At 47.0% G+C, this 57,131-nt stretch carries 57 protein-coding genes and 2 tRNA genes (1 of these 59 only partly in view); 33 read left to right on the top strand and 26 right to left on the bottom strand.

Features of this window, described 5'->3' with window-relative positions:
- The coding region (locus BQ7394_RS14515; protein WP_317043290.1) for a GLUG motif-containing protein at positions 1–682 on the bottom strand (682 nt) is incomplete at its 3' end.
- Between the two features lie 770 nt (positions 683–1,452).
- Here BQ7394_RS14515 and BQ7394_RS14520 point away from each other — a divergent pair.
- Positions 1,453–1,647: a hypothetical protein gene (locus BQ7394_RS14520; RefSeq protein ID WP_075558090.1), complete on the top strand. Its 195-nt coding sequence runs from the start codon at positions 1,453–1,455 to the stop codon at positions 1,645–1,647.
- A 413-nt stretch (positions 1,648–2,060) separates the two neighbouring features.
- On the opposite strand, the gene BQ7394_RS14525 is transcribed toward BQ7394_RS14520, so the two are convergent.
- The gene (locus BQ7394_RS14525) at positions 2,061–4,052 is read right to left on the bottom strand and encodes a glycoside hydrolase family 97 protein (RefSeq protein WP_075558091.1); all 1,992 of its coding nucleotides are present in this window, start codon (positions 4,050–4,052) and stop codon (positions 2,061–2,063) included.
- Positions 4,053–4,176: 124 nt separating this feature from the next.
- Between BQ7394_RS14525 and BQ7394_RS14530 the strand changes: the two genes are divergently transcribed.
- The gene (locus tag BQ7394_RS14530) at positions 4,177–5,910 is read left to right on the top strand and encodes an SGNH/GDSL hydrolase family protein (protein ID WP_075558092.1); all 1,734 of its coding nucleotides are present in this window, start codon (positions 4,177–4,179) and stop codon (positions 5,908–5,910) included.
- A gap of 7 nt (positions 5,911–5,917) precedes the next feature.
- Here the strand turns inward: BQ7394_RS14530 and BQ7394_RS14535 are convergent, their stop codons facing one another.
- The 4 genes from BQ7394_RS14535 to tsaD all read right to left on the bottom strand — a co-directional run bounded on the left by BQ7394_RS14535 (position 5,918) and on the right by tsaD (position 9,859).
- Positions 5,918–7,270, bottom strand: coding sequence for an MATE family efflux transporter (locus BQ7394_RS14535; RefSeq protein ID WP_075558093.1), 1,353 nt, complete (start codon positions 7,268–7,270; stop codon positions 5,918–5,920).
- An 87-nt stretch (positions 7,271–7,357) separates the two neighbouring features.
- Complete coding sequence (locus tag BQ7394_RS14540; RefSeq protein WP_075558094.1) at positions 7,358–7,912, bottom strand: Crp/Fnr family transcriptional regulator; 555 nt, start codon at positions 7,910–7,912, stop codon at positions 7,358–7,360.
- Positions 7,905–8,387 (bottom strand): CinA family protein, encoded by a 483-nt coding sequence (locus BQ7394_RS14545; RefSeq protein ID WP_075558095.1) that lies wholly within the window; start codon positions 8,385–8,387, stop codon positions 7,905–7,907. The genes BQ7394_RS14540 and BQ7394_RS14545 overlap by 8 nt, the downstream gene beginning before the upstream one ends.
- A gap of 452 nt (positions 8,388–8,839) precedes the next feature.
- Positions 8,840–9,859, bottom strand: a complete 1,020-nt coding sequence (tsaD, locus tag BQ7394_RS14550) for a tRNA (adenosine(37)-N6)-threonylcarbamoyltransferase complex transferase subunit TsaD (protein ID WP_075558096.1) — start codon at positions 9,857–9,859, stop codon at positions 8,840–8,842.
- Between the two features lie 143 nt (positions 9,860–10,002).
- Here tsaD and BQ7394_RS14555 point away from each other — a divergent pair, with 143 nt between their 5' ends.
- Positions 10,003–14,466: a translocation/assembly module TamB domain-containing protein gene (locus BQ7394_RS14555; RefSeq protein ID WP_075558097.1), complete on the top strand. Its 4,464-nt coding sequence runs from the start codon at positions 10,003–10,005 to the stop codon at positions 14,464–14,466.
- Here BQ7394_RS14555 and BQ7394_RS14560 read toward each other — a convergent pair.
- The 7 genes from BQ7394_RS14560 to BQ7394_RS14590 all read right to left on the bottom strand — a co-directional run bounded on the left by BQ7394_RS14560 (position 14,447) and on the right by BQ7394_RS14590 (position 22,142).
- Positions 14,447–15,379 (bottom strand): tRNA-dihydrouridine synthase family protein, encoded by a 933-nt coding sequence (locus tag BQ7394_RS14560; protein WP_075558098.1) that lies wholly within the window; start codon positions 15,377–15,379, stop codon positions 14,447–14,449. The two genes, BQ7394_RS14555 and BQ7394_RS14560, sit on opposite strands and share 20 nt — an antisense overlap.
- Positions 15,379–16,044, bottom strand: coding sequence for a lipoyl(octanoyl) transferase LipB (gene lipB, locus BQ7394_RS14565; RefSeq protein ID WP_075558099.1), 666 nt, complete (start codon positions 16,042–16,044; stop codon positions 15,379–15,381). The genes BQ7394_RS14560 and lipB overlap by 1 nt, the downstream gene beginning before the upstream one ends.
- The gene (gene mtgA, locus BQ7394_RS14570; protein WP_075558100.1) at positions 15,990–16,784 is read right to left on the bottom strand and encodes a monofunctional biosynthetic peptidoglycan transglycosylase; all 795 of its coding nucleotides are present in this window, start codon (positions 16,782–16,784) and stop codon (positions 15,990–15,992) included. The genes lipB and mtgA overlap by 55 nt, the downstream gene beginning before the upstream one ends.
- Positions 16,785–16,840: 56 nt before the next feature.
- Complete coding sequence (gene xylE, locus BQ7394_RS14575; protein ID WP_075558101.1) at positions 16,841–18,388, bottom strand: D-xylose transporter XylE; 1,548 nt, start codon at positions 18,386–18,388, stop codon at positions 16,841–16,843.
- Positions 18,389–18,529: 141 nt separating this feature from the next.
- Positions 18,530–19,858 carry a xylose isomerase gene (xylA, locus tag BQ7394_RS14580; protein ID WP_075558102.1) on the bottom strand — a complete coding sequence of 443 codons (1,329 nt, stop codon included), beginning with the start codon at positions 19,856–19,858 and terminating at the stop codon, positions 18,530–18,532.
- 26 nt (positions 19,859–19,884) lie between these two features.
- Positions 19,885–21,390, bottom strand: coding sequence for a xylulokinase (locus BQ7394_RS14585; RefSeq protein ID WP_075558103.1), 1,506 nt, complete (start codon positions 21,388–21,390; stop codon positions 19,885–19,887).
- An 11-nt stretch (positions 21,391–21,401) separates the two neighbouring features.
- On the bottom strand, positions 21,402–22,142 hold the full coding sequence (locus BQ7394_RS14590) for an NUDIX hydrolase (protein WP_075558104.1): 741 nt from the start codon (positions 22,140–22,142) through the stop codon (positions 21,402–21,404).
- A 267-nt stretch (positions 22,143–22,409) separates the two neighbouring features.
- Here BQ7394_RS14590 and BQ7394_RS14595 point away from each other — a divergent pair, with 267 nt between their 5' ends.
- The gene (locus BQ7394_RS14595; RefSeq protein ID WP_075558105.1) at positions 22,410–24,233 is read left to right on the top strand and encodes a TrkH family potassium uptake protein; all 1,824 of its coding nucleotides are present in this window, start codon (positions 22,410–22,412) and stop codon (positions 24,231–24,233) included.
- Between the two features lie 14 nt (positions 24,234–24,247).
- On the top strand, positions 24,248–24,934 hold the full coding sequence (locus BQ7394_RS14600; RefSeq protein ID WP_075558106.1) for a potassium channel family protein: 687 nt from the start codon (positions 24,248–24,250) through the stop codon (positions 24,932–24,934).
- A gap of 46 nt (positions 24,935–24,980) precedes the next feature.
- Here BQ7394_RS14600 and BQ7394_RS14605 read toward each other — a convergent pair whose 3' ends face one another.
- Positions 24,981–26,249: a hemolysin family protein gene (locus BQ7394_RS14605; protein WP_075558107.1), complete on the bottom strand. Its 1,269-nt coding sequence runs from the start codon at positions 26,247–26,249 to the stop codon at positions 24,981–24,983.
- Positions 26,250–26,345: 96 nt separating this feature from the next.
- On the opposite strand from BQ7394_RS14605, the gene BQ7394_RS14610 reads away from it, so the two are divergent.
- Positions 26,346–27,467, top strand: a complete 1,122-nt coding sequence (locus BQ7394_RS14610) for a Card1-like endonuclease domain-containing protein (protein ID WP_075560044.1) — start codon at positions 26,346–26,348, stop codon at positions 27,465–27,467.
- A gap of 394 nt (positions 27,468–27,861) precedes the next feature.
- Here the strand turns inward: BQ7394_RS14610 and BQ7394_RS14615 are convergent, their stop codons facing one another.
- Positions 27,862–28,797 (bottom strand): sugar phosphate isomerase/epimerase family protein, encoded by a 936-nt coding sequence (locus tag BQ7394_RS14615; protein WP_075558108.1) that lies wholly within the window; start codon positions 28,795–28,797, stop codon positions 27,862–27,864.
- Positions 28,798–28,894: 97 nt separating this feature from the next.
- On the opposite strand from BQ7394_RS14615, the gene BQ7394_RS14620 reads away from it, so the two are divergent.
- From BQ7394_RS14620 to BQ7394_RS14630, 3 genes are all read left to right on the top strand, one after another.
- Positions 28,895–29,170 carry a zinc ribbon domain-containing protein gene (locus tag BQ7394_RS14620; RefSeq protein ID WP_075558109.1) on the top strand — a complete coding sequence of 92 codons (276 nt, stop codon included), beginning with the start codon at positions 28,895–28,897 and terminating at the stop codon, positions 29,168–29,170.
- 38 nt (positions 29,171–29,208) lie between these two features.
- On the top strand, positions 29,209–30,018 hold the full coding sequence (locus tag BQ7394_RS14625) for an AraC family transcriptional regulator (RefSeq protein ID WP_075558110.1): 810 nt from the start codon (positions 29,209–29,211) through the stop codon (positions 30,016–30,018).
- A 74-nt stretch (positions 30,019–30,092) separates the two neighbouring features.
- Positions 30,093–30,500: a pyridoxamine 5'-phosphate oxidase family protein gene (locus BQ7394_RS14630; protein WP_075558111.1), complete on the top strand. Its 408-nt coding sequence runs from the start codon at positions 30,093–30,095 to the stop codon at positions 30,498–30,500.
- Positions 30,501–30,563: 63 nt separating this feature from the next.
- Here BQ7394_RS14630 and BQ7394_RS14635 read toward each other — a convergent pair whose 3' ends face one another.
- From BQ7394_RS14635 to BQ7394_RS14645, 3 genes are all read right to left on the bottom strand, one after another.
- Positions 30,564–31,253: a CDGSH iron-sulfur domain-containing protein gene (locus BQ7394_RS14635; protein ID WP_075558112.1), complete on the bottom strand. Its 690-nt coding sequence runs from the start codon at positions 31,251–31,253 to the stop codon at positions 30,564–30,566.
- Between the two features lie 91 nt (positions 31,254–31,344).
- Complete coding sequence (locus tag BQ7394_RS14640) at positions 31,345–33,918, bottom strand: hypothetical protein (protein WP_235848751.1); 2,574 nt, start codon at positions 33,916–33,918, stop codon at positions 31,345–31,347.
- An 89-nt stretch (positions 33,919–34,007) separates the two neighbouring features.
- Positions 34,008–35,021: a helix-turn-helix transcriptional regulator gene (locus BQ7394_RS14645; RefSeq protein ID WP_075558113.1), complete on the bottom strand. Its 1,014-nt coding sequence runs from the start codon at positions 35,019–35,021 to the stop codon at positions 34,008–34,010.
- Positions 35,022–35,189: 168 nt separating this feature from the next.
- Here BQ7394_RS14645 and BQ7394_RS14650 point away from each other — a divergent pair, with 168 nt between their 5' ends.
- The 8 genes from BQ7394_RS14650 to BQ7394_RS14680 all read left to right on the top strand — a co-directional run bounded on the left by BQ7394_RS14650 (position 35,190) and on the right by BQ7394_RS14680 (position 41,682).
- Positions 35,190–36,719: a TROVE domain-containing protein gene (locus BQ7394_RS14650; protein ID WP_075558114.1), complete on the top strand. Its 1,530-nt coding sequence runs from the start codon at positions 35,190–35,192 to the stop codon at positions 36,717–36,719.
- Between the two features lie 100 nt (positions 36,720–36,819).
- A tRNA-OTHER gene (locus BQ7394_RS25815) sits at positions 36,820–36,962 on the top strand.
- A 441-nt stretch (positions 36,963–37,403) separates the two neighbouring features.
- The gene (locus BQ7394_RS14655) at positions 37,404–37,682 is read left to right on the top strand and encodes a hypothetical protein (protein WP_075558115.1); all 279 of its coding nucleotides are present in this window, start codon (positions 37,404–37,406) and stop codon (positions 37,680–37,682) included.
- A gap of 355 nt (positions 37,683–38,037) precedes the next feature.
- Entirely contained in the window at positions 38,038–38,223 is a 186-nt protein-coding gene (locus BQ7394_RS14660; RefSeq protein ID WP_075558116.1) for a hypothetical protein, read from the top strand.
- Positions 38,199–39,596 (top strand): RtcB family protein, encoded by a 1,398-nt coding sequence (locus BQ7394_RS14665; protein WP_075558117.1) that lies wholly within the window; start codon positions 38,199–38,201, stop codon positions 39,594–39,596. Before BQ7394_RS14660 ends, BQ7394_RS14665 begins: the two co-directional genes overlap by 25 nt.
- Before the next feature lie 7 nt (positions 39,597–39,603).
- A complete protein-coding gene (locus tag BQ7394_RS14670; protein ID WP_075558118.1) occupies positions 39,604–40,299 on the top strand; it encodes an RNA ligase family protein in 696 nt (231 codons plus the stop codon).
- 11 nt (positions 40,300–40,310) lie between these two features.
- Positions 40,311–41,426, top strand: a complete 1,116-nt coding sequence (locus tag BQ7394_RS14675) for an AAA family ATPase (protein ID WP_075558119.1) — start codon at positions 40,311–40,313, stop codon at positions 41,424–41,426.
- Positions 41,427–41,430: 4 nt separating this feature from the next.
- Positions 41,431–41,682, top strand: a complete 252-nt coding sequence (locus tag BQ7394_RS14680) for a homocysteine S-methyltransferase family protein (RefSeq protein WP_235848752.1) — start codon at positions 41,431–41,433, stop codon at positions 41,680–41,682.
- Positions 41,683–41,684: 2 nt separating this feature from the next.
- Here the strand turns inward: BQ7394_RS14680 and BQ7394_RS14685 are convergent, their stop codons facing one another.
- On the bottom strand, positions 41,685–42,158 hold the full coding sequence (locus tag BQ7394_RS14685; protein WP_075558120.1) for an Lrp/AsnC family transcriptional regulator: 474 nt from the start codon (positions 42,156–42,158) through the stop codon (positions 41,685–41,687).
- Positions 42,159–42,331: 173 nt separating this feature from the next.
- On the opposite strand from BQ7394_RS14685, the gene BQ7394_RS14690 reads away from it, so the two are divergent.
- On the top strand, positions 42,332–43,237 hold the full coding sequence (locus BQ7394_RS14690; RefSeq protein WP_075558121.1) for a DMT family transporter: 906 nt from the start codon (positions 42,332–42,334) through the stop codon (positions 43,235–43,237).
- A 127-nt stretch (positions 43,238–43,364) separates the two neighbouring features.
- Complete coding sequence (locus BQ7394_RS14695) at positions 43,365–43,934, top strand: ORF6N domain-containing protein (RefSeq protein ID WP_075558122.1); 570 nt, start codon at positions 43,365–43,367, stop codon at positions 43,932–43,934.
- Positions 43,935–44,052: 118 nt separating this feature from the next.
- Here the strand turns inward: BQ7394_RS14695 and BQ7394_RS14700 are convergent, their stop codons facing one another.
- Positions 44,053–44,580, bottom strand: coding sequence for a DJ-1/PfpI family protein (locus BQ7394_RS14700; protein ID WP_075558123.1), 528 nt, complete (start codon positions 44,578–44,580; stop codon positions 44,053–44,055).
- A gap of 165 nt (positions 44,581–44,745) precedes the next feature.
- Between BQ7394_RS14700 and BQ7394_RS14705 the strand changes: the two genes are divergently transcribed.
- Positions 44,746–45,102: a winged helix-turn-helix transcriptional regulator gene (locus BQ7394_RS14705; protein WP_075558124.1), complete on the top strand. Its 357-nt coding sequence runs from the start codon at positions 44,746–44,748 to the stop codon at positions 45,100–45,102.
- Between the two features lie 592 nt (positions 45,103–45,694).
- Positions 45,695–45,934, top strand: coding sequence for a helix-turn-helix transcriptional regulator (locus BQ7394_RS14715; RefSeq protein WP_075558126.1), 240 nt, complete (start codon positions 45,695–45,697; stop codon positions 45,932–45,934).
- On the opposite strand, the gene BQ7394_RS14720 is transcribed toward BQ7394_RS14715, so the two are convergent.
- Both BQ7394_RS14720 and BQ7394_RS14725 read right to left on the bottom strand, forming a co-directional pair.
- Complete coding sequence (locus BQ7394_RS14720; RefSeq protein WP_075558127.1) at positions 45,912–46,277, bottom strand: helix-turn-helix domain-containing protein; 366 nt, start codon at positions 46,275–46,277, stop codon at positions 45,912–45,914. The two genes, BQ7394_RS14715 and BQ7394_RS14720, sit on opposite strands and share 23 nt — an antisense overlap.
- Before the next feature lie 41 nt (positions 46,278–46,318).
- The gene (locus BQ7394_RS14725) at positions 46,319–46,612 is read right to left on the bottom strand and encodes a type II toxin-antitoxin system HigB family toxin (protein WP_075558128.1); all 294 of its coding nucleotides are present in this window, start codon (positions 46,610–46,612) and stop codon (positions 46,319–46,321) included.
- Positions 46,613–46,783: 171 nt separating this feature from the next.
- Between BQ7394_RS14725 and BQ7394_RS14730 the strand changes: the two genes are divergently transcribed.
- From BQ7394_RS14730 to BQ7394_RS14745, 4 genes are all read left to right on the top strand, one after another.
- Complete coding sequence (locus BQ7394_RS14730; RefSeq protein WP_075560046.1) at positions 46,784–47,122, top strand: DsrE family protein; 339 nt, start codon at positions 46,784–46,786, stop codon at positions 47,120–47,122.
- 57 nt (positions 47,123–47,179) lie between these two features.
- Entirely contained in the window at positions 47,180–47,596 is a 417-nt protein-coding gene (locus BQ7394_RS14735; protein WP_075558129.1) for a DUF3788 family protein, read from the top strand.
- Positions 47,597–47,616: 20 nt separating this feature from the next.
- Positions 47,617–48,042 carry a GNAT family N-acetyltransferase gene (locus BQ7394_RS14740; RefSeq protein WP_075558130.1) on the top strand — a complete coding sequence of 142 codons (426 nt, stop codon included), beginning with the start codon at positions 47,617–47,619 and terminating at the stop codon, positions 48,040–48,042.
- Between the two features lie 64 nt (positions 48,043–48,106).
- Positions 48,107–48,895, top strand: coding sequence for an aspartate dehydrogenase domain-containing protein (locus BQ7394_RS14745; protein ID WP_075558131.1), 789 nt, complete (start codon positions 48,107–48,109; stop codon positions 48,893–48,895).
- Here the strand turns inward: BQ7394_RS14745 and BQ7394_RS14750 are convergent.
- The gene (locus BQ7394_RS14750) at positions 48,878–49,762 is read right to left on the bottom strand and encodes a D-isomer specific 2-hydroxyacid dehydrogenase family protein (protein WP_075558132.1); all 885 of its coding nucleotides are present in this window, start codon (positions 49,760–49,762) and stop codon (positions 48,878–48,880) included. The two genes, BQ7394_RS14745 and BQ7394_RS14750, sit on opposite strands and share 18 nt — an antisense overlap.
- 196 nt (positions 49,763–49,958) lie before the next feature.
- Between BQ7394_RS14750 and BQ7394_RS14755 the strand changes: the two genes are divergently transcribed.
- The 5 genes from BQ7394_RS14755 to BQ7394_RS14775 all read left to right on the top strand — a co-directional run bounded on the left by BQ7394_RS14755 (position 49,959) and on the right by BQ7394_RS14775 (position 53,214).
- Entirely contained in the window at positions 49,959–50,348 is a 390-nt protein-coding gene (locus BQ7394_RS14755; RefSeq protein ID WP_075558133.1) for a VOC family protein, read from the top strand.
- Between the two features lie 19 nt (positions 50,349–50,367).
- Positions 50,368–50,955 carry a GrpB family protein gene (locus BQ7394_RS14760; RefSeq protein WP_075558134.1) on the top strand — a complete coding sequence of 196 codons (588 nt, stop codon included), beginning with the start codon at positions 50,368–50,370 and terminating at the stop codon, positions 50,953–50,955.
- Positions 50,956–50,958: 3 nt separating this feature from the next.
- Complete coding sequence (locus BQ7394_RS14765) at positions 50,959–51,486, top strand: signal peptidase II (RefSeq protein ID WP_075558135.1); 528 nt, start codon at positions 50,959–50,961, stop codon at positions 51,484–51,486.
- A gap of 107 nt (positions 51,487–51,593) precedes the next feature.
- Entirely contained in the window at positions 51,594–52,439 is an 846-nt protein-coding gene (locus BQ7394_RS14770; protein WP_075558136.1) for an AraC family transcriptional regulator, read from the top strand.
- Between the two features lie 7 nt (positions 52,440–52,446).
- Entirely contained in the window at positions 52,447–53,214 is a 768-nt protein-coding gene (locus tag BQ7394_RS14775) for a GNAT family N-acetyltransferase (RefSeq protein ID WP_075558137.1), read from the top strand.
- 15 nt (positions 53,215–53,229) lie between these two features.
- Here BQ7394_RS14775 and BQ7394_RS14780 read toward each other — a convergent pair whose 3' ends face one another.
- On the bottom strand, positions 53,230–53,751 hold the full coding sequence (locus BQ7394_RS14780; protein ID WP_075558138.1) for a methylated-DNA--[protein]-cysteine S-methyltransferase: 522 nt from the start codon (positions 53,749–53,751) through the stop codon (positions 53,230–53,232).
- Between the two features lie 511 nt (positions 53,752–54,262).
- On the opposite strand from BQ7394_RS14780, the gene BQ7394_RS14785 reads away from it, so the two are divergent.
- Positions 54,263–54,856: a sugar O-acetyltransferase gene (locus BQ7394_RS14785; protein WP_075558139.1), complete on the top strand. Its 594-nt coding sequence runs from the start codon at positions 54,263–54,265 to the stop codon at positions 54,854–54,856.
- A 200-nt stretch (positions 54,857–55,056) separates the two neighbouring features.
- Here BQ7394_RS14785 and BQ7394_RS14790 read toward each other — a convergent pair.
- Positions 55,057–55,141, bottom strand: a tRNA-Ser gene (locus BQ7394_RS14790).
- A gap of 190 nt (positions 55,142–55,331) precedes the next feature.
- Between BQ7394_RS14790 and trxA the strand changes: the two genes are divergently transcribed.
- Entirely contained in the window at positions 55,332–55,805 is a 474-nt protein-coding gene (gene trxA / locus BQ7394_RS14795; protein ID WP_075558140.1) for a thioredoxin, read from the top strand.
- A 123-nt stretch (positions 55,806–55,928) separates the two neighbouring features.
- On the opposite strand, the gene BQ7394_RS14800 is transcribed toward trxA, so the two are convergent.
- The gene (locus BQ7394_RS14800; protein WP_075558141.1) at positions 55,929–56,477 is read right to left on the bottom strand and encodes a 30S ribosomal protein S16; all 549 of its coding nucleotides are present in this window, start codon (positions 56,475–56,477) and stop codon (positions 55,929–55,931) included.
- A gap of 192 nt (positions 56,478–56,669) precedes the next feature.
- On the opposite strand from BQ7394_RS14800, the gene BQ7394_RS14805 reads away from it, so the two are divergent.
- Positions 56,670–57,131: the beginning of an ABC-F family ATP-binding cassette domain-containing protein gene (locus BQ7394_RS14805; protein WP_075560047.1), read on the top strand. Its footprint extends 1,182 nt past the window's final position; only the first 462 of its 1,644 coding nucleotides appear in the window; its start codon is at positions 56,670–56,672; its stop codon lies off the right edge, out of view.

The following is a 57,131-nucleotide window of genomic DNA, read 5'->3' on the forward strand; positions in this document are numbered from 1 at the left end:
TCCCCTCCCCCGTCACCGAACCGATATTATAACAATTGGAGATCCTGCCATAATAGCTAGAGCCACACACGCCGCCGACATAGGACTCCTCCCCCGTCTCCTTCGTCTCCCCCGTCACCGAACCGGCATTATAGCTATTGGAGATCGAGCCACCAGAGCTATAGCCACACACGCCGCCGACATAGTAGACATACTGTCCTGTCGTCCCCTTCACATAACTATCCTCCACCCCAACATTCTCTATCTTACCGTCTTCGCCAAGATAACCGAACAGGCCTAGATAAGTACTTTCGTTATTATCATCAAGAATATAAACCCCCGACACCTTTTTACCATTCCCATCAAAGGTTCCTTTAAAAGGTTTCTCATCGTCTTTCCCTATCGGCGTCCAAGGATGAAACTCGGTTCTACCGCCTTTCAACTCCCCAACTCCATCCAACACGCCCACATTAAGAACAATATCATTTTGCAATATAACCGTCTTGTCTGCAAAATTGTCCCCAGCATTCACCAAATCCGCCAATTTAGCCAGTTCCGCTGCGGTAGAAATATGATAGACATTTCCATCCTCATCAACCGGCTCCAAGTTCCCAGCCACCTCTCCATTCCACACTCCGTCTTGCCCCCAAACGGCGCAAACCATCATCACCAATATATTCAATACAAGTATCAGTTTTCTCATTTTATGCTATTCGTTTTATCGTTTCATTTTATAGTTTCAATGCTCTAAAGGGCAGGAACTAGTCTTTAAAGGACTATGATAATTACTGTTTCTTTATGGAGATGATATCGGATTTAATAAACTAATATATTGATATATTAATATTAATTCACCTTTCAGGAAGATGGCAGATTATTTTTTCAGTTGATGTAACGTCTCATAATTCAATGCATACACCAGTTATTTTCTGCTTTAAAAATTTTTCAATTAAATATTTTTCGTTTATCTTTATATGGAATTGGAAGGCTGTTTTTCGGTAACATACAGACGGATTCTCACTCGTATTTCGGTCGGAAATACCGGCGAAGCAAATACCTGTTATCTACCTGTTTGTTATTGTTTATTTTGTATTAGAAAACAGGCTTACTTTTCAAGGCATAGCTTAAAGGAAAAAGAAAATGACGTAGTCCTTTAAAGACTAGTTCCCCCCTTCCCCCTCCCCAGCTCCTACCCCTTGATTTTCCTCTCCGGAAAATCGATATACATTTGTCGTCACGTTTTTATTGATCAAACACGTAGATTTATTACTTAACAAAACAAACAACCACCCGATACCGGCATGGTTATCCCGTCCGAACGGCATGCTTAACCCACCGTAACGACACAGGCAAGCTACCCTGGTGATACTACCATGTCAGCCCCGCCCACGCAAGGGAAACCACCCATCGGGATAATTCATAAAAAACACAATAACCATAGGTAGTCCTCTCTTCCCACAATATAAAAAAATCATGAGAAAAAAAAGTATTTGCAACCGAAGACTCATCCAGTCCTTCACAACCTATCGACGCTTTTTAAGTACATACACCGACCGCGGCGCACTGCTGCACGAAACCGCCCTCTTCCTGCTCAAAACCAAACCGTTGAGCGAGCAGGAAGAAGCCATCAAAAGAAACCTTTCGACCGGTTTTTACGGATCGCTTTGAAAACAAGGCGTTTAACCTCCTGAAAACAGGGAAGACGACCTTTCGGATACCGGCGTTATATTTGTTAAAAATTTTAGAAAAACATCTTGCTCTCTTATATATATTCTTATATAATAATGAAAAGCGTCTCAAAGATCGTCTCACGATTGTCTCCGAAGCCCGTTTTTCGACTTTGTAAAAGACTGATATATAAACCGATAGAAAGAGAAAAGACCGTCCGGAGATTGTCTTAAAGATCGTCTACTAATATTTGTTAACAGCAACTTTAAAACCATATCGTTATGCAAAACATGAACAACAAAAAAACCGACCTGTTTCTGAGAGGGATGATTGACCTGGAGATACTAATATCGCCTTCTGCCCTGCTCCGCCATCGTATCCAGAGTGACAGAGCAAGACAGAAAGAAATAGTATTATTTATAGATTTTGGCAGCATACCCTCCGCCCGGAGCCATCTTGATCTTCAACTTACGATCAGCCGGGACAGGTATGATCTCTTTTTTGTAATCGCTGGCAGCACGGTCGGCATTGATACCATCCTTGAAAAGTTCCAGCTTATAATCGCCGTCACCCAGGAAAGAAAGATCCAGCTCCAGTTCACGCGGTTCCCAGTTGGTGAGAGCACCTACGTACCAGTTGTCGCCATGTTTGCGAGCCATTGCTATATATTCGGACACTTTTGCATCGAGCACCTGGGTTTCTTCCCATACGGTGGGGATAGCTGCTATAAATTCCGTACATTCCTTTTCACGCATATAATTCGTCGGATTGTCGCACAGCATATTCAGGGGCGATTCGAAGATCACATAAGTAGCCAACTGGCGGCAACGTGTCCCCTGGCTCATCGGTTCGGAATAAACCGGACGGTAGTTCTGACGGATCGCATTGCGCATAGCTCCTTGTGTATAATCTACCGGACCGGCCACCATACGGATGAACGGGAAAGTCACATCATAAGTAACCATATCATACGATTCGGGCGACCACTTCAATTGTTCCAGGCCGTTCACACCCTCATAATTGATCACGTTCGGATAGGTGCGCTGCAATCCGGTCGGTTTACAGATTCCATGGTAGTCGACCAGCATATTATAGCGGGCACAAGTCTCTGCTCCACGATACAGGAAGTCTATTATTTCCTGATCGTCGCGATCCATAAAGTCTACCTTGAAACCTTTCACTCCCATATCGGCATAATGTTTCACCACATTTTCCATATCCCGGTCGAAGGCATAATAACCGGCCCACAGGATAATATCCACATTCTTCGATTTTGCATACGATACGATCTCCTTCAAGTCGATTTCCGGGATCACCTGCAATAAATCAGCTTTCAGGTTTACAGCCCATCCTTCATCGAGGATCACATATTCGATGCCATGGTCGGCTGCGAAATCGATATAATATTTATACGTTTCGTTATTGATACCGGCACGGAAATCGACTCCGGAAATATTCCAGTCGTTCCACCAATCCCAGGCAACCTTACCCGGTTTGATCCAGGAGATATCCTTTATACGGGAGGGAGCTGCCAGGCGATATACCATATCGCAATCGGCCAACTGCTTGTCGTTTTCCGAAACAACGAACACACGCCAGGGGAAAGAACGGTTTCCTTTTGTCTTGGCTATATAATTCTCGCGTTCCTTGACCAGCATCTGCAATTGGTTATGTCCGCCTTGCTGTTTCACCTTCGGATACGGGGCATGGACTGATTTCAGGGAAGGCTTATCTGTCGTGTTATTCAGGAACATACCCGGATAGCTTTCGAGGTCGGCCTCTGTGATACAAACCTTCTTTCCGTTTCCGAGATCGACCAGGAACGGCAGGATCATCAGGCGCTTGTCGTTCAGCTTGGTGATCGGTTCGTTATAATAAGGTTGCTCAAATGAATTGGAGAACTGTTCTTCGAAAGTCGGCTTGGTGGTGTTCACATAAGCGGCGAAGGTCTTGTGGTCGGTAGAGAAGTTATAGGATGCTTCTTCATCTTTCACGATCATATCTCCTTTTTTCTTCGTCACGAAACGATAGGCCATACCGTCATTATACAGGCGGAACACGATACTGTAATCGCCACGGAAAGCGATCGTCATCTCATTATATATATCGCTTACTTCCGATTTCTTATATAACGGCGACGGGATCGACTTATCGACGGAACCTTTCGTCACTTTCGAAACTTTAGGGCTGTTACCTCCCAACACTTCGCCGGTCTGTAAGGTCATGGATATGGCAGAAGGAGCCAGCACCTCCGTCCCGTCATGGTTCAACGAGAACTCTACATTATCTCCAACTGTCACAACAGTGTGCAGTTTCCTGTCGGGCGACTGCAACTGATAACTTTTCTGAGCCAATAAAGGCATGCTTCCCAACAACAGGAAAGTAAGCAATACTTGTGCTTTCATGGTATCTGAATTTTTGTTTTTAACTGAGGCAAATATACGTGAATAAACGAAAACAAAAATTCTAATATTGTACTATCTTTGTCAATATTGTATCAAAAAGCATTGCAAACAAATAGATCGACCTATGAAAAGACTGTTGAGTATCTTTATTCTATGTATGGTATGCCTCTCTGCCGGGGCAGAATGGAAATGGCAGAATCCGATGGACGCAGGTTTCCCTGTGATCCAGAACCAGGGCTGGCCCGGTGAGATCGGACAGACCTATGTACGCCTACCCGACCGGGCAAAGGGCGAAGTCAGGGAACCGGTTTGGAACCTCTCCCGCAACTCAGCCGGACTGGCTATTCATTTTTATTGCAACTCCCCCCAGATAACCGTACGTTACCAGGTAAGCGGTGGGTATGCTATGCCGCACATGCAATCGACCGGCGTATCGGGTCTCGACCTGTATAGCATCGACAGCGAGGGCAAGTGGAGTTTCTGTTTCGGTAACTACTCATTCGGAGATACGATCCGATACAGCTATACGAACCTGGGACAAGACAAGTTCCATAACCGCGGGTTTGAATACAGACTCTACTTACCTTTATATAATAGTATCAAGTGGATGGAGATCGGCACACCGGAAGGAACCGAACTGACTTTCATTCCCCAATCGCCGGAGAAGCCGATCGTTCTTTACGGTACTTCCATCGCACAGGGCGCTTGCTCCTCACGTCCGGCTATGGCGTGGGCGAACATCCTGCAACGTTCGCTGGATTATCCGTTGGTCAATCTGGGATTTTCAGGTAACGGGCAACTCGAAAAAGCAGTCCTGAACTACATCGTTGAGCAGGATGCCCGCCTCTACATCCTGGATTGCCTGCCCAACTTCACACAAAAAACCAATGAAGAAGTAACCGCCCTGGTAATTGCCGCCGTCAAACAAATCCGGGAAAAACGAAACGCTCCCATCCTCCTGGTAGAACATGCCGGATACAGCAACGCTCCCAGCAACCGAGGACAATACGAATTATATACCCGCCTGAACGCCGCTTCACGCAAAGGATACGAAGCCTTGTTGCAAGCCGGTGTCAAAGACCTGTATTACCTGACACATGAAGAATTGAACTATCCGCCCGATGCCTGGGTTGACTACGTACACCCTTCTGACCTCGGAGCCACCTACCAGGCGACAGCCGTTGAAAAGAAAGTACGCGACATCCTCCGGCTGCCGGTAGGTGACAGCCCGACGACCCAGCCTGTCACTCAACGTCGCGAACCGAACAATTACGAATGGCAGACCCGCCATCGCGACATATTGAAGCATATCGAGCAAAACCCGCCCAAAGCCGTCATCCTCGGCAACTCGATCACTCATTTCTGGGGAGGAGAACCGGCTGGACCGAGAAGCAGCGGCGCGAAAAGCTGGAAGAAGATCATGGAACCGGCCGGATTCCAGAATCTGGGATACGGTTACGACCGTATAGAAAACGTACTTTGGCGCATCTACCACGGTGAGTTGGATGGATATGAAGCGGATAAAGTTGTCCTGATGATCGGAACGAACAATATGGGAATCAGCCCGGACAATGATATTGTAGAAGGTCTGCGTTTCCTCATCACAGCTATCCGTAACCGCCAACCGAAAGCGACGGTCAAAGTGATCGGTATCCTTCCCCGCCGGGAACACGAGGATTGGGTGAAAAACATCAACCAGCAAATCCGCACAATGGCGAACGAGGAAAACTGCCTGTTCAGCGATGCCGGAACCACCTTGCTCCTGCCCACCGGCAAGATCGACGAATCGCTTTTCAACGACGGCCTGCATCCGAACGAGAAAGGGTATCAGTTAATAGCTAAAACAATAGCCGAGTAATACTCAGCTATTGTTTTAACGACTTACGCACCAGCCAGTAAGAGACTGACAACGTGCAAATCTCAGCGATCGGTATATCATACCAGATGGCGTCGATACCGAATACAGCGGGGAGGACAAGTATGCCGATTCCTACGAATATGAGTCCTCTCAAAGCTGATATAATGATCGAAATCTTCGCATTCCCGATAGCCGTAAAATAGCTGGATGCCAGGATATTCAGACCGCACAACAAAAAGGCAAAGCAATAGATCGAGACACCCCGCGACGCAATAGCAAAGGCCTCGCTGCTGTGATCGTTGAAAAACAATCCGATAATCTGTTCGCCGAACAATAACAATACCAGGAACAAACCGATCCCGATCGCGGAATTAACCCGCACGGCAAGTCCCAGGATCGACTTGATACGTTCCTGCTTCTTCGCCCCGTAGTTATATCCTATAATAGGTATGATACCATCCGATATCCCCAGGAATATGGTGGTTCCGATAAACAGGATATAATTGATTGCCGTAAACGCCGCCACCCCACTTTCACCCAGATACTTCATCATCGTGATATTGAAGAGGAAAACGGTAATTGCTACCGACAGTTCAGACATACCCTCCGACGACCCGTTATAGAAAGCATTCCATACCAGCCGCCAATTGTAGCGTCCACGTTGGACGGCAACGACTTCGTGACGCGAAAACAACCGGGGCACATTCAGGCAAGCACCGATCGTAAAGGCAATACCGGTCGCCAGTCCGGCTCCCATCACGCCCCAACCCAATACGGCAACGAACACGAGGTCGAGAATAATATTCAGGATCACGGTCGTCCCCATGACCGAAGTCGCATACAAGGGATGCCCCATCGCCTTAATGATATAGTCGCCGAAGAACATCGTACACAAAAACGGGAAGAAAGGGACCAATGCCCGGATATATCCTACGGCATCCCCCTGCAACACTGCATTCGCCCCCAGGAAAGAAGCGATCTCTCCCGCAAATAAATAAATCAACAGGCTCACCGCCAAAGACATGGTAATCAGGAACAGGAATACCGAACGCAACGCGTTGTTCGCTTCCTGCTTATCACCTTTTCCCAGACTGATACTGACAATCGTCTGTCCCCCGATGCCCATCACGATGGCAAACGCCGAGATCAAACTATAACACGGTAAGATCAGATTCACACTAGCCAGCGCATTAGCGCCCACAAACCGTCCGAGCACAATCCCGTCAATTACGGACTGGATACCCAGAAATAATAGTCCCGCCACGCCGGGAAGTGCATACTTTGTAAATAACCGGGGAATCTCACCTGTCAACAATAACCTCTCTCTTTCCTGGCGGAAGAGAGCTTTTTCCTTACTCATAAAACAACTTGCTTTTGGTTCCGGCTGCAAAGGTAAGGAGGTCTTTTCAGAGAAAAATTACCATAAGATAATTTCGGTCTGCTCTTTTTATTTAGAAGAGGAACGGATACGGCTCAACGATTGCGGCGTGATCTGCAGGTAGGAAGCGATATGTTTCAACGGCACTCGCTGGAACAGATCCGGGCGCGAGTGCATCAGACTCTCGTATTGTTCGCGGGCATCACTCCAACTGTCGTTGATAAAATAGTTCTCATATTCCCGCAGGTAATAGTCGAGCAGCTTCAATCCCCAGATAGCGATATCGTGCGACTGTTCGAAAAGTTTGTCCAGTTTCGTGGCAGGGATGCGGAACAGGACGGTATCCTCCACCATCTCCACGTTATAGACCGAGATGTCGCGGTAAACGAAATTGATCATTTCGCCGTCGCTGGCAAACCATAAGGTGATATCTTTCGTATCCAGTTCGACATATGCCCGGACCAATCCCTCTTTGACGAACCAGACAAACGGGTCGCGGTCGCCTTCCCTCGTCGAAAGTTCTCCTTTCGAGAAAGCCACCTCCTCCATCTCGTCGACCAGCAACCGGATCGCTTCGTCGGACATGGGATAAACCGCCCGCTGTTGTTCTATGAATTTATCCATGCTGTTTTTGTAACAAGTCCAATAACAGGGTCAACGCAGCATCCGCCGCCGCCTGTATATTTTCCGCCCTGACCGTTCCGAAATGAAAACAATGTGAGACGATTTCACCTTTCAGGGCTGCGGCGATCCAAACCGTGCCGACCGGTTTTTCCGGGGTTCCTCCGCCGGGTCCTGCAATACCGGAAGTCGCTACAGCACAGTCGCATCCGAGGGTACGGATCGCTCCCTGCGCCATCTGTTCCACCACTTCGCGGCTGACGGCCCCATGCTGGCGAAGACTTTCTTCCGAAACACCCAATACATGCTGTTTCACTTCGTTGCTGTAAGAGACAACTCCCCCGACAAAATAATCGGAGCTACCTGCCACCAGCGTAATCATATTGGCTATCCGGCCCCCCGTGCAGCTTTCCGCCGTCCCCATCGACAACTTCTTCGTTCGAAGAAGTTTGCCTAATTGTTCGCTTATTGAATTCATATTGTTTTTATCTAATTGAATGTTACTTTTCTCTTGAAAGAAAAGTAACCAAAAGTTCAAGGCTACACCTGCCTCGCTACTCCGCATCCTACGTTCGCTGTCGTCTGTGAACTCGCTTCGCTCAAACAGCACAGCCTCCGGGCGCTCTCTCCGGCTGCTGCGCTTTACGCTCACCAGCTGAGGCCTGACATAGGAAGCAAAGCTTCCTCTTAGGATTGCCGATACCGCCTGTTTTAAAGGTGTCGGTATCGGCAATCCCCAAAGAGCGCAAAGCGCTCTCTGAAAGGCCTCAGCGGATGAGCGTCCGCGAAGGGGGAAGACGAAGCGGCCCGGAAAAATCCGCTGTCTGAGCGTAGCGAGTTTCGGATTTTTCAAGCGTAGTCTTTCACCATAGCAGCGAAGCCGGTGCAGCCTTGATCTTTTGATTACTTTTGGATCAAGCCAAAAGTAATTTAAATAACCACCCGTGAGAACGGAACAGCGTCCATCGGACAAAAATCCTTATCGAGGAATTTATAATAACCAGTGATGGCAACCATCGCCGCGTTGTCTGTTGTAAACGCGAACTTCGGGATATGCACTTTCCAGCCATACCGCTTCGCATGGTCGAGGAAGGCATCGCGCAAACCGGAGTTTGCCGAAACACCGCCGGCCACCGCCACCTCTTTTATATTCAGGTCTTTCGCTGCCTTGCGCAACTTATCCATCAGGATATCGATCACTGTCGACTGAAGGGAGGCACAAAGGTCACGTTTATTATTTTCGATGAAGTCCGGATCTTCCTGTAGTTTATCCCTCAAGGTGTAGAGGAAAGAAGTCTTCAGTCCGCTGAAGCTATAATCGTACCCCGGAATATGCGGTTTGCTGAAAGTAAAGGCTTTCGGATTTCCTTCGTTGGCCAAGCGGTTCACCACCGGACCACCCGGATAACCCAGTCCCATCACCTTCGCACATTTGTCGAAGGCTTCGCCCGCTGCGTCGTCTATCGTCTGCCCTATCACCTCCATGTCGTTATAAGCATTTACTTTGATGATCTGCGAGTTACCGCCCGATACCAGCAAACACAGGAACGGGAACGAGGGAGCATGATCGTCTTCCGGCGTTTCCTTGATAAAGTGAGCCAGTACATGCGCCTGCAAATGGTTGATCTCGATCATCGGGATGTCCAAAGATGCGGCAAACCCTTTGGCAAAGGAGGTACCGACCAGCAGGGATCCCATCAACCCCGGCCCGCGTGTGAACGCAACGGCGCTCAGTTCCGACTTATCGATACCTGCACGCTTGATAGCCTCTGCGACCACCGGGATGATATTCTGCTGGTGTGCGCGTGAAGCCAGCTCGGGAACCACGCCACCATATGCTTCGTGAACCGCCTGACTGGCTATCACATTCGACAGCATCACGCCGTCGCGTATTACGGAAGAGGAAGTATCATCACAGGATGATTCTATCCCCAATATTGTTACACTCATACTCTTCTCTCGTTTTTTTGTGCAAATTTAATGAATTCTATCGCGATATTGTTGTAGATTTGTGCTTAAAATATAGTAAAGATATCAGAGGACTCAAATACATAATCATTACCCTACTTACTCTGCTCTGGATATTCTATGCAATGCCCTTCATATTGTTGAAGATACCGTACGTTCAACGCCAGGTTTCCGACATTGCATCGACCGAATTATCCAGTCACCTTGGTGTGCCTGTTAAGATAGGAAATGTCAGTATCGAGTGGTTCAACCGGGTGGTTCTCGACAACTTATACCTCGAAGACCAGGATGGAAAAACATTATTCGAAGCGAACCATGTGGCGGCAGGCTTCGAAGCCCTTCCCTTGCTGAAAGGCAAATTCGTATTCTCGACCGTGCGTCTGTTCGGTTTCTCGGTCAATCTGAAAAAGAAGACGCCCGAGAGTCCGCTGAACCTTCAGTTCGTCCTGGATGCTTTCGCCAGCAGGGATACTTTGAAGAAGAACCCGAATATCGACTTGCGTTTCAACTCGATCCTGATTCGGCGTGGGAATTTCCGTTTTGACGTGGAAAGTGCCGACTCTACCCCCGGCAAGTTTAATGCCAAACATGTAGACATCAAGAACCTGAGTGCGAAAATATCCCTGAAAGCCTTCAACAAGGACAGCCTGAACGCCAACATCAAAAAGATGAGTTTCAACGAGGCTTCCGGTTTTGAGCTAGACAAACTTTCGATGAATATCATCAGCAACCGCGACAGTGCTTTCATCAACAACTTCGAAATAAAATTACCGCAAACGGATTTGAAAATCAGCCGGGCACAAATCGGTATGCACGAAATTGAGAATGTCACCCAGTTGTTGAACCAGGCTCCGCTGGAACTAAACATTTCTCCTTCACAGATATGCCTGAAGGATTTGTCGCCTTTCGTCCCTGCCTTCCAGAATTTTACGGAAACGATCGAACTTTCGGCCGAAGCATCCGGATACATCAACAATATCGACCTGAAACGGTTGACATTACGGTACAGCGACAAAATGCTTTTCGTCGGAAAAATGGAACTGAAAGGTATCTCCCACCCCGAAGAGGCTTACATCTTCGGACAGGTTAACAAGATGTATATCACGACCGACGGTATAGCCGGGCTGGTGAATAACTTCAATAAAAAGCCGGTCATACTGCCTGATCCGATCGTCAAACTCGGAACGGTAAACTTTACCGGTGAGATCTCCGGCTTCTTCGATAACCTGGTTGCTTTCGGAAAGTTCTCGTCGGCCATCGGTTCGGTGCAAACGGATATGATATTCGGTAGCGACAAGGAAAACGGTATCACGGCTTACCTGAAAGGACATGTTTCGACCCCCGGACTGCAACTGAATGAATTATTTGGCGAAGGCAACCCGTACGGAAAAACAAAGCTCAGTATCTCGCTCGATGCCAAACGGCATGAACACAGCGGTTTCTTCGGGAATATCAAGGCAAATATCGACGAAGTTGAATATAGGAAGTATACTTATACGGACATCCAGCTTTCCGGTAACTTCAAAAAGAACAGCTTCGACGGAATGGTTCAGGTGAACGACCCGAACGGCAAACTCTATGCCGAAGGAATGTTCAGGCACGAAGGACAAAACTCGATGTTCAATTTCACGGCCAACCTCCAGCATTTCCGCCCGGACAGCCTGAACCTGATCGACAAATACGAATCGCCTGACATCTCTTTATCGCTGAACGCCGACTTTACCGGTAACAACATCGACAACCTGGAAGGTAACATTTCGATAGACAGCCTCTCGTTTAAAACCGCTCCGAGCAGCTTCTTCCTGAAAAAGCTGCTGGTGACTGCCTCCGGACATTCGCTGGACCGCCACCTGACCATCTCTTCGGATATCCTGAACGGGGAAATAACCGGCGCCTATTCGTTCAAAACAATCGTGCCGAGCTTTATGAATACTTTCAAAGGGTATATACCGGCACTGATCAACGTTACCCAGAAAAAGCAGAAAGTGGAAGAAAACAATTTCTCCCTGTTGCTTACTGTCGAGAACACCGACAGTATCTCGCAGACGCTTAAGTTGCCTTTCACAATGGTCAGCCAGGGACGAATCACCGGACATTATAACAACTTGTACAACAAATTCCGTTTCGAAGCTTTCCTGCCCAAGTTCAAACTGGGCAATTCGATGTTCGAATCCGGCTACCTGACCTGCGACAATCCCACAGAAAATATAAGCCTGCAACTCAAAGCGATCAATTATAACCAGAAGGGGACCCGCAACTATCTCGACCTGAAAGCCGACGCAAAAGATAACCGGATCAATACCCTGATCGGCTGGGCCAACAACAAAGAAAAAGAATTCAGGGCCGAACTATCCGCTTCCACCCTCTTCACGGAAGAAGAGCATGAAAAGGGACCTGCCACCTTAAGGACGAATATATCCCTGAACGAGAGCCCGTTGGTCCTCAACGATTCGATCTGGAAGATCAACCCTTCGGAAATAACCATCGCCGATGGCAGGATAGATATCGACAACTTCAAGGTATCGAACGAGCAACAATACCTGCGACTGGACGGAAGCATTTCCAAAAACCCGACAGACACCTTGCTGATGGACTTGAAAGAGGTTGAACTCAGCTATATTTTCGACATACTGAATATCCCCGTCCTGCAATTCGCCGGAAAAGCCACAGGTACGTTTAATATATGCGACCTGTACGGTAGCCGTATGTTGAACACCGACCTGGAAATAAAAGACTTCTCCTTCAACCAGGTAGGACTCGGCCGCCTGAACCTGTTCAGCGAATGGGATGACGAACAACAGGGTATCCTGATGCTCGGCAGCATCTATAAGAACGATACAACGTGGACCGACGTGAGCGGGTATATATTCCCGGTCGGAAAAAATGCCGGCCTATCCTTGTTCTTCGACGCGAACGACCTCAACATCGCTTTCCTCCATCCTTTTGTCGACAAAGTAGCCAAGAACATTCAGGGACGCGGGTTCGGAAGTGTCCACCTGCATGGCCCCTTCAAAGCGCTTACAGTCGAGGGAGACGCTTATGTGGAAGACGGTGGCCTGGGAATAGAATACACCAATACGTACTATACATTCTCCGACTCTATCCATATGGATGCAGGCTCCATCAATATGCGGGATCTGAAAGTGAACGATAAGTTCGGTAATCCGGGTATCGTCAATATGCATGTCTACCATGACCATTTCAAGGATGTCAGCTTCGACGTGAATGTCAAGACAAACAACATGCTGGTGTTCAACGCTACCCGTAAACTCAATCCGCTGATCTATGGAACAGTGTTCGGTAGCGGAACCGCTTCTATCAAAGGAAACGACAAATTGATCAACTTCGATATCAATATGCGTAACGATCCTAAAACGGCTGTTACGCTCGACTTCATGAACAATACATCGGCAGCCGATTACGACTTCATCACCTTTGTCGACAAAAAGAAATTACAGGAGTCGGTAGCAAACAGCACACTCCCGCACGACTCGCTGAGGATCGCCTCAAACATCGAAGATGAAGGTGCCGAACTACGTATGAACTTCCTGCTCGACATAAACCCTGAGGCTGATATCGAACTGATCATGGACCCGATAGCCGGCGATAAGATCACCGGTAATTGCAGCGGAAGTATGCAGATAGAATACGGAACAAAGACCGACCTGCGTATGTATGGCAATATGGGTATCGTCAGCGGTAACTATAACTTTAGCCTGCAACAGATCATACACAAAGACTTTAAGATACGCGAAGGCAGTTCGATCGACTTCCGCGGTGATCCTTTCGATGCCACGATGCACGTTAATGCCATCTATAACCTGACTGCCAACCTGCGTGACCTGGATGAAGGTCTTGCCCAGCAAAGTGCGCGAACCAATGTCCCGGTAAACTGCGTGCTTAACCTCGATGGTATGTTACGTAACCCGGGTATCTCGTTTGACCTGGAACTGCCCGGCTCCAACGAAGAGATAGAACGGCAAATGAAATCGCTGATCGACACCGAAGATATGATGACACGCCAGATCATCTACCTACTTGTTCTGAATAAGTTTAATACTCCCGAATATAGCCAGAACGCCTATCGTTCAAATGATTTCAGTGCCGTGGCTTCTTCTGCGATATCTTCCCAGATATCCAGTATACTGAATAGCCTGACCGACAAAGTACAAATCGGTACTAATATCCGTACGAGTGAAGATGGCATACAAGATACTGAAGTTGAAATGTTGCTGTCCAGCCAGCTATTGGATAATCGTCTACTGCTTAACGGTAGCTTCGGTTATAAAAACAGAACTACCGAAAGCACGCAAAAGAACGACTTCATCGGAGAATTCGACCTGGAATATAAACTGACTAAGAATGGGGAAATCCGCTTGAAGGCTTATAATCATTCGAATGATATGTACCGGTATCTGAAACAGTCGCTGACTACTCAGGGCGTAGGTATCATGTTTAAGAAAGATTTCACACACCTGTCTGAATTCTTCCGTAGAAGGAAAATACTTCCACTAACCCCGCTCGCTCCCGCCAATACGGATACAATCCCTCCGATGCGGATGGATACTACTACGACAGCAACTCCTTAACTGCTGAATAATAAACAGTAAGGTTGCTGCTTTTGATCACCTTTTTCCGCAAACGCTTTTCGGCATCCGGCAATAGGTAATCCCAAAGTGTCTTTAGTTTTGCCAGTATCTGATGATCTCCCCCTTCCAGGCGCAAGCTATATTGCTCAGCCAACAGGCGGTGGAAGTCGGCCAACCGGGTCTGTTTTTCTGTGGCCGATAAAGTTTTGCCGTTTGCATATTCCGCGGCCAGCCAGGGGTGAGATAACAATCCCCGTCCCAGCATGACTCCTTTCAGCGCTGGAAAACGATCGGTTATCGAGTGAATATCTTCCAGACTACCCAGGTCGCCGTTATAAAAGAGTGGCAATGTACATGCTTCATAGAAACGGGAAAATCCATCCATATCCACCGTTCCTTTATACTGTTGCAATCCGATTCGGGGATGCAAAGTGACATGTGCCAGGGGAAGAGAGTTAATAAAAGGCAAGAGGGCCAGAGACTCATCCGGTTGTTCCCATCCCAAACGGAGTTTCAGGGAAAAGCTTATCTCCGGAAATTCGCGGATCGTATCCAACAAAGCTACAGCCTCTTCCTTGTATGGTAATATCCCGGCTCCACGATGTAACCGGGCTTGCATAGGAAACGGACAACCCATATTTATATCTACCTGCCTGTAACCTTTCTCCCGGAAGAATGCAGCAATGCGACGGAACTCATCGGGTGTGGCAGCTATCAGTTGGGGAATGACCGGAACATCCTGGTTATGCTCGGGGGCTATGTCACGCAATTCTTTGTTACGGAACCCCTCTTTTTCCAGACGGACAAAAGGGGTGTAATAGTTCTCCACACCGCCGAAGATACGGCTATGAGCTTCCCGGTACACGGCATCGGTATAGCCTTGCAACGGGGCAAAATGTATTTTATAATCCATCAGGGGAATAGTTCTGAAAATAATGTATGCAGTTGTGCTTTCGCCTTTTCAAAGTCTTGCTTGCCACCCAGCTCCTTCTCCAGAGAGGTAACGCCCTTATCCGTAAAGCCGCAAGGGTTGATCAGGGAAAAATAGCTCAGGTCAGTATTGATATTCAGGGCAAAACCGTGCATCGTGACATACCGGCTACTTTTTACTCCGATAGCACATATCTTACGGGCGTGGCCTTTCACTTCCGGCTCTATCCAGACTCCGGTTGCACCTTCCAACCGCTCTCCTTTGATCCCGTAAAGGGCCAGAAAGCAGATAATGACCTCTTCCAGGGTATGGATATACTGTTTCAACCCCAACTGCCAGTGTTCCAGATCGAAGACCGGATATCCCGTGATTTGTCCGGGTCCGTGATACGTTATATCGCCACCCCGGTTCGTATGAAAGAAGGATACTCCCTGGCGCTGCAACAGCTCCACAGGGATCAATAGGTTTGAGTCTTTCCCGCTCTTCCCGATCGTCAACACCGGCTGATGTTCACAGAAGAAGAGTTTATTCTCTCCCTGTCCGCCCCAAACCTTGGCATGAAGCAATGCCTCAAACGCTTCCGTCTGAACGGTTAAAGCTTCGGTGTAATCGATATGTCCGAGGTCGTGATAAGTGAAGCTCTCCATTTCTTTCTCTTTTTAATTTTACCGTTTTTGTTTTCGATCTCTCCCGCTCCGTAGCCCATCTGGATCTTTATCAGTTTTCCCATCAGGGAAAGGATCTGTCCCTGCCGCTTCAACAGGTAGGGAGAAGGCTTGCCTGAATTAAATTTCCGCGGATTGGGTAGTGAAGCGGCGATCAGCGCTGCTTCACCAGCACTCAGCTTCGAAGCCGGTTTCTTGAAATGAGCCTTTGCCACCGCCTCGGCCCCGTAGATACCATCCCCCATCTCTATGGAATTGAGATAGACTTCCATGATACGTTCTTTCCTCCATATCCACTCGATCAATAACGTGAAATAGGCCTCGATCCCCTTACGGATATAGCTTTTGGTCGGAAGAAGGAAAACGTTTTTGGCTGTCTGCTGCGAGATCGTGCTGGCACCACGTACGCGTTTTCCTTTCTCCGCCTCATCGCGGGCTTTCTGGATCTGTTCGATATCAAAACCGTTATGATCCAGAAAGAGGTTATCTTCCGAGGCAACTACTGCCTGAACCAACGGCTGGGCGATCTGTGATAACGGGACCCAGGTATGATCCAGTTTCCAGGGTTTGCCTTCCTTATACTGATCATACAGACGTGTCAGCATCAAAGGGGTATAGTAGACGGGAATGAATTTATAAGCCACCACCGCCAATATGCTTGATATAAACAGGAATATGAGAATATTCCTGCACCAAATTAAAATCCGCTTTATAAAAGGCATATTATATAGTCTCTATTAAACGGTGGCAAACTTACAAAAAAAGCGCTAGAATAGCATTATCTTTTCCAGTATTGCTCCATTTGTTCCAGTGTCTTCCCCTTTGTTTCGGGCACGAACTTCCAGATGAAAGCGGCAGCCAGGATACCCATCAGACCGTATATCCAGTAGGCCATACCGTGGTTGAATGTTTCGGTCAGGTACTGGTTTTTGTCGAGCATCGGGAAAGTCCAAGATACGAGGAAGTTGGCTATCCACTGTCCGGCTACGGCAATACTCATGACGGTAGAACGGATAGAGTTCGGGAAGATCTCCGCCAGCAAAACCCAACAAACAGGTCCCCACGACATGGCAAACCCAGCTGTATAAACCAGCATGCAGACCAGCGAACCGACGCCCACCGAGTGCGTATAGAAGGTAGTCCCCAGTATTATCATGGAAACAGCCATAATCAAAGCACCGATAATCATCAACGGACGGCGGCCGAACTTATCGACGGTAAAGATTGCCAATACGGTAAACGACAGATTTACTGCCCCTACAACGATCTGTTGCAGCAATGCGGCATCGGTAGCAGCTCCCATCGTCTTAAATATCTCCGGTGCGTAATAGAGTACCACGTTGATACCAACGAACTGTTGGAAGCCGGACAACAGGATACCTACCATAATGATAAGTACGCCATACGAACGGATCGGGAACACCAATGATACAAAGAAACTGCCGATCAAAGCAATCTCCAACGCACTTGTATTACCAGCCAGTTCCAATGCCCCGTAAGCCAACAGGAACAAAACCAGCCACGCTCCCATAAAACGGAAGTACGGACGCATGGAAGGAGCCTTTTCTTTGAAACTTTCCTTTATATCAACCAGCTCTTTCGCCGCTTCGTCTTTCCCCATCAGACGGTCGAGGATTGTCAATGCTTTCTCCGTCTTTCCACGCATCACCAGGTAACGGGGCGTTTCGGGCACGAACATCAACAAGGTAAAAAAGAATACCGCCGGAATAATTTCGGAAGCAAACATCCATCGCCAACCCACGGTATGCAGCCATGTGGCATCCCCTTGCAAGGCGATCGTGTAATTCACAAAATAAACGACCAGCATACCGAAGATGATAGCAAACTGGTTCCACGAAACCAGGTTACCGCGACGGTCAGCCGGAGCAACCTCAGCGATATACATCGGTGATACCATCGAAGCCAGACCGACCCCTATTCCACCCAGGATACGGTAAGCTACAAACAAATACATATAAGTATGATCCCCGCTTCCGGGCAATCCCAATCCGAATTCGGGCCATGCCGAGCCGATCGCCGAGAGCAGGAAAAGAATAGACGCCACAATCAATGTCGGCTTACGACCGTACCGCTGGCTGACCCAGCCGGCAAAAGAGGCTCCCAGGATACAACCGATCAGCGCACTGCTGACCACAAATCCTTCCAGCGAATTCGCCTGATCGAGAGGTAATCCGTAAGGTTCAATAAAGAATTTTCTTAGTGATTCTACTGTTCCGGAAATGACAGCCGTATCATATCCGAATAATAACCCTCCAAGGGTAGCAACGAGGGTAAGGCCAAAAATGTAACTATTGTTGTTTTTCATATCTATCAGACTAAGAAACAAAAAGTAACTTCTCCACTCCGGAGAAAGGTTCGGAGGTGTGCTATCATTTGGAAACACGTAATTATCACACGCCTCCTGCCTTTCTCCAAGAGAAGAGAAAGCTACTCTTTGTAACTAATTTTATATATATAAATTGAGAATCATTTCATATAATTCCTGCTTGCCACTGATTTGCTTCGGTTCGCCGTCACGAAGAGCGATCGTACGCAAGTCTTCCAAAGTCAGCTTGCCGTCTTCGAATGCTTTACCTTCGCCGTTGTCGAAACTGGCATAACGCTCAGTACGCATTTTCTTGTAATCGGAGTTTTCAAGGATGGCAGCAGCCGTTATCAGAGCACGGGCAAAGGCATCCATACCACCGATATGAGCCAGGAAGATATCATCCAGATCGGTTGAGTTACGGCGTGTCTTAGCATCGAAGTTTGTACCTCCGGTAGTCAGACCGCCACCTTGCAGGATAACCAACCATGCCTGGGTCAGTTCGTAGATATCCATCGGGAACTGGTCAGTATCCCAACCATTCTGGTAATCGCCGCGGTTGGCATCGATGCTGCACAACATACCGGCATCTACAGCAGCCTGCAATTCATGTTCGAACGTATGCCCGGCCAATGTAGCATGGTTCACTTCGATGTTCAGGGCGAAGTCTTTATCCAGGCCATAGTGACGCAGGAAGCCGATCACCGTTTCAGAATCTACGTCATACTGGTGCTTGGTAGGTTCCATCGGCTTCGGTTCGATCAGGAAAGTTCCTTTGAAACCATTCTTGCGACCATAGTCGCGTGCCATGGTAAGCATCATGGCCAGATGGTCTTTTTCACGTTTCATTTCGGTGTTCAACAGGCTCATATATCCTTCTCGTCCTCCCCAGAATACATAGTTTTCACCACCCAGGGCGATACAAGCGTCGATAGCGTTCTTGATCTGTGTTCCGGCATAAGCCAAAGTCGGGAAATATGGATTGGTTGCGGCGCCGTTCATATAACGTTTATGACCGAATACGTTTGCGGTAGACCACAACAGTTTTTTTCCGGTTGCCTGCTGAAGTCCCTTGGCATGACCGACCATCGTTTGGAGATCTTTTTCAAACTGAGCCAGCGTAGGTGCTTCGTCAACCACGTCGACATCATGGAAACAATAGTAAGGAATACTACACTTTGTCATAAATTCAAACGCAGCATCCATCTTGTATTTGGCACGGCTAATCGGATCGGCAGCAGCATTCCAAGGGAATGTTTTCGTACCACCGCCAAACTGGTCGCCTCCTTCGGCACAAAGGGTATGCCAGTAAGCCATTGCAAAACGAAGATGGTCTTTTAGTGTTTTACCCATTACCACCTTGTTTTCGTCATAATAATGAAACGCCATCGGGTTCTTTGACTCGCGTCCTTCAAACTGAATCTTTCCTATTCCAGGGAAGAATTCTTTTTCGCCTTTATAAAAGTTCATGAAATTAATAGTTTAAATGATTTATATTACATTGGTATATTATTATCTGTCATTAGCTTGTCCAGCTGTTCTTTCCAGGTGCTGTATGCTGCACAATATTTATCGGCCTTCAACCCGTCCGGTTCGATCACATCAATCTTTTTCAGAGAGGCAAACGCTTCTTCCGCCGACTGATAGATACCGGCACCAATACCGGCACCTTTGGCAGCACCTACCGCTCCGTTGGTATCAAACAGTTCGATCACCGTACCGGTAACTCCCGACAAGGTATCACGGAATATCGGACTCAGGAACATATTGGCATTCCCGGCACGGATCACATCGATATCGATCCCCATCCCGTTCATTATATCCATACCGTATTTGAAAGAGAACACGATCCCTTCTTGTGCGGCACGGGCTATATGCGCTTTGCTATGTGTATTGAAATTAAGACCATGAATAGAGCAATCCATCTGCCGGTTCTGCAACATACGTTCCGCCCCATTACCAAACGGCAGGATAGACAAGCCGTCCGATCCGATAGGCACACCAGCTGCCAGATCGTTCAATTGCGGATAGCTGATCCCTTCCGGGGCTACGTTCTTCTTGACCCACGAGTTCAGGATTCCGACCCCGTTAATGCAAAGCAGAACGCCGAGCCTGGTTTGTCCGGGGGAGTGATTTACATGGGCAAAGGTATTTACACGTGAAAGCGTATCGTAATTGACTTTACCGTTTACACCGTACACAACTCCTGACGTACCGCCGGTAGCTGCTATCTCACCAGGGTTGAGAACGTTCAGTGACAAGGCATTATTCGGCTGATCGCCGGCACGGTAGGTCACAGGTGTTCCTTTTTTCAATCCTAACTCGGAGGCTACAGAGCCTAGCAATTCGCCCTGCAAACCGAATGTCGGGCGAATCTCCGGAACCAGTTCATCGCTGAAACCGAAATAATTCATCAGGTCGGCCGATACCTTTTCATTCCTGAAATCCCAGAAGATGCCTTCCGACAATCCAGATATGGTCGTAACGATATCGCCGGTCATCCGCATAGCGATAAAATCTCCCGGCAACATAAACTTATGTACCGAACGGAACAATTGCGGTTCGTATTCCTTCACCCAGGCCAGCTTAGCCGCCGTAAAGTTACCGGGCGAGTTCAGCAGATGCGACAGGCATTGCTTCTCCCCTATATTTTTAAAAGCACGCTCGCCATAAGACACGGCACGACTGTCGCACCAGATAATAGAAGGACGTAATATCTCCATCTTCTTATCCACCAGAACCAATCCATGCATCTGGTAAGAGATACCGATCGCTTTTATATCGCTCCCGTCGATTCCGGCTTGAGCAATCGCACCTTTGATCGCTTCCTTCAGGTATTTCCACCAGTCGTCAGGATTCTGTTCTGCCCAACCGGGCTTCACCGCCTTGATCGGGGCTTCTTCTTTCGGATAGAAGTCGGCTCCTACCGTCAACCCGGAATTAACATCCACAATCGAGGCCTTTACAGACGAACTCCCTATATCACAACCTAATAAGTACATATACAGGACGATTAGTTTTTATTAAACTTAGAATGTAATTTGTTGTATTTTACCTTATCGAAACGATAATAGCGGGCAGCACGATGGGCCACTCCTTCTTCCACCTCATCGGTAGGGACAACATATTCAAGCGAACTCATCTTCTTATGGAAATTACGGACATCCATTTCCTTATTATAGATGATCTCATACGTACGTCTTAACTGATAAGCTGTGAATTTCATAGGAAGATAATCGAAAACGATAGACGGTTCTTTTTCAATCCAGTCACGGATTTCCTCCACAGCTGCGCTGATAATCTCTTTATGGTCGAACGGCAAAGCGGGTAGCGCATCGACGGGGAACCAGGCCAGTGAATTATATTTATTAGTAGGGTTAGATTTTCTTCCTATCTTGCTTAATGCCAGATATGCCACGGTAACGATCCTTTCGATCTTCAATTTCATAGCATTTTCCAGCCACTGCATATCATCCTTATTTTTTGTTCGAGAAGGTGATCCGAAGCTACGGAACTGCTTTAGGGGGACACGTTTCAAACCGGTTGCTTCGTTAAATACCCGGTAAGCAGCAGCGTCGAGGTCTTCATTTTCGAAGATCAGGCTTCCCGGTAACTTATAGTGTTTTTCATCACTTTCGTCTATTTTTCTCTCAACCAATAATACACAAAGCGTATCTTCTTTTACCCCCAACAGGACGCAATCGACGGATACATGCGAAAAAAGCATCTTTTTATTTTCCATACGTGTTTCCATAATATTACATTAAACCGCCACAAATATAAGCATTTTCTCAAATAACAAATATACAAAACCATTTTTTCACTAATTATAATACTCTATTTATCTGAGAATTTACTATCTTACCTGATACAATAACAAACATATGCCATAATGTAGACTAAACAATATTATGGAATTCAGGCCGATACATTTCCGTTAACATGCTTTATCAAAACTTTCTGAACTATTCGAGCGCTAAAATACTTTTATTAATACTTTTGTTACAGATTAAGATTCATCATGGATATAAAACACATACAGTTCTCATGCCGGATGTACTGGGCCAATATGAAAGGTCTCCTGAATATCGTGGCTGAAGGTATCATCCTCCTGGCATCTATTGCCTCCTTATTTGTTCTTATCTACCAGTTCGGATTCCAACAGACGGGCGAAACGATCCATAGTTTATACCTGAGCCGTATTTATATCCTACTTGCATTCTTTATCGGGATTACGTTACGGTATATCGTCCGCTTCAATGAAATCATACAGGAGAAATTATTGTATCTGGACATCGGGATCTATTTCCTTCTTTTCGCAGTCCTGTCGGCCAAGGTATTCTTTAAAGAGGCGATTGCGCAATCGCTTCCGTACCTCGAGTTCCTGTCGAATCCCCTGTTCGTTTACACGATGATCCTGCTGTTGAGCGTCATCCATCTTTCGAGGCAGACGTTCACATTGATGCAGACACACATAAAACCGTCCTTACTCTTCCTGCTCAGTTTCATCTTCGTGATCCTGATCGGGGCCGGACTGCTGATGTTACCCAACGCAACCACACGGCCGATCCATTTCGTCGACGCTTTGTTCACTGCAACAACATCCGTCTGCGTAACAGGGTTGACAACAGTCGATGTGGCAACCACCTTCACGCACATAGGGCATATCATCATTATGATCCTGATACAGATAGGCGGGATCGGAGTAATGACCTTTACCAGCTTCTTCGCACTCTCCTTTATGGGACATTCTTCGTTCACCAGCAAACTGGTCTTGAAAGATATGCTGAACGAGGATCGCATCGGCGGCCTGTTCAAAGTGATCCTGAACATCCTGTTCGTTACTTTCTTCATCGAAGGCGTAGGGGCTTACTTTATTTATATGGATATCCGGGGGACACTTCCGGGAGGCAGTACTCAGGACGACCTGTTCTTTGCCGCTTTCCATGCTGTGTCCGCCTTCTGCAACGCTGGTATTTCCACCCTTAGCGGGAATATGTGCGACCCGGTAGTCATACATAACTACAACCTGCACGTATGGATCTCGCTATTGATCATCTTCGGCGGATTGGGTTTTCCGATTGTATTCAACTACCTGAAACTGTTAAGACATTTCATCGTCAATACTTTCAAGATCGTAATCGGTCAACAGAAACATTATATCCATACGCCGCGTATTATCAACATACATACTTATATAGTAGTAGTCTGCACCCTGACATTGATCATCGGAGGCACAGTTCTATACTATCTGTTTGAGGTAGACAACACCCTGGCCGGACTCCCGCTGAAAGGGAAACTGGCCGATTCGTTGCTTGGTGCCGTTACTCCGAGGACTGCCGGATTCACCATCGCCAATATGGATGCGCTCCGGCCCGTCACCCTGATGATGACACTTATCCTGATGGTGATCGGTGCCGCCCCGATGTCGACCGGTGGCGGATTGAAAGTGACCACCGTACTGGTAGCTATCCTTACGGCCCTGAATGTGGCACGGGAAAAAGAGAAAGTGGAAATCCGCAAACGTGAAATATCCCCTTCCACCATCCGCCGCGCTTTTGCAACGATCGTACTCTATTTCCTCTTCGCTTCGACGGCTGTATGGATATTGTCCTATACGGAAGAGGGGACTCCGGTCTTTACACTTACCTTCGAAGTCGTTTCGGCTTTGAGTACGGTAGGGTCGAGCCTGAACTTTAGCCCGTTACTATCCGTTCCGGGTAAACTGATCATCATCAGCGCCATGTTGATCGGACGTATCGGAGTACTTACCTTCGTGGTATGTTTCATCCGGGAATACAAAAAGAGGGATTACACATATCCCCAGGAAAATATATTAATGTAATAAAATTACGCCTTATGAAATTTCTTGTAATAGGATTAGGAAACCTGGGACGCGCCATAGCGGAAAACCTTACCCGTATCGGCGACGAAGTAATAGGGGTCGATCTGAACCTGCATAAAGTGGAAGCTGTGAAGCAAACGATCTCGGGCTCCGTCAGCCTCGATACGACCGACCGGGATGCACTCAACACACTTCCGTTAAGCGAAATGGATGCTATTTTCGTTACGTACGGCAAAAACTTCGGTACATCGGTACAAACTGTCGCTTTATTGAAGAGCCTGGATGCGGGCAAGCTGATCGTCCGTTCGATCTCCCCGATCCATGAAACGGTGATCCGCTCTATCGGAGTAGCAGAAATCATCCGTCCCGAACAGGATTATGCAGCCACCTATGCCTCCCAAAGCCTGCTCGGCAACCTGTTCCAACGCTGGTATCAGGTAACGGAAACCCATCACCTATACACAATAAAGACACCCGGCGCCCTGGTGGGACAGAGCTTAAAGACAATCGACTTCCAGACAAATTTCGGTATCCGCCTGGTGGGTGTCGAACGTGCCCGGGAGACACGTAACCTGATAGGATTAAAACAAACCGAATATTACGTGATAGATCCGCTGACAGACGATCTGGTCCTGGAAGCCGACGACAAACTGATCCTCTTCGGAAAGATGGAGGTACTTCATAAAATTAAAGAGTTATAAAAAAAGCGGGTCCTCAGAGAACCCGCTTTCTTCCGGTAACAATAGACTAATCTATCTTTGAAACCAATACTTTATCGATACGTGCACCGTCCATGTCCACGATCTCAAACTGGAAGGTCAGCCAACTTAATGTCTCCCCTGTCTTCGGAACACGTTCGAGGATCTCGAGGATCAAGCCGCTTAATGTGTTGTAGTCATGTTCGGCATAGAGATCTTCCATATCGAAATATTCCAGGAAGTCGTAGAAGTTATACTGTCCATCCACCAGCCATGTGCCATCGGCCCGCTGTGTGATCTCGGCCTCCTCGCCCATTTCGGGCACCTGGCCGATCAGGCCTTCCATAATATCCTTGAGGGTTACAATACCCTGTATACCGCCGAACTCGTCCGTCACGATACCATATTTCACGCGCGCCTGCTTAAACTGCTCGAGTGCATTATATACACTCTGGTTCTCAGGCAGGTACTGGGCCGGGCGTATCACATCTTCAAGAGAGAAATCCGGTTCATCTATCCGTCCGAACAGGTCTTTAAGGTAAACGACTCCTTTGATATTATCGAACTTTTCCGAAGCAACCGGATAAATATTATACAAATTCTCCTGTACCTTTTCGCGGATCTTCTCGATACTGTCCGTAACATCCAGCCACACCAGGTCGCTACGGTGCGTCATGATCGAGCCGACATTGCGGTCGCCCAGGTTAAAGACACGTTCAACGATATCCTGCTCCACTTCCTGTACCTCACCACCATCAAAGCCTTCTTTCACGATCGCCTTGATTTCTTCTTCCGTCACTTTATTCTCTTCGTTCGCCTTGATACCGGTTATCTTGATCGTAAGAGCGGTACTTTTCGACAGCAACCATACAAAAGGAGAAGCCAGCTTTGAAAGCAGGTACATCGGCTTAGCCACAAGCATGGATACACGTTCCGCATATCCCATACCGATACGCTTCGGCACAAGCTCACCCATAATAAGAGTCAGGTAAGTAACTATGATAACGATTGCTGTTTTTGACAATCCGAGTGCATAAGGTTCGAGAACAGGCACATGACGTACCACTTCTGCCAGGTTATAGGCAAACGCCTCTCCTGAATACAAACCGGTCAGGATTCCGATTAGCGTAATACCGATCTGGATAGTAGATAAGAAACGATCGGGTTCACCAGCCAACTTCAGGGCTGTTTGCGCAGATTTATTACCTCTTTTTGCTTCTAGCTCCAACCGGGCCTTACGGGCAGACACTAAAGCGATTTCAGACATCGCCAAAACACCATTCAAAAAGATAAGGCCAATAATAATAAATATTTCCATTTGCTATATAAACAGCGATTAATTAGGGAGCGAAGATATGAAATATATTGAAATTAATACTACATTTAGCACGCTAATTCATATATGATATATAACATGAAACATCAGATCATATTACTCGGAAAAGATATCACTTCCGTATATCACGGGATAAAAGAATTTGCGCCCGACCATGTCCACCTGCTTTGTACCAACGAAACGAAGGATGTAGCCGGCCCCTTATTCCCGCTCCTCCCCGCTTCCGTGCGCCGCACACTTTACCGTACCGAACCCTATGACGGGGAAGACGTGCGCAACGTCTGCCGGAAGATACATGCAACTTATCCTTCGGACGATTTCGCCTACAACCTGTCGGAAGGAACGAAGCTGATGGCTTTCGCCGCCTTCACCATCGCGAAGGAGCACAACGTACCGGCTTTCTACCTCACCCAACTGGGTGACCTGGTGTGGCTCGACAACTTCGAGAAGCGGCCGATGAAGAGTCAACTGGACAACAAAGAGATACTGGGCCTCAGCGGAAACGTTCTTTCCGACTACCGCGATGCAAAACAACTGAGCGACACCGACATACAAGCCGCCTCGCTGATCAAGCAGTTCATCGAACAATATCCGAAAGAACACACCATGATCCAGAAGTTTTTCAACCTGTTCTGTAACCGGGAAGTTTCGCGCCTGCCCGCTTCACGGGTCTTCAAAAACGGACTTCGCTTCAAGCTCCGTCAGGATACGTTCCTGATCGCACAACAAAATCATGTACTGCTGAAGCTGATCACCCCCAACGCCAGCATGCTGTTCTTCAAGGGCCGTTGGTGGGAGACACTGGTTGCTCATAAGGTCAGGATGTGGAGCCAGCATCATCCGTCGCATCCCGAAGTATGGCAAAGTGTCATCTTCCGTACGGAGGCCGACAATTCAAGGACCAAGAATGAGGTAGACGTCCTACTCAACAACCAGCAGCAGTTGATTTTTATCGAGTGTAAATCCGGGCAAGTCACCCAAAACGATATTTATAAGGTAGATGCCGTTCGCGAAACCTATGGCGGCGATATATCCCTGGCGGTATTGGCCAGTTACTATCCGGTGGATGAGCATTTGCAGGAAAAATGCAAGGACTTGCAGATAAACCTCTTCGCCCCTGCCTATATCGACGACCGCATCAACCACCTCAACACTTTACCGGCGTGGCTGGAGAAGCTATCGAACTCGTTGCAACTATAAAAATGAAGCCGCTCTACCTTCGCAGGCGGAGCGGCCTTTATCAATCGATAAGTTTTTGCTAATCTAATACATATTAGAAAACAATATCGGGAGATAGATACTTACACTTATTCTAAATTCTAAACTTCATCATCATTTTTAGGTAGGGAGAACAGTTGTTCCCCCTACGCTTACGAATAGTGCAAACGGCATGCCAAAATGAATGAAAGTAGTTAAAAGCACCACATACCACTAAATATAAGACAGTTACATATTTTACCAGGAAACGGTATTAAAAACAGCAGGTGTGGACAAAGTGTGGAAGTGTGGAATTTTTCCCCACCCCAATGTGTGGAATTACAAAAAAAGCCGATACAGTTTCCCGTACCGGCTCATAAGTTGTGCGATTAGGTTATCACTTCACAAACGGTGCCTTCAATAAATAAGCGGCACAATCCTTCACCCCTTCAAATTGGGTACGGTTGTCTGGCATACCTTCCAGCTCTACATAATATTCTTTAATCTTATTCTTATAAGCCTGTTCAAAAATCTTTTCGAAGTTCATGAACCCGGATTGTCCCAGGATAGCGCGATCCTTGATATGCAATAACCGGATGCGATCGGGATATTTCTTCATATATTCCACCGGGTCGTTCTGACCGATCACGGTCCAGTAAACGTCCATTTCAAAAAAGACCAGTGAAGGGTCTGTACCTTTCAGGAACAGATCGTAGATTATTTCACCTTTGTTATGACGGTTGAAGACAGCTTCCTTGCCACCGGGCACTACCCTCGCAAATTCGAAGTCATGGTTATGATATCCGAAAGGAATGCCTGCCGCCTTCATGATCTTTCCGGCTTCGTTGAAAGTGTCGCACACATAGGCTACCTCTTCCACGCTACGGGTACTGGGCTGCCCGGGTTGCACGAGATACTTCACACCCAGTTTGGCATGATCGTCAGCCGTTTTCTTCCAGAATTCCATGATCGACTGCCGATTTTCCGGAGTATATGTCCCTGTGGGCGGATTAACATGCGAACTGGTGATCTTCAAGCCGTTATCTTCTGCTATCTTTTTAAACTCCATCATATCCATACCGTTGATCTTCCCGTCTTTGTATCCGGCAAGTTCAAGCGTTGAATAACCAATTTGTTTGATTTTTTTCATTCCGGCAGGCACGTCCTTGGTGAGTTCACCTCCCAGGGAATAAATCTGCAAACCGATACTTTTCTTTGCAGCCGTTTCCATATTAACAGGGCTGGCTGCGTGTGATACTCCCGTCTTTCCGGCCACCAGGCCACCAAGGGTTAACAGGGAAGCATTTCTCAGGAAATTTCTTCTATTTATCATGGTCTAATTATTTAAAGTCTCCAAAGGTATAATTAAATTTTGAAAAATATTTTATATTTGTAGGAAAGTAAGAACCTCATAAATTAATTTTAAGAACATGGAACCTAATTATTGCCAGAGTTGTGGAATGCCACTTGTCAACGAAACCGACTTCGGAACCAATCAGGACGGAAGTAAAAACCACGAATACTGCGCTTTCTGCTACAAGGACGGCCAATTCGTACAGGACGTAACGATGGAAGAAATGATACAAATCTGCCTCAAGTATTCAGACTCCTTCAAACATGAGAACGGCGAAAGTTACACAAAGGAGGAGGCTTTGGCCGGAATGCAATATTATTTTCCGCAGTTGAAACGTTGGAAAAAAGCCTGAACCCCGACAAAAAAACTTAAACCGCGTAGCCCGTTATTATGTATCAGGAATATTCCCCATGCTCGTTGCTGGCTCCCTATATCGACAAATATTGGGAGATTAAAGGTGAAACCGAGTACGACATACGTTACAAGATATTACCTGACGGATGCGCGGATTTTATCTTTTCCATCCTGCAACCGTCGCAACCGCTGGATGGTGAAATGATTATGCAGCCTTACCGCTTTTATTTTGTCGGTCCCATGCGGGTTTATTCCGAACTGGTCACGCGCTCGACCTGCCTTCACATGATGGGGGTACGCTTCTCTCCTTGCGGATTGGCTGCATTTATCAAAGCTCCCCTGGGAGAGTTTACCGATATGAGGATCAACGCTTCCGAATTGAATATGCTTTTCGACGACGGTTTCGCAGAAATGTTATGCGAAAAAGAGTCGTTACAGGAGCGCATACGGATAATAGAAAAGCACCTCCTCGCCCGCCTATCCGGGATCTTTCCCATAGACCGCCAGATGTTGCAGGCAACCCGGCTGATCATCCGGTCGAACGGGATGATGCCTATCAGGGAACTGACCGACCAATTATATCTCGGCCAACGTCATTTCGAACGCAAGTTCAAACATACTACCGGATATACCCCAAAAGAATTCAGCAGGATCACCAAGTTCAGGTACGCGACACGTGTACTAAGAAGCATAAAAGATACAGATATGCAGCAATTGGCTATCGACTGCGGCTACTACGACCAATCCCATTTTATCAAAGAGTTCAGGAAGTTATCGGGAAGCAATCCCTCCGCTTTCATATCTTTACCGATACCTGAAGACGATCCGCTTACCTATCTGGAATAGAAGAAAGTCGATTTTTTACAACAGCAACCGCTAAGTTTCCCCTATGTTTGTCCCCGAAACAATAAAATAGTTTTATGGAAAAGATCAAACAAGAAGCAATCGAATTGCTGAATAACTGCGAAGTTGTATCATTAGCCTCCATCGACGAACATGGTTATCCACGTCCCGTAGTCATTTCGAAGATCAAGACAGACGGGATTGATACGATCTGGTTTTCAACGGGAACAAGTTCTGAAAAGACAAAGAATTTCATCGACAACCCAAAAGCCGGCATCTCTTTCTTCAAGGAAGGCGACAGTGTGACGCTGACCGGCACAGTAACGATCGTGAACGATGCAGCAGAAAAGAAGGCCCTATGGGTAGACTGGTTCTATGAGCACTTCCCCAAAGGAGTAGACGACCCGGAATATTGCATTCTGAAGTTCACCGCCGAGCAGGCAACCTACTGGATCGGGCATAAGTTCGTAAAGGGTAAAGTGTAACTCCTTTCTATCTGTCCTAAAATAACTGCCGCCCTTTCTGAAAAAAGGGCGGCAGCTATTTATTTAATCGTCCAGCTCTCCCTGGTTACGCATGTGTTTGCCGTCGCAGAAAGGTTTGTTCTGCGAAAGGCCGCAACGGCATAACGTGACACGATTACGCACAGGATAGGCACGTCCGTTTTCATCTTCTATAAGAATACCACCTTTCACCCAGATCGGCCCGTGCACACTGGCAGGGACATCTTCGAGGATACTGATGCCTTCGGGCAATACAGGTTCGATCCGTTTGCCGTCCTTCGTAACGGCAGTCAGGCGACCGCTGGGACAGTTGGCGCACTGCTCCTTCACAATTTCAATAGCTTCTTTTGAGTCGCCCTCCTCCACCTGCTTCCAGGCAGTGCCGTGTGTATCACAGAAACGGGCTACCGCACAGAGGCTTTCGGCATCCAGCATGTCGATCACCTTGCCTTCATACAACACAGCCATTTCGTCGTAACTGTCGTGACTTGCCGTAGTATCACCCTTAAAGCCGCTCTTCTTGTGGGTACCGTCGCAAAAAGGCTTGTTCTGTGAGCCACCACAACGGCAGAGATGGTAGACGCCTTCGACCGCATAGGTTTGTATTTCCTTATATCCGGTTGTCGCTCCTTTGTGATTACCTACATAACGTAACTGGTTGAGGGGAACATTCCCGATCACTTCATAAGGTCCATTGGGAAGAACCTTGATCTTTTTTTCGCCATTTGACTCCATACTATTGGTTGTTTAATTCATTGTATACTATATAATAAACAAGCCTGTGGACGGTTTGTTTCGGTGGATTGGCCGAAAATCAGATCATCTGTTAAAAACCCAATCCCAACTCAAACATAAAACGGAAACTGTCGGTCGAGCCGAACCATGAATATTTCGTCGTGATCTTGTTGATCAATGTCAGCCACACTCCTCCCCCGTACGAAGTATGCCACCTTTTAGATTGCTCACCGGGGAACCACACACGCCCGTAATCGAACCCAACAAACACACCGTACTTCAAGGGGGTAAACGGATTTTTCAGCTTCCCCATATCCAGGCGGATATCCGAATACTGGTAGAAAGACTGCTTACCGATGAAACGATTATCCCTGTACCCGCGGAGTTCGGTGGTGGCAGCCTGGTAGAACTCGTATTTGTTGTTGAAAAGCAGTTGCGTCTTCGCCATCGTAGCCCAGGTAAGACGGTCGGTGATCCGGATATCCATCGCCACCGAAGCCTTCGCATAAGGAAAGTTGCGCCCTGCATCTTTCAGGTTCATCTTCCAACCCGCCGTGAGTGACCCACCCACCTGGGGAATAAACGAAGCCAGTTCTTTCTCCGTTTGGATGGTCGCTCCGAGATCGAAGAAAAGGCTTGTTTTGAAAATACGGTGATTCTCCGGATAATACTGGTTGATGAAACGGTCGGAGGTTTTCCGGGCCTTGAACATTTCGACCGAAGCCTGCACGGTCAAGCTCTCTTTTTCGTTGAAATCGAGGTTGAAGGAGGGCGAAAGACGGAACTGCCGGATATGAACACGGTTGTAATTCTTCTTCGCATCCTTATAGCCGTCCGTATTGTTTCCGAAACCGAAGAAGTTGTAAAAGTCACGGCGCGAACTGATCGTAGCATCGATGGTAAATGTCTTCCGTCCGTCATAAGATGGAAAAATGCCCTGATACATAAACCCTTGCAAGTAGTTATACCCCACACGATGCTGATAAGTAAAAGGGGAACGCTTGAAACCGTACATCGTATAGGTAAAATAGGTTCCAAGACTAAATCCCTTGTCCGAGTCGTAAATTCCCCAGGGAGTGAAAGCGATCTTGTGATGCTTGATCTTATTATAATCGTACCGGTGGATCTCGGGGAGATCCGAAAATATTTTTTTGGCATGAGGTACAGTGTCGAGCGACTCCTTCCTCGATTTATATTCGTAGATACGGATATGATGGCCGGGGGCAAGCTGATAACTGTTCTCCCCCTTCCCGGCAATAAGAAAGACCGGCATTTCCTTTCGGGCCTCGCCGGAAACTTCAAAACGGTCGTCACCCTCCAGACCGTAGAGCCAGACCTCCTTGGTCTTTTTCCGGCTGAACTTTCGGTCGAACACACATCGCCCGGTTTCTTTGTCGTAGATCTGTATAAAGAGGCTGTCCGGATTGTGACGGTCTATCACGAAACGTTCTGAACGGTCGCTCCCCGTGATAACCGGCGTCCGTTGCAACTGGTTGAAATAACCCTGTGCTATCTCTTCCAGCATATCGCACCTCTGCTTCACGATTGTACCGATCCGTCGGATCTCCTTGTCTTCTACTCCTTTCGGCAAACGGGAGAAGGCTTCATCGATCACTGTATCGGTCAGCGTACGGCGGATGAACTGTGCCTGGTTGGTCCAGACGGACAAATCGCTTTGGGAAGCCAGCGCCATATCCAAAGAAAAGCCCAACGTATTCTCTTTGCTTACGCTTTTCAGCGAAGGCTCGTAATTGACGATGAAACTCAGCCCCAACACGTGAAGCATTTGCTTGAACAAAACGCCGTCTACCTTGGTAAAAGCATGGTTACGGTCGATGACGATCGGATCGAAGGTAAGGCTGTCGCCCTGCTGATGTGCCATCCAGTTCCAGTTTTCGGGTATCTTGTTCCAGTCGCCGATCAGCATGTCGAATAGGCGTTCTCGGACATAAAGTTCCTGGTTCACTTGATAACTCTTGTCTACCTGGATAGTATCCAGCAATTTCCCGGTCAGGAGAATATTCGGACGGGTGTTAAAGTCGGGTACATCAATGATACTGACCAGCTTATTCCCTATGGATGTTCCGTCAGCCACCGTATCTGTCGTTGAATATCCCGGCAGGTAAAAGATCCGCGAATTATTCGAGTTCAGGCCCGACGCACGTGCCAGATAATCGGCAGAGATAAAGGTAAACGGATTAATGATCGTATAAGCATCGCCTATAAACTGGTCCAGATACGTATTTCTGAACACCTTTTTATTATAAACCTCCTGGAAGAATTTCGATTCGAGGAAGGTGGTATAGCCACCCAACGGCTTCAAAAGGCAAAGCTGCGCCCGGTCGTTTTCAAGAAACAATCCCTGGAAGTCGGCGGCTTGCTCCACCACTTTCATTCCTCCCCAAAGCGTTTGCAGGCTGACGGCAGGCACAGTGATCGGAATTGAATATAATTTACGGTAATGTTCGCCCCAAAGCATATTATAAAAATTGCTTTTATCCGCAGCGGAAGATGGATAAACAGACTTCCGAACCAACGAATCCCCCTCGCCAAACCCTATACTGTCTGACCGTAGAACAGTTTCCGCTGCCGCATCCGATACAGACAAAAACAGCAGTACAAACAACAAAACGGAGAAAGCACAACAAACACGTATTCTCATCATCAGTAACCTAAATCTCAATTATATTCAAAAAAATAAACACCTGTATATCTTAATAACATATCAGGTGTTTATCTTGTTTTTATAAAGGATTATTCATACCGTTTAGCTGCCTGGTTCAACTTTCTTGTCATAAAATCGACTAAAGATTGTGGGGATAGAACCCTGATACCGTCGGCAAACCCAAAAAGCTCACGTTGCAGCTCCTGATTGATTATCACTTCTATTTCAAATACCATCGAACCGTCGTCCGAATGTTCGACCTGTTTCTGGCTTTTATGGATAGGCTTTGTCTGTACGTAAGGAGCATTCTCCGGATTCACCCAGAAGCGGACAAGCTGGGGTTTGGAACCGATATTACGGGTTACGCCGACCACAGGATCAAAAAATGTTTCCATGTCAAAAAGGTTATTCTCACGATAGTGTTCCTTTTCCAAAACCTCCAGATAATGAATACGGTCGAGTGCCAGATTGAAAAGGCCATCAGCCCCCTTTTTCTTTCCGAAGACAAACCAGCGGTTACGATACTCTTTCAGCAGATACGGATAAAATATAAATGTAGAAGCCGACCGAGCTTTAAAAGAACGGTATTTCAGACTGATAGCCTGTTTATCTACGATTGCATGATAAATAATGTCCAGATAATCCAGTCCTTTCAGGTTTTCATTCTTTTCAAAGTCAATAACGGGTACCGTTTTCTGGCGGGCAGAGGTGACATGGTCCTCTAAACGACTGACAATCTCCCCCATCCCCGAGAAATAAGAGAATCCCGTAAATTGCCTCAGCACCTCAACAGCTTCCGACATCACCTTCAGGTCTTGTTCCGAAAGCGGTGTGTTCGTTATGCTGTACCCGGGATCTTCATACGTATAATATTTATTGTCATAGACGATAATCGGGGCGTTATATCCCAGTTTTTCGCTACGCATCATTTGAATATCCATCTGAACGGTACGCCTGCTTATGCCCTTATCTATTCCTTCATATTCATATAATGCATCCGAACATGCATCGATCAGATCTTCCAATGTCCACTGCCGGTACCTGTTGCGCAGACAGGTATCGATGGTCTTATAACGGATTAAGGCATTTCTGTTAACAGGCATAGATAGATTTGTTTATTGAATACAAATATATCAATAATACACCAAAAGAAGAAAACGATAATAAGGCAGATATTGAAACTTTTCTGAAAAATAATTCCAACTACGCAAAAACCCTGCGCACCTCCCCCTGCATCTTTGCAATGTCAAACAATAAAAGAAGAAATCGTTATGAAGTTCAATTTTTTAAATACAGGAAAAAGCAAGGTGACGAATCATGAAGGTGAACAGGCCTACAAGTTATCACCGGCCTGGCAGTTGTATACGGCCGCCGTTACTTCCGGATTGAGCGACAGTTTCTATGAAAGTGCCTCAACCAGGTTGGAGCATATCCGCAACCTGATTGTACATAACGACCCGGAGTTCGTGGCACGCCTTGCTGTCTACACTCGCACCCGGATGAATTTACGTTCCATACCGCTAGTTCTGGCGGTAGAGTTAGCAGGGGTCCACCGTGGCGACCAGACCGTACGCAAAACGGTTGCAGGCATCATACAGCGGGTCGACGAGATAACTGAATTGTTGGCTTATTATCAGATGGCAAACGACAGGCAGGCGATGAAAAAGCTGAACAAACTGTCGAAACAGATACAGTATGGACTGGAAGAGGCATTCAACCGCTTCGACGAATACCAGTTCGCAAAATACAACCGGGCTACGGAAGTCAAACTACGGGATGCCTTGTTTCTGGTTCACCCGAAGGCAAAAGATGAAGAACAGCAACAGTTGTTCGACAAGATTGTCAACGGTTCCCTGGAGACTCCTTACACCTGGGAGACTGAGTTGTCGACCCTGGGACAGGCTAAGTATCCGACGGAGAAAGCCCGTCGCGACGCTTTCCGCCACAAATGGGAAGAACTGATCGATAGTGGGAAAGTGGGCTATATGGCCCTGATGCGTAACCTGCGCAACCTGTTGGATGCAGCCGTTTCGGAAGAACATATCGCAAAGGTATGCCGTATGCTGGCATCACCGGAAGCCGTACGCCGCTCCAAACAGTTACCTTTCCGCTACCTGGCAGCCTACCGTGAGATATCGAAAGTAAAATCGGTTTACGCCGGCTGTATACTGGATGCGCTAGAACAGGCAGTTTCCGTTTCTGCCGCCAGCATAAAAGGGTTCGACTCCGGCACAAGCGTATTGCTGGCCTGCGACGTTTCAGGCTCCATGCAACGGGCAGTGTCGCCTAAGAGCAGCATCCTGGCATACGACATCGGGCTGATGCTGGCCATGCTCCTGAAGTCGCGCTGCCAAAAGGCGGTGACAGGGATGTTCGGCGACTCGTGGAAAATAATCAATGTTCCCTCCCAGGGCGTGCTGGCTAACGTAGACGCGTTCTACCGCCGTGAGGGAGAAGTGGGCTACTCCACCAACGGTTACCTGGTACTCGAAGATCTACTGAACCGCAAAGAACGGATCGATAAAATAATGATCTTCACCGACTGCCAGTTGTGGAACAGCCGGAACGATACGAAGATAACAGCCGTATGGAACAAGTATAAAGAGATATCCCCGGACAGCCGATTGTATTTGTTCGACCTGTCCGGCTACGGAACGACCCCGTTGGATATCGTTCGCGACGACGTTTTCCTGATAGCGGGCTGGTCTGACAAAGTATTCGACATACTGAGTGCCATAGATAAAGGGGGCGATGCGTTGTCTGAAATCAACAGTATCGAGCTAGGTACACCGCCTGCCTGAACGTTCTTTGAAAGAAAATAAACGAGTGCCGTAGATAAGGGTTACTTCGCATGATACGCTTCGGGTCGGGGGTTCGACTCCCCTCATTCCTGTCTTGCACAGGGATGTAGCTCAGTGGGTAGAGCAGAATAACAGTCCCTTATCGTCTGTCGCCTCGTTTTTGTAAGACAAGTGTCGTAAGGAAGAGTTACTTCGGTAAAGCGGATTCCATATCAGTTGCAGGTTCAAATCCTGCCGTCCTTCGGGACGTAGCTAAATTTATAGTCTCTTCCTGCCTGTAACCTTGCCTTCTCACAATAGAAAAACAGAATGTCGTAGAAAGGAGATACTTCGGCTACCATTTATTAGGGGAGGAATAGTGAAGTCGTAAAATCGGCAAGACTATCCGGTTCGACTCCGGCATGCCAGCCCCGCTCTCTGATCGCCTGTTACTTCTGTTTTTCTATATTTTGTCTACAGAAAGAGAGAAAGCACAAAGCAATAATTATAAATCAATTACAGTTTCCTCGTAGTTTCTCTATTTGGAAACTAGAATTCTCTGCGCAGGGAACTGGAGTTTCTTCGGCAGGGAACTGGAGTTTCTTGCCGAGGAAATTATAAAAACAGGTGCTGAAGTAATTGCTCTTTCCTGCTTTTTTTCGTATTTTAGCAGGCAATAAACGAATCCTTTAAAAAGAGAGGCTTATGAGTTTTGCTGGTCATGTTTTCGATATGATACGAAGGAACAAAGAGGATCGGGAGATGCTCAGACAACTCCGTGACCGGGGAAAAGACACCCGTGCAAAGTACTCTTCCCAACTCCCGGACATCAGTGCCGAAGAGTTCGACCGGATCAACCGGCAGGTGAAAGAACGCGAACAGGATGAACAAAGGTACTTCTCACAAATAAAATATGTGATTTTACTGGCTACTCTTGCCGCCTTTATCCTATTATGGATCATATTAAAAATATTCTCTTTCTGATATTTGGAAAAGATCCGGATTCTAAATGTTTCTTCTTTTTGCTACAAATATTTGTTAATTCGAAAACTGCTATTATCTTTGCACCGAAATTTAGTACAAACCCTAAACTGAAAGAAAGGGTACAAATATGCTGGAACAGAAATAACAATCGGAAATCGGGACTAAGTTGGTTCTTCGGGAGGAAGGATCTTTGTAACTCATGTCTTTTATCTAATACAACTTATAATACGACTCACATAGGTTAATTAGTCCCACAATCATATCAAACATTTTATTTCACAGACTGATACGTCAGAACTGAAAGGAAAAAGTATATCCTTTCCCGGCCCTGTCATATCGGAACAATTCAATTGTTATGGGCAATCATACAGATGAGTTTACACTCATCTTCGAGAACAACCAGCCCTCAACACGTTGGAAGACAAGGCGTATCCACACGGCATTCGACAAAAGTCTGTGCCGGGTGGAGAAACCAATCCACGAGATCGTGGAAGAATATAACACAGAAAAAGAATTATGGAAATACGGACAAAAGATTTAAGTAAGATAGGATATACCAACAACGTGGCACGCAGCAAAGCAATCAATATCATCAACAGACACTGTAAGCACAACAGCAAGGAAGCCATCCTCTCCCTGCTAAGCGACCTGTTGGAGTACCCCGAAAAGTATAAGGATAACGACGTTTGGAGACAACTGGCAGAACATTTCTCCCCTGCGGTTGAAGAAAATAACTTCACCACATACGACCTGGCGGACGAACCGGGAGTATTCAGGATATACGGGAAGAAGTACATCGACCCTCTTGCCAGGCAGCAAATGGAACTGGCGATGCGTCTGCCAGTAGCCGTTGCCGGTGCCCTGATGCCGGACGCACACGCCGGTTACGGGCTGCCGATCGGTGGTGTGCTGGCGGTTGAAAACGCTGTTATCCCCTATGCCGTAGGCGTAGATATCGGTTGCCGGATGAATATGACCGTCTTTGATGCTAAGGCGGAAAGCCTGAAACGCTATGCCCATCAGATCAGGGAAGCGCTGAAGGAATACACCCATTTCGGCATGAACGGAGGACTGCCGTTCGCACAGGAGCACGAGGTGCTAGACCGGAAAGAATTTCGGCAAACACCCCTGCTCCGCATGCTGCAAGGAAAGGCAGTGCGGCAGTTGGGATCATCGGGTGGCGGTAACCATTTCGTCGAGTTCGGCGAAATGGAGCTAGCGGAGGATAACGTCCTCAACCTGCCGGAAGGAAATTACCTGGCACTTCTCTCCCACTCCGGTTCGCGCGGTATGGGAGCAGCCATCGCCCGGCAGTACAGCGACATCGCCCGCGAAGTATGCAAACTGCCGCGCGAAGCCCAGCATTTTGCGTGGCTCGACCTCGACAGCGAAGCCGGACAAGAATACTGGATGAGCATGAACCTGGCAGGCGACTATGCCCGCGCCTGCCACGAACAGATACATCACAACCTGTCCAAAGCACTCGGTTTCAAGCCACTCGCCAACGTGAACAATCACCATAACTTCGCTTGGCGGGAAGAGATTTCACCCAACCGCTACGCCATCGTCCACCGTAAAGGAGCCACTCCTGCCGGAAAAGGGCAACCCGGACTGATCCCCGGCAGTATGGCTACTCCCGGTTACCTGGTCTGTGGACGTGGAGCCATCGAATCGCTCTCGTCCGCATCCCACGGAGCAGGCAGGGCGATGTCGAGACAGAAAGCCAAAGAGCAGTTCACACAATCCGCCATGAAAAAGCTCCTTTCGCAAGCGGGCGTGACACTGATCGGCGGAAGTGTCGAGGAAATGCCGTTGGCATATAAAGATATGGAACGGGTTATGTCCGCCCAGGAATCGCTCGTCGATATCCACGGCAGGTTCATACCCCGGATAGTAAGAATGAATAAAGAGTAAGAAAATTATGTTATCACAGAAATATGGTCGTACCTACCATTATCCGTTTTCACCCGGAACGACGAGCGACGACCGCATCAATCACGACTATTGGGAGGATATTCAACAGATAGAAACCCTGGTGCATACCGAGAAACTCGACGGAGAGAACAACTGTTTGAGCCGATCCGGCATCTTCGCCCGTTCGCACGCTGCACCGACAACCTCCCCCTGGACCAGCCAACTGCGTGAACGTTGGGAGCTGATCAAAAGGGATTTAGGCGACATCGAGCTATTCGGCGAAAATCTTTATGCCGTACATTCCATCGAATACGAATGGTTGGAGAGTTATTATTATATCTTTGCCGTACGTCACCACGACAAATGGCTTTCGTGGGAAGAGGTAAAGTTCTATGCAGCCCTGTTCGACTTTCCGACCGTTCCCGAACTAGCTGTCACAGAGGTGAAAGAGCTATCGCAAGAAACACTCCGCCAACAGATAATCGGTTGGGCGCACGAACCCAGCCTGTTTGGTTCGCGCGACGTACTGACGGAAAAGGATTGCACCCGCGAAGGAGTAGTCAGCCGGAATATCAACGAATATCCCGTTGCCGATTTTGCCCGTAACGTCTTTAAATATGTACGCAAGGGACACGTAAAAACCGAGGAACACTGGACGCGCAACTGGAAACGCGCCCGCTTGGTTTGGGAAACAAACTATTAAAAAAAGATCAAATGAGCTGGAAAATAACGAATAACAAAGAATGGACCGCCCTGGAAAGTCAATTTTCCTGGGTAGCCGACATGCGGCAGGTGGCCCAACATACCCGCCACCATGCAGAGGGAGACGTCGCAGTCCATACCCGCATGGTGCTGGAAAAGTTGGCTGCACAGCCTGCCTACCAGGCACTACCGGAGCAGGAACAGGAAATACTCTGGGCTGCCGCCTTGCTTCACGACGTGGAAAAACGTTCGACTTCCGTCGACGAGGGCGGTGGACGCATCTCTGCCAATGGCCATGCCCGGAAAGGCGAATATACAGCACGTACGTTGCTCTTCCGCGATATCCCGACACCGTTCGGACTTCGCGAGCAGATTGCATCGCTGGTACGTTTCCACGGACTGCCTTTATGGTTGATGGAAAAGCCGGACCCGGCCAGGAAGATACTGGAAGTCGCTTTGCGCATCGACACCCGTTTGTTGAAGATGCTGGCGCAGGCGGATGTACAAGGCCGGATATGCGATGACGCCGATGAGCTGATGGAGTCGCTCGAACTGTTCGAATGGTTCTGCAAGGAACAGCAATGTTGGGGTAAACCTCGTCCGTTTGCCTCAGCTGCTGCCCGGTTCCATTACTTCAACACTCCGGAAAGTTATGTCGACTATATCCCTTTTGAGGACTTCAAATGTGAAGTGACGCTCCTGTCCGGATTACCGGGAATGGGAAAAGACCATTATATCGGAACGTACAGTCCCGATCTTCCGGTCGTCAGTCTCGACGCCCTACGTCGCAAGCATAAAATATCCCCGACCGACAAGTCCGGGAACGGCTGGGTTATCCAGGCTGCGAAGGAGGAAGCCCGTTCGTATCTCCGTAAGGGGCAGGATTTCATCTGGAACGCAACAAACATCACCAGGCTGATGCGCTCGCAGCTGATCGACCTCTTTACCGGATACGGGGCGCAGGTGAAAATCGTTTACATCGAACAACCGTATGCTGTCTGGCGTCAACAAAACAGCAACCGCCCTTATCCCCTGCCGGATGGGGTGCTGGATATCATGCTCGGAAAACTGGAAGTTCCTCAACAGACAGAGGCGCACGAAGTGATTTATAAGGGATGTCCTCTTTGAAGCTTTGTCGCATCCGATGAACGATACGGAACTGGTGAGAACGCGCTTCAACGGTATCCAGGCGAACGCATCCAGTCTCAGTCCCGAGGAACTGAACGGTTGCTCCTGCCTGCAATCGTCGACCGCCGCCGAACTTTCAGACCGCCTTATGACTTTATTATGGGATTTCCCGCTGAAGATCTGTGGCGGTTGCTGCGGAACCGACGGCTCGCACCTGAAAGAGTTTGCCGATATCCTGTCGCGCCGCACCGGATAGTTTCATTCACCCGGCACCACCTTCAAGGCGGTTGTATGCTTGATCTCATTCAACACGAACGAACTTTGCATCTTGACGATGCCATTTACTTTGGTAAGCTTGTTAAAGACAAACTGGTCGTATGCGGCCAGATCTTTAACAACCACCTTGAGAAAGAAGTCGTAGATGCCGCCGATCGAATAACATTCCATCACCTCGTCGATCTCTTGTATCTCTGCTTTGAACCGCTGGATATGCTCATCGTTGTGCACCGCCAGCGAGACGTTGCAGAAAACCACGAGCGGAAGTCCTACCTTCTTATTATCCACCAGGGCGACATAATTCCTGATATAGCCTTCTTCTTCCAGCCTTTTCACCCGTTCGTAGACAGGCGTTTTCGAGATATTCAGCTCCGCCGAAAGCTCTTTCATATTCACTTTGGCATTATTCTGCAAAGCCTGTAAAATTTTAATATCGATCTGATCCAGTGTTGCCATAGTATTTTTTCCTATTTTCGTTGTAAAAGATATTCCCAAAACACACATTATCCTGTATAGAACCCAAATATAGGAATAATTCCTTATTTTCAACAAATATACAGAACCTATTTACTTAATACATATATTTGCGGAACCATTTTCCTCCATTGTTAATAGAAATTCATAAAAATATGGCAAAGAATAATCTGACTTACTGGTATCATCTGATCGCAATCATCACGGTTATTATCTGGGGTACGACTTTCGTTTCGACAAAAATCCTGATTCATAACGGACTGTCTCCCGTCGACATTCTTTTCTACCGTTTCGCGCTGGCTTATGTCTGCATCTGGTTTATTTCGCCCAAGGTGCTGTTCGCTAGGAGTAAACGGGATGAGCTTATGTTCGTAGCCGCCGGACTTTGCGGGGGATCGATCTATTTTATTACCGAAAATACGGCACTGGGGATCACGCTGGCTTCAAACGTGTCGCTCATCATCTGCACCGCTCCTATCCTGACGGCGTTTCTTTCGCTCCTGTTTTACCGCGGGGAGAAGATCAAACCGAATCTGATCTACGGCTCGGTCATGGCGCTGATCGGGGTGGCGTTTGTCGTGTTCAACGGTAGTTTTCTACTGAAGATCAATCCACTGGGGGATATGTTAACGCTGATCGCAGCGTTGATGTGGGCGTTTTACTGCCTGATACTGAAACAGATGGGGAACCGGTATCCGACATTGCTGATTACCCGGAAGGTGTTTTTCTACGGGCTTGTCACATTAACCCCGATGTTCCTGTTCCATCCGTTGAATACGGATACGGCGATACTCTTCCGCCCGGTCGTTGCAGCTAACCTGCTGTTCCTGGGTGTGGTAGCATCGATGCTTTGTTACATCATGTGGAACACGGCAGTCAAAGAGCTGGGTCCGTTCCGCACGGCCAACTATATCTATATTGTCCCGCTGGTGACGCTGATCACTTCCGCCATCGTGATCGACGAAATCATCACAGTGATCGCCCTGATCGGATCGGTCTTTATCCTGAGCGGGGTTTATATTGCGGAGAGGGGGTTTCATTTTAAAAATGTCTCAGTTTGAGGTGCAATTTTAGCACCTCATAGTCTTAAAATCCTACCAGAGAATAAAAAATAAGGCTTTAAGCATACTGAAAACAAATAATGGTTATCTTTACGCCACTAAGATTAATCATAAAAATATCTTAACTATGAACGAAATACAATTAATCCAAAGTAAGATCTATGAAATAAGAGGTCAAAAAGTGATGCTGGACAAAGATCTAGCTGAAATGTACGGAACTGAAACCGGACAATTAAAACGGGCAGTAAGACGTAACATTGAACGCTTTGAAGGCGAGGACTTTATGTTTGAACTTACAAAGGAAGAACTTTCAAGATGCCAAATTGGCACCTTGAACAAAGGGAGTGGAAGCAACTTTAAATACATGCCTTTTGCTTTTACAGAGTTAGGAGTGGCAATGCTTAGCAGTGTTCTTAATTCAAAGATTTCAATAGAGATAAACAGAGGTATTATGCGAGCTTTTGTTGCAGTCCGTCACCAAATATTGAATCCTACGACAGATAAGTTCACAGCGCTTAAGCAGGAAATAAAAGACCTGAAAGAATATATCGAAGAGACGTTCACCGATTACAACGACATCAACGAAGATACCCGGATACAACTTGAATTAATCAATAAAACACTGGCTGAATTGCAAGTACAAAAGACACTATCAGATAAGCCACGTAACCCGGTAGGCTTTGTGAAGCCAAAATAATTTACTCATAAAAACGTACGGGGATGGTGTATCTTACCCGAATAACCTTTCCCCGACGTTTAGCTGATTTCCATTTAGATACCTTCTTCATCCAAGCGTTCGGACGAAGAGGAACGGATTACTTCAGTGCCTCGACCACCTGCGGCAGCATCGTCCAGATAGCGTTTTCGCACTGTGCTGTGTAGAAATTACCATCTATCTCGGATTTTTCGTCGGTAGCCTGGGCAGACTGGATGGCAGGCTTTGCCAACGGGTGAACGGCCACTTTCTTTCCTTTCGCAACGCCTGCGATCTCAAACATCATCGCGGCGGCACAATGTCCGATCATGATCTTGCCTTTATCACCAAAGGCTTTGATAACGGCCAGCATATCCTGGTTGTACTGCTTGTCGGCATTTTCGCTGAACACCGGAACGGCATCGCCGCAACCGAACACCAGCGCATCGAACTCGTCCTCATGCCCTTTCAGGTTGGCGATCACATCATCCACGATCAGCTTGATACCAGAATTTGTCTTGATCTCTGCCGTCTCGGCAACAGCAAACACCTTATAAGAAATTCCGTTTTCAAAAAATGCTTCCAGATACTGGAACAACCCTGATCCGTTCACCGGATTTACTGCTAAAACTGCTACTTTCTTTGACATAATTGTAATTATTAAGTGAAACAATAGTTACCTTTCGTAAGTTTATTACCTTTGTGCAGCAAATGTAGACGATCCGGGCGAAAGAAACAAGAACGCACCTCGGAATAAGCTACTTACACGCAGGTAACCATTATTGAGTTTCAACTTCATACGAAAATAAAGAAAATGAAAAATTTTCATCCTACAGGAAATTGCCCGGTCCGGGACGTCCTCAGCCGGCTTGGCGACAAATGGTCGATGCTGGTCCTGACTACACTGAGTGCGAACGGCACGATGCGTTTCAGCGACATCCACAAGACCATCGACGATATCTCACAACGGATGCTGACCGTCACGCTCCGTACCCTCGAATCCGACGGCCTTGTGCACCGCAAAGTCTATCCCGAAGTGCCGCCCCGCGTGGAATATTGCCTCACGGAAATGGGCACGACGCTCATGCCTCATATCCAGAACCTGGTAGATTGGGCACTCGGACATATGGACGAGATTCTGACCAGCCGGGAGACGGTCACAAACAGGTAAATAAAACTCTCATCACTGCCGGGAGAAAAGGCTAGATAAAAAAGAGGAAGAAAGATAGATAATTTCATAATAAGTACTTATATTTGTAACCCATAGGTTACTTTATAAAACCTAAGGGTTATATCAATAAACACTAGTTAACACATTCATCATTATGGAAGCATCTATCATCGAAAAACAGAGAAGGCAAGATTAAAGTTAATCCTATTACAGTCCATCGGCTTTGGGTTTTGGATAATCGGAGGGATTATTGCTCATCTCCCTTTCAGTAAATTAGTTATTAATATCAGTAGTACGTTCTCGGCGATTTTCGGCTTATTGTTCATTTATGCAACGATTAAAAGTCTGTTTCTCCGCCGGGAAATCAAGAACAACAAAGAGTTATCCAATGCTTTGGGTAACGAAATGTACCAAAGTTTTGCTTACAAGGCACAGGCTAGAGGTTTATTTGCTATTTCCACAGGCGTAATACTCATTTATTTTCTGGATGATTATATCCACTTATCGGTCAAGATGTATTGCATGATCCTCTTGCTTATTGCCGTTATCACAGTAAATGTATACTGGCTAATCCAGAATAAACAATAACCGGATGGAGAGTAAAGAACTGAATAACAAAATAAAAGTATACCGGGCAATGAAAAATATCAGCCAGGAAGAACTGGCCATTGCCATCGGGGTTACCCGCAAAACCATAAATACCATCGAAACAGGTAAATATGTTCCTTCAACTATCCTTGCATTAAAGATTGCCCGGTACTTCAATGTTCCTGTCGAAGCTATTTTCGAATTGAATGAAGTTGAAGAGATTACACACCCAAAACAATATTAGCATCAATATGTAATTTCCGGCTTATATCTCTGGCTACCTTTAATGTCGGTTCACATTTACCGGAAAGATACTCACTAATCCGGGAAGGACTGACACTCAACAACTCTGAGAGCTTTGTCTGGGTAAGATTCATTTCATACATACGAAGCTTAAGTACATCTACCAGAAGAGGGGTTTCCACTGGAAAATGTTCTTCTTCGTAATCGGCTACTAAGTCCGAAAGCAAATCCAGTTCAAGGAAATTCTTGTTATCAGTAGGTGTATTGTTATTTACAACCTTCAGCAGTTCTTCTATTCTTGCACAGGCTGCATCATACTGTTTTTTATCTTTTATCTTTGCCATATTTATCTACAGTTTAAAGTGTGTCTCACTAATGCAAAATACTATATCTTAGAACAATCTATTTTATCGTATTCATTATGTGTGCCTATAAAGCGAATGAAAACTTTTCTGACAGCAAATAATATGATAGCAACCAATCTATAGTCATTACCTTTTATATTAAAAACAAATCGGTCATTGCCCACAAAATCAACACTATTGAATGTTTGCTTTACATCTGCCAGGCATGACCAATCGCTTCTTTCCGTCTTTTTATACCAATCTCTCAAAGCGACATCTGCATCAGCATGTTTCTTAGAATATTCTCTTATGGCTGCAAATGTGATTATTCTCATGATTAATTATTTGCAACAAAGCTACTCACTTTATTCCAAATAACAAAATATTTTTCCAATATGCAAAAGTGTTTTCCCTTAAGAGTAGAGATTATCCCTCAAGGAGTATTTAATTCTATTTTTTATATACATTTGCGAATCGACATAACCATATACATAAATCATCTTATTATGAACGACAAATTAAACATTCTCTGGACAACCGACAATAAAGACACCATATTCAATATGTTATCGATGTACACCCTCAACTCCAAAAAGAGAGGCTGGTGGAAAGAAGTGAACGTGATCCTTTGGGGAGCCTCCGTTAAGCTCGCCGCCCAGGATACGCAGGTGCAGACGGAAATCCTGGAAATGCTTCAAGCAGGCGTCACCGTCGAAGCCTGCCAGGACTGCTGCGAAAGGTTCGAAGTGAAGCCAATCATCGAGAAACTGGGTGTTACCGTCAGATACATGGGAGCCCCGCTAACCGAATATCTCAAGAACGGAGAAAAAATATTGACCCTTTAACGGGCGACATATCCTTATACAATTCTCTTTATTTTATACACCGAAATACACAACATTATGGAACCTCTGATTTTAAAAGACAAAAACGTTTTCCCCACTAATGAAGTCATCGCCGACGTTCTGAAGGCTAGTTTTCCCGCATTCGAAGAATTCAGCGCATCGGCCGCAGCCGCCGACCTGACACTCGAATGGAACTATTACAACGACGGGAAGGCCTGGTTATGCAAAGTTCTGTCGAAGAAGAAAAACCTTGCCTGGCTGGTTGTCTACCAGAGCTTTTTCAAAGTCACTTCCTACTTCACGGAAAAACACCTGGACCGTATCGCCGGAATGGAAATTACGGAAAGCATCAAAGAAGAATTCTACCGGGCCAAACCCAGCGGAAAACTCATCCCTATGACCGTTACCATCACCGAAAAAGAGCAGGTGAAGGATGCCTTATCGATGATACTTTTCAAAAAAGGATTAAAATAAACGCACGGATAAACAACAAAATGATACGCAAGCTAGAAAAAACAGCATACAACACAGCAACCGACCTCGCACTCGATGTATATATCCATTGTGGCCGGTCGGACTTCAACGACGAAGGGTTGGAGAGTTTCAAAAGTTTTATTTACAATGAACAGCTCATGGACGAACTGACCATCTACGGGGCTTTTGAACAGAACGAACTTATCGGTATCCTGGGAACGAAGAACAACGGGAAACATATTTCGTTATTCTTCATCAAACCGGAACACCATAGAAAAGGAATAGGAAAAAAGCTTTTCGACTATATGGAAAACGATTCTCCGGTTTCCGAAATAACCGTCAACTCGTCCACATATGCTATTCCTTTCTACAAACAGCTGGGCTTCGAACCCACAGGCGAGATACAAAGTGTCAACGGAATGACATTTCTCCCTATGAAGAAATAACCCCTCTCGCATATTCGCTAGTCCCGTTTGGGAAATCAGATTAAAATCAAGTACCTTTGCCTGCATGGAAAAGTTAGTAATTGTTGGATGCGGACGGCTCGGAGGTATCGTGGCCGACGCTGTAATCAAAGGCATTTTGCCCGAATATGAGTTAGTGGGGGTCTACTCCCGCACAGTCTCCAAAGCAGAAAACCTGGCTGCCCGGATGCAACAACACGGGAAACCTTGCCGGGTATGTGCGACCATCGAAGAATTGCTTGCCCTGAAACCGGACTATCTGGTGGAAGCCGCCTCGCCTGCCGCCATGAAAGAGCTGGCGTTGCCTGCACTGAAAAACGGCACTTCCATTGTCACCCTTTCGATCGGGGCGCTGGCCGACGACCTCTTTTATCGCGAGGTAGCGGAGACAGCCAAGGCAAACGGCACCCGTGTCTACCTGGCCTCCGGGGCTACCGGCGGCTTCGATGTGCTGCGGACTGCCGCCCTGATGGGAAACGCCACCGCCCGTTTTTTCAACGAGAAAGGCCCTAACGCCCTGAAAGGAACCGCTGTCTACGATGAATCGCTGCAAACGGAACAGCGCGTCGTCTTCTCCGGAAATGCGGTGGAAGCCATCCAACTCTTCCCGACGAAAGTCAATGTTACGGTAGCGGCCTCACGGGCTTCGGTAGGACCAGCGAACATGGAGGTGACAATGCAGTCCACCCCCGGATTTACGGGCGATACCCAGTGGGTAGAGATCAGGAACGATCAGGTGCATGCCGTCATCGACGTCTACAGCGCAACGGCAGAGATAGCAGGATGGTCGGTAGTGAACACCCTGCTCAATATCACCTCACCCATCGTATTCTGAGAGGTTGGCCAGTACTTTTTCGCTCAGGCGGTCGAACGCCTGGCGTGTACGGCCGGTCGACACCTGCATGCAACGTACGTGCGGATGGCTCAACAACTGGGCGTTGCCCAAAGCACCTGCAGTATCACAGAAACAAAGGTTGTCGCCTTCCAGCCACTTCACAAACGGGGTCTCGTCCCAGGCAGGAGACAACCCTGTATTGAACAATATCTTTTTATTACCGAGCTGCTTAAATTCCGCTTCATGCAGCAAGACCGTGTTCTTATTCAGGCAGCAGCAAACCACTTCGCTTTGTGCCAGCAGCTCACCCAGTGGCAGGAAACGGTAACCTTTCCTACGTGCCTCTTCCTTCTCGCTCCGGGCGAAATAGGCGACATCGGCACCGAAGAACTTCAAGGCATCGGCAATCATCCCACCGGACTTACCCAGCCCGACGATCCCCACTTTCAATCCGGTGATCTCGCGAGGCATTTCATCCCATGCCTCCTGTCCGAAGCCGTGCAGGCAACGAACCAGCTCGCTGATAACATACTCCACCACCCCTTCGTCGCCATAATCGCGGATACCGGTCACAACAATCCCCCGCTCGTTGGCATAGCGGATATCGACATTGGCGCTCTCCGGCGAGTAAAGGGAACAGCACATCCCGATATAGCGGACATTCGGGCATTTCTCCAGTGCCGCCCGTTCGATCCGGGAGGTGTAACTCAAAAGGACAGCGTCCGCATCCCCGATACGGGCAGCCACCTCTTCATCTCCCGCGGGTATGTCATCGTACATAACTACTTCTTTCGCAAAATCTTGCAATTTCTTTTCTGCTGACGGAATCAGGCTTACAGGCTCTATCGCCACAAGTTTATTGAACATGAATATTTCTGCTTATTTGTTTCCTCACAAAATTAATCCTTTTCGGTAAGAAACAAAAGACTATTTCCATCCATTCTTCCTTTCTCTCCCCTATTTGCGCATCTGTTATGCTGCCGGGAAGCATCTGTTATGCCATCGAATAGCATCTCTTTCCCGGAAATTCCATATCTCGAAAACTTATCTTATCTTTGGAAACATGGAAACAAAGCAAGCAACAATCAACCGGATCAACATCGTGATCGACTGTAAGGACGCGGGCCTCATGGCCTCCTTTTACAGCCGCCTCCTCAACTGGCAGTGGACACACCCGCAGGCAAACGGCTGGTCGGCCATCACCTCGCCCACCGGCATGGTCATCGCCTTCCAGGAGATAGAAGAATACGAACCGCCCGTCTGGCCCTGGCAAGAAGGGAGACAGGGACAAATGCTCCACCTCGACTTCTACGTCGACGACCTGGAGGAAGCCGTCCGCCACGCCCTCAGCCTGGGAGCCAGCTTGGCCGGCGAGCAATACTTCAAAACTTCCCGTACACTGCTCGACCCCTCCGGCCATCCTTTCTGCCTGGATACGGACGAACCGGAATAACCTTTCCAACCCTACCGCCATGAAAAATAAGAATTTGAACGAAATGAGTAACGAAGAACTCTGGCAGCTGTTCCCGATCATCCTCTCGGCACACGACCGGGACTGGCCCAAGCGTTACGAAACAGAAAAAGACTGCCTCGTGAAAGCCGTAGGAGCGGAAAATATCGTCCGCATCAGCCATATCGGAAGCACATCCGTACCGGGACTGACAGCCAAACCGACGATTGACATATTGCTGGAAATACAGCTGGAAACCGACCTCATCCGCCTCATCCCGACCATCGAAGCGGAGGGTTACATCTATTCCCCCCAACCCGGGAATCCGCCTCCTCATATGATGTTTATGAAAGGCTATACCCCCGAAGGCTTTAAAGGTCAGGCCTTCCACCTCCACATAAGATACTCCGGCGACTGGGACGAACTCTATTTCCGCGACTACCTTCTCTCCCATCCCGACACGGCGCAAGCCTACGGAGAATTGAAAGTCAAACTACAAAAAGAGTACGAACATGACCGCGACGGCTACACCGATGCAAAAACCGGTTTCATCCGCGAAATAACAAACCGGGCAAAAGAACAGATTACCCATCCTTCAACAACAGAATAAATTATGAAAACCAGAGAGATTATATGGTGGACACTCCTGCTGATCTTCATCGATCAGGCGACAAAGATCGTGATCTATCATTTTTATATGGACACTCATTTCGATATTATCCCTTCGCTCTTCGAGTTCAGGCCGGTATTCAACGACAAACACAGCTACGTCAACTACCTCCTGAACCAGAAACTGAATATCAATATAGACTTTTGGATACACATGGTCATCTTCGCCATTGCCGAATGTATCATACTGGCATTATACGTATTATTGAGAAGCCTGTCAAAAAAGACAAAGCTCCTCGACATTGCCATCATCTTCCAAACAGCGGGGATTATCTGTGCTTTGCTCGGCAATATCGTCTGGGAAAAGGGGGTATTGGATTTCATCTACCTCAAACCCTTGTTTATTTTCGACCTGAAAGATATATACTTAAATACTTTTACCGTTTTCTTTCTTATATATGTACACAAGCACAGGGAAAAAGTAAGGACATTAAAAATAAAAGACGTCTTCAACCATCTCCGTAACAGATAGAAGAGACAGACGCACAGGAGGCAATCGAAACGAAAACGAATTTGGCCGGATTGGACAACTCCCGGTCAGTATAGATTGCCTACTTTTGTCGCTAAAGAATCAGAAGCATGCGAAGCAGTACCGAAAATATCTATCAGGAAAAGGTAAACCAGGTAATCGATTACATCAGCGCTAACCTGCACCAGCCGTTACAACTGGACGTTATAGCCGGAAGGATCTGTGTATCCCGGCGGCAGTTGCTCCGCATCATGCGCTCCGCCCTCGACGAATCCCTCTATGCCTACATGGCCAGGCAGCGGATGGAACGGGCCATCATGTATATGCAGACGGAGGAGATGACGCTTGCCGAGCTGGCCGCGCGGGTAGGCTACGACAATCCGCAATCGTTCTCGAAAGCCTTCAGGAAGCTGTTCGGAATCTCGCCGAAAGCCTATATCAACGAGTTGAACGCCCGCTTGCAGGAATATGTGAAAAGCAGCGGTGGCAAATACGAAACCGTCCCTTCGGAAATCTGCGAGGAGGAAGACCTAAATCTGATTTATATCCGCATCGTGGGACAATACGGGGAGGAAAAGCCTTACGAAACGGCCTGGAACAAGCTGATAAAGTTCCTGGAAGAAAAGCAGGCACTATCCGCCGCCACCCGCTTCATCGGCCTGAGCTTCGACGATCCGAACGTCACCACAGCCGGACAATGCCGCTTCTACGCCTGTGCAACGGTGGATAAGCCGGTCGAAGCGGCAGGCGTCTTCGGCACACTCCGGCTGCGGAAAGGGAAATATGCCGTTTATACGTTGAAAGGCAGTTATTCCAGCCTGCAGGAGTTTTACAACAACATCAGCGTCAGCTTCAACCACACCATCCGCCACGGGATGCCTTTCGAGGAATACATCCATTACACCGGGACGGACAGCGAAGCGGCTCTAACCAAGATTTACATACCCATAAAATAAAATCATCATGGAAACGAAATACATCACCCTGACGAAGGAAAACATCGCAACCGAACATATCTGCTGCGCCTTCTCCGACAAGAAATGCAAGGAAAGTTACGAGCTGAAAAAGGAATGGCTCAGGAAAGAGTTCGATAACGGATACGTATTCCGCCGTCTCGACGAACGCGCCAAGGTATTTATCGAATATGTTCCCGCCGAAAAGGCATGGGTTCCCGTCGATGCCCCCGGTTATCTGATGATAAACTGCTTCTGGGTTTCAGGGCAGTACAAAGGATGCGGGCACGGAAAGGCCCTGTTGCAATCCGCCATCGACGATGCCAGGGCACAGGGAAAGGCGGGGCTGGTCACCGTAGCGGGCACCTCCAAGTTCCATTTTATGAGCGACACCAAATGGCTTTTGCGCCAAGGTTTCCAAACGGTTGAGAAGCTGCCTGACGGTTTCAGCCTGCTGGCTTTGAAAATCGACTCCGAAGCCCCCGACCCGTCGTTCAGGGCAAGCGTGCGAAGCGGGGAATGCGAGGAGAAGAACGGCGCGGTCGTCTATTACACCAACCGTTGCCCGTTCACGGAATTTCATGTACGCGGTACGCTGGCAGAGATGGCCGAAAGGAAAGGTATACCGCTGAAAATCATCAAACTGGAGACGATGGAACAGGCACAGGACGCTCCTACCCCGGCTACCCTGTTCACTCTTTTCTACAACGGGAAGTTCGTTACGACCGACGTCAGCGTATGTATGGAGAAGCGGTTCGAGAAGATTGTCGGGATTTAGCCATCGGTCTACCAACTATCCAAACAAGCTTGCAGGCGATTCCAGTTCGAGCAATAACTTTTTCGCCTCAAGCCCTCCGGCATAACCTGTCAGCTGATGATTGCTGCCAATAATACGATGACAAGGAACAAATATCGAAATGGCATTCGCACCGTTGGCAGCAGCTACTGCACGTACGGCTTTGGGATTACCCAAACGCTGTGATAGCCCGGCATACGACTCTGTCATCCCATAAGGTATTTTCAGCAGTTCATTCCAAACCTTCTTCTGAAAATCTGTTCCGGCGAAAAGCAAAGGAATATTGAAAACATTGCGTTTTTGGTCGAAATATTCATCAAGTTGAGTCATTGCCTCTTCAATGATAGCAGACGTACCTTCCTCATATACGGCATGCAGTTCTTTCTGAAGCCGGGCATCTATCAGCTTTCTACGCTCCTCATTCAGCCAGTCACATAAACATAATTTACCTCCATATGAACCGATAATCAATTTTCCGCAAGGGGACTGATAATACTGTATCCGAATAGTTTCTTCCATTTAGGGTATCGTTTTTATTTGTTCACAACAAATCTACGAATTTAATAGGAAGAAAGCAATAAGGTAAATCTCTAATTAAAATAAGATAGATTCTCGGCGTCACTAAAAAAAATACAGAACATACGTTCTGATATTCAAAGAATAATGTGGTGACGCCAGAGCTCTTTTCCAGCGTCACCACGCTAAAACTGAAAGGTGACGCCGCTTTTTAAGGTGGCGTCAACAAGTTACTCTATAAATATCAATACCTAAACCACAAATACAGATCAGGTGAATCCTGATTTAAAAAAAAATCTCAAAAAGTACGAAGCCTGAAAATGAATGCCTACCCGTTTACAAAGCACTGCCTACCCATCTGTTAAACACAGCCTATCTTTTTGAAAAAAAGCTGCCGGACGGTTATGAAAAATACTTACGTATTCAAGAAACAAAACACCTATGTTTTTTTTAAGATTGCTCTTTTTTCATACCTTTATACCATAATATATATCTTAAATCGGGATTCAAAATAATGAAAGAAATAAACAACTACCAACGTTTTTTGTCCGGAGAATATTGCAACTATTTGGATACAGAAGTTTTAGAAATGATAGTCAAAACCCAAAAGTATCTATCTGTGTTGAATGATATAACAACCACAGAAAAGGAAAGAAAAGAAATCCTTTCCAAGATGTTAGGAAGCATCGGGATTCATTCGAGCATAGGCTATAACTTCACTTGTCAATGCGGTAAGCATATTTTTATCGGAGAAAAGACGATCATCAATAATAACTGTACGATGATGGATGAAAATCATATTCATATTGGTGACAGAGTGCTGATTGCTCCCAATGTACAGTTTTACACTGCTACTCATCCTATTCATTTCGAGGAAAGATTTGTGGATAATTGGGATGAAAAATCAGGAGAGCTGTTCTTCAAGACCAAAGCTCTGCCAATCGTAGTTGAAGATAATGCATGGATTGGTGGCGGCAGCATTATTCTTGCCGGAGTGACTATCGGAAAAGGAAGTGTGATTGGTGCAGGAAGTGTGGTTACAAAATCAATTCCGGAAAATAGCCTTGCTGTTGGAAATCCTTGTAAAGTAAATAGAAGAATAGTTTAAAGAACAATTTGATAAATTACGGCAAAGTTTACGCAACATGACAGAGGAACCAAGAAAAGTAGAGGATTCAAGTTATAATTTTTGTTCCAAATGAATTTATCACAAAGGCTATTGGCTAAAAAACATAAAAATACACGACCTTATATTGAATGCAAAAAGGGTGTAAATCTCATAAATAACTGATTTACACCCTTATATCGCGGAGAGACAGGGATTCGAACCCCGGGAACCTCGCAGTTCAACGGTTTTCAAGACCGCCGCAATCGACCACTCTGCCACCTCTCCAATATGTTTTGCTATCGTTTTCTCTCGATTGCGGTGCAAAGGTAGTGATTATTTTTATATCTCCTAATCTTTGGAGATATTTTTTTCTTTTTACGCTAATATTTTTCTTTTAACCGCAAGGGATGGGAGTTGTATCCGTTTTATTGCTATTTTTGTATTCTATAATTATCAATGAAGTAATAAATTTTATATGAGAAAGTTGAAAGATTTATTCCTGATTTCAGTCGTGTTGCTGCTCGTCAGTTGCTCCATGTCTGCCAAATCGGATAAAAATGAAACGGGAGGTGTCGCTGCTCAGGGCGAAGTAGTCGTTCTGAACAAGGCAGATTTCCTGACCAAAGTATATAATTACGAAAAAAATCAATCGGAATGGGTATACGAAGGCACGAAGCCTTGTATCGTAGACTTCTACGCCGACTGGTGCGGACCCTGCAAGAAAGTTTCTCCCATCCTGAAGGAACTGGCCGGAGAGTATAAGAACGACATCGTCATCTATAAGATCAATGTCGACAACGAGAAGGAACTGGCCGCCGCTTTCGGCATACAGAGCATCCCTACCCTGCTGTTCATCCCGGCAAAAGGAAAACCGCAGATCGCACAGGGCGCGCTTTCAAAGGAACAGTTCGTTGAACAGATCAACGGATTCCTGTTGGGCAAAAAGTAATTTCGAGCCACGTGGGTAGGCAATACACCACGTGGCTTCAACCATACCCGCATGGTTTCGGGCATAAAAAAAGAGGGCATCCTTACGATAAGGATGTCCTCTTTTTTATTTGGCAGGCAGGAATTATTCTGCGCTTTCTGCTGCAGGAGCTTCTTCTGCAGGAGCGTTTGCTGCTGCTTCTTCAGCTGCTTTTGCGGCAGCGGCGGCTGCTAATTCTGCTTTCTTTTTAGCTACTTCTTCAGCTTTTGCCTTGTTTGCTTCTTTTTCTGCTTCAAGACGAGCTTTTTCTGCTGCCTTAGCAGCTTCGCTATCTTTTGTCTTTACTGCTTCAACAGAAGCTTGTTTGTTTTTCAACCAAGCCTGGAATTTTACTTCAGCTGCTGCTTCGTCGAATGCACCCTTCTTTACACCTTCCAATAAGTGTTTCTTCATGCAAACACCTTCACGAGAAAGAATGTTACGAGTGGTGTCTGTAGGCTGTGCACCTACCTGTAACCAATACAAAGCTCTTTCGAAGTTCAAATCTACTGTAGCAGGATTAGTGTTCGGATTATAAGAACCTATCCTTTCAATAAACTTTCCATCACGTGGAGCCCTGCTGTCTGCAACTACGATCTGATAAAAAGCGTAGCTTTTGCGACCGTGTCTCTGCAATCTAATTTTTGTTGCCATGTTTGAATTATTATTTTACGCTGTTTGTATTAGCGGGTGCAAAGATAGTGCTTTATGGACATAAAACAAATATTAATCAGGGAATTTTCGTCGTAAAACCTACATTTCCATCGGCATAGAGGGGGTGCGATTGCTTATATGAACATTTTTCCTACCTTTGCGCCTGCTTTTTACAATATATATAATGTACGTATGATTTCAATTGATGGACTTACAGTAGAGTTTGGCGGCAGTGCCCTCTTTTCAGATATATCTTTCGTGATTAACGAGAAAGACCGGATCGCCCTGATGGGGAAGAACGGGGCGGGCAAATCGACCCTGCTCAAGATACTGGCCGGGGTACGCGAACCGAGCCGGGGAAAGGTTTCGGCCCCCAAGGATACGGTAATCGCCTATCTTCCACAGCATTTGATGACCGAGGACGGTCGCACGGTATTTGAGGAGACGGCGCAGGCATTCGCCCACCTGCATGAGATGGAGGCCGAGATAGAAGCGATCAACAAGGAGCTGGAGACGCGCACGGACTACGAGTCGGACGGCTACATGGAGCTGATCGAACGGGTGTCGACCCTGAGCGAGAAGTTCTACTCGATCGAGGAGATCAACTACGACGCCGACATCGAAAAGACGCTGCTGGGGCTGGGTTTCAAGCGG

The sequence above is a fragment of the Parabacteroides timonensis genome, assembly GCF_900128505.1.
GTDB lineage: Bacteria > Bacteroidota > Bacteroidia > Bacteroidales > Tannerellaceae > Parabacteroides > Parabacteroides timonensis.

What these genes read in the sequence shown, in the direction of transcription:
- lipB (WP_075558099.1), bottom strand. Translation starts at nt 16,044, where the DNA reads ATGGAGAGCTTCACTTATCACGACCTCGGACATATCGATTACACCGAA.
- BQ7394_RS14670 (WP_075558118.1), top strand. Translation starts at nt 39,604, where the DNA reads ATGTTATCACAGAAATATGGTCGTACCTACCATTATCCGTTTTCACCC.
- BQ7394_RS14600 (WP_075558106.1), top strand. Translation starts at nt 24,248, where the DNA reads ATGAAATTTCTTGTAATAGGATTAGGAAACCTGGGACGCGCCATAGCG.
- BQ7394_RS14695 (WP_075558122.1), top strand. Translation starts at nt 43,365, where the DNA reads ATGAACGAAATACAATTAATCCAAAGTAAGATCTATGAAATAAGAGGT.
- BQ7394_RS14690 (WP_075558121.1), top strand. Translation starts at nt 42,332, where the DNA reads ATGGCAAAGAATAATCTGACTTACTGGTATCATCTGATCGCAATCATC.
- BQ7394_RS14675 (WP_075558119.1), top strand. Translation starts at nt 40,311, where the DNA reads ATGAGCTGGAAAATAACGAATAACAAAGAATGGACCGCCCTGGAAAGT.
- BQ7394_RS14760 (WP_075558134.1), top strand. Translation starts at nt 50,368, where the DNA reads ATGAAAAATAAGAATTTGAACGAAATGAGTAACGAAGAACTCTGGCAG.
- xylA (WP_075558102.1), bottom strand. Translation starts at nt 19,858, where the DNA reads ATGAACTTTTATAAAGGCGAAAAAGAATTCTTCCCTGGAATAGGAAAG.
- BQ7394_RS14720 (WP_075558127.1), bottom strand. Translation starts at nt 46,277, where the DNA reads ATGGCAAAGATAAAAGATAAAAAACAGTATGATGCAGCCTGTGCAAGA.
- BQ7394_RS14655 (WP_075558115.1), top strand. Translation starts at nt 37,404, where the DNA reads ATGAGTTTTGCTGGTCATGTTTTCGATATGATACGAAGGAACAAAGAG.
- trxA (WP_075558140.1), top strand. Translation starts at nt 55,332, where the DNA reads ATGAGAAAGTTGAAAGATTTATTCCTGATTTCAGTCGTGTTGCTGCTC.
- BQ7394_RS14715 (WP_075558126.1), top strand. Translation starts at nt 45,695, where the DNA reads ATGGAGAGTAAAGAACTGAATAACAAAATAAAAGTATACCGGGCAATG.
- BQ7394_RS14700 (WP_075558123.1), bottom strand. Translation starts at nt 44,580, where the DNA reads ATGTCAAAGAAAGTAGCAGTTTTAGCAGTAAATCCGGTGAACGGATCA.
- BQ7394_RS14595 (WP_075558105.1), top strand. Translation starts at nt 22,410, where the DNA reads ATGGATATAAAACACATACAGTTCTCATGCCGGATGTACTGGGCCAAT.
- BQ7394_RS14785 (WP_075558139.1), top strand. Translation starts at nt 54,263, where the DNA reads ATGAAAGAAATAAACAACTACCAACGTTTTTTGTCCGGAGAATATTGC.
- BQ7394_RS14660 (WP_075558116.1), top strand. Translation starts at nt 38,038, where the DNA reads ATGGGCAATCATACAGATGAGTTTACACTCATCTTCGAGAACAACCAG.
- BQ7394_RS14755 (WP_075558133.1), top strand. Translation starts at nt 49,959, where the DNA reads ATGGAAACAAAGCAAGCAACAATCAACCGGATCAACATCGTGATCGAC.
- BQ7394_RS14605 (WP_075558107.1), bottom strand. Translation starts at nt 26,249, where the DNA reads ATGGAAATATTTATTATTATTGGCCTTATCTTTTTGAATGGTGTTTTG.
- tsaD (WP_075558096.1), bottom strand. Translation starts at nt 9,859, where the DNA reads ATGAGTGTAACAATATTGGGGATAGAATCATCCTGTGATGATACTTCC.
- xylE (WP_075558101.1), bottom strand. Translation starts at nt 18,388, where the DNA reads ATGAAAAACAACAATAGTTACATTTTTGGCCTTACCCTCGTTGCTACC.
- BQ7394_RS14635 (WP_075558112.1), bottom strand. Translation starts at nt 31,253, where the DNA reads ATGGAGTCAAATGGCGAAAAAAAGATCAAGGTTCTTCCCAATGGACCT.
- BQ7394_RS14535 (WP_075558093.1), bottom strand. Translation starts at nt 7,270, where the DNA reads ATGAGTAAGGAAAAAGCTCTCTTCCGCCAGGAAAGAGAGAGGTTATTG.
- BQ7394_RS14530 (WP_075558092.1), top strand. Translation starts at nt 4,177, where the DNA reads ATGAAAAGACTGTTGAGTATCTTTATTCTATGTATGGTATGCCTCTCT.
- BQ7394_RS14730 (WP_075560046.1), top strand. Translation starts at nt 46,784, where the DNA reads ATGAACGACAAATTAAACATTCTCTGGACAACCGACAATAAAGACACC.
- BQ7394_RS14800 (WP_075558141.1), bottom strand. Translation starts at nt 56,477, where the DNA reads ATGGCAACAAAAATTAGATTGCAGAGACACGGTCGCAAAAGCTACGCT.
- BQ7394_RS14780 (WP_075558138.1), bottom strand. Translation starts at nt 53,751, where the DNA reads ATGGAAGAAACTATTCGGATACAGTATTATCAGTCCCCTTGCGGAAAA.
- BQ7394_RS14540 (WP_075558094.1), bottom strand. Translation starts at nt 7,912, where the DNA reads ATGGATAAATTCATAGAACAACAGCGGGCGGTTTATCCCATGTCCGAC.
- BQ7394_RS14745 (WP_075558131.1), top strand. Translation starts at nt 48,107, where the DNA reads ATGGAAAAGTTAGTAATTGTTGGATGCGGACGGCTCGGAGGTATCGTG.
- BQ7394_RS14610 (WP_075560044.1), top strand. Translation starts at nt 26,346, where the DNA reads ATGAAACATCAGATCATATTACTCGGAAAAGATATCACTTCCGTATAT.
- BQ7394_RS14765 (WP_075558135.1), top strand. Translation starts at nt 50,959, where the DNA reads ATGAAAACCAGAGAGATTATATGGTGGACACTCCTGCTGATCTTCATC.
- BQ7394_RS14750 (WP_075558132.1), bottom strand. Translation starts at nt 49,762, where the DNA reads ATGTTCAATAAACTTGTGGCGATAGAGCCTGTAAGCCTGATTCCGTCA.
- BQ7394_RS14560 (WP_075558098.1), bottom strand. Translation starts at nt 15,379, where the DNA reads ATGGATTATAAAATACATTTTGCCCCGTTGCAAGGCTATACCGATGCC.
- BQ7394_RS14525 (WP_075558091.1), bottom strand. Translation starts at nt 4,052, where the DNA reads ATGAAAGCACAAGTATTGCTTACTTTCCTGTTGTTGGGAAGCATGCCT.
- BQ7394_RS14775 (WP_075558137.1), top strand. Translation starts at nt 52,447, where the DNA reads ATGGAAACGAAATACATCACCCTGACGAAGGAAAACATCGCAACCGAA.
- BQ7394_RS14585 (WP_075558103.1), bottom strand. Translation starts at nt 21,390, where the DNA reads ATGTACTTATTAGGTTGTGATATAGGGAGTTCGTCTGTAAAGGCCTCG.
- BQ7394_RS14725 (WP_075558128.1), bottom strand. Translation starts at nt 46,612, where the DNA reads ATGAGAATAATCACATTTGCAGCCATAAGAGAATATTCTAAGAAACAT.
- BQ7394_RS14555 (WP_075558097.1), top strand. Translation starts at nt 10,003, where the DNA reads ATGCCCTTCATATTGTTGAAGATACCGTACGTTCAACGCCAGGTTTCC.
- BQ7394_RS14630 (WP_075558111.1), top strand. Translation starts at nt 30,093, where the DNA reads ATGGAAAAGATCAAACAAGAAGCAATCGAATTGCTGAATAACTGCGAA.
- BQ7394_RS14615 (WP_075558108.1), bottom strand. Translation starts at nt 28,797, where the DNA reads ATGATAAATAGAAGAAATTTCCTGAGAAATGCTTCCCTGTTAACCCTT.
- BQ7394_RS14645 (WP_075558113.1), bottom strand. Translation starts at nt 35,021, where the DNA reads ATGCCTGTTAACAGAAATGCCTTAATCCGTTATAAGACCATCGATACC.
- mtgA (WP_075558100.1), bottom strand. Translation starts at nt 16,784, where the DNA reads ATGCCTTTTATAAAGCGGATTTTAATTTGGTGCAGGAATATTCTCATA.
- BQ7394_RS14520 (WP_075558090.1), top strand. Translation starts at nt 1,453, where the DNA reads ATGAGAAAAAAAAGTATTTGCAACCGAAGACTCATCCAGTCCTTCACA.
- BQ7394_RS14740 (WP_075558130.1), top strand. Translation starts at nt 47,617, where the DNA reads ATGATACGCAAGCTAGAAAAAACAGCATACAACACAGCAACCGACCTC.
- BQ7394_RS14545 (WP_075558095.1), bottom strand. Translation starts at nt 8,387, where the DNA reads ATGAATTCAATAAGCGAACAATTAGGCAAACTTCTTCGAACGAAGAAG.
- BQ7394_RS14665 (WP_075558117.1), top strand. Translation starts at nt 38,199, where the DNA reads ATGGAAATACGGACAAAAGATTTAAGTAAGATAGGATATACCAACAAC.
- BQ7394_RS14735 (WP_075558129.1), top strand. Translation starts at nt 47,180, where the DNA reads ATGGAACCTCTGATTTTAAAAGACAAAAACGTTTTCCCCACTAATGAA.
- BQ7394_RS14705 (WP_075558124.1), top strand. Translation starts at nt 44,746, where the DNA reads ATGAAAAATTTTCATCCTACAGGAAATTGCCCGGTCCGGGACGTCCTC.
- BQ7394_RS14625 (WP_075558110.1), top strand. Translation starts at nt 29,209, where the DNA reads ATGTATCAGGAATATTCCCCATGCTCGTTGCTGGCTCCCTATATCGAC.
- BQ7394_RS14770 (WP_075558136.1), top strand. Translation starts at nt 51,594, where the DNA reads ATGCGAAGCAGTACCGAAAATATCTATCAGGAAAAGGTAAACCAGGTA.
- BQ7394_RS14640 (WP_235848751.1), bottom strand. Translation starts at nt 33,918, where the DNA reads ATGATGAGAATACGTGTTTGTTGTGCTTTCTCCGTTTTGTTGTTTGTA.
- BQ7394_RS14650 (WP_075558114.1), top strand. Translation starts at nt 35,190, where the DNA reads ATGAAGTTCAATTTTTTAAATACAGGAAAAAGCAAGGTGACGAATCAT.
- BQ7394_RS14685 (WP_075558120.1), bottom strand. Translation starts at nt 42,158, where the DNA reads ATGGCAACACTGGATCAGATCGATATTAAAATTTTACAGGCTTTGCAG.
- BQ7394_RS14620 (WP_075558109.1), top strand. Translation starts at nt 28,895, where the DNA reads ATGGAACCTAATTATTGCCAGAGTTGTGGAATGCCACTTGTCAACGAA.
- BQ7394_RS14590 (WP_075558104.1), bottom strand. Translation starts at nt 22,142, where the DNA reads ATGGAAACACGTATGGAAAATAAAAAGATGCTTTTTTCGCATGTATCC.